The organism is Arenibacter sp. S6351L (assembly GCF_023016025.1).
GTDB classification, from domain to species: Bacteria; Bacteroidota; Bacteroidia; order Flavobacteriales; family Flavobacteriaceae; genus Arenibacter; species Arenibacter algicola_B.
Window position 1 is genome coordinate 1 of the sequence record NZ_JALKBB010000030.1, and the last position, 57,671, is coordinate 57,671.

The 57,671-nt window shown below is 40.5% G+C and carries 43 protein-coding genes and 2 pseudogenes (1 of these 45 running past the window's edge); 41 read left to right on the forward strand and 4 right to left on the reverse strand.

What is annotated here, in order from left to right:
* Window positions 1-1,006 precede the first annotated feature (1,006 nt).
* The gene (locus MWU82_RS19725) at window positions 1,007-2,269 is read left to right on the forward strand and encodes a sialidase family protein (RefSeq protein ID WP_247097663.1); all 1,263 of its coding nucleotides are present in this window, start codon (window positions 1,007-1,009) and stop codon (window positions 2,267-2,269) included.
* A 52-nt stretch (window positions 2,270-2,321) separates the two neighbouring features.
* The gene (locus MWU82_RS19730) at window positions 2,322-3,485 is read left to right on the forward strand and encodes a sialidase family protein (RefSeq protein ID WP_247097664.1); all 1,164 of its coding nucleotides are present in this window, start codon (window positions 2,322-2,324) and stop codon (window positions 3,483-3,485) included.
* 107 nt (window positions 3,486-3,592) lie between these two features.
* On the opposite strand, the gene MWU82_RS19735 is transcribed toward MWU82_RS19730, so the two are convergent.
* Window positions 3,593-5,950 (reverse strand): alpha-L-fucosidase, encoded by a 2,358-nt coding sequence (locus MWU82_RS19735; RefSeq protein ID WP_247097665.1) that lies wholly within the window; start codon window positions 5,948-5,950, stop codon window positions 3,593-3,595.
* A gap of 575 nt (window positions 5,951-6,525) precedes the next feature.
* On the opposite strand from MWU82_RS19735, the gene rimP reads away from it, so the two are divergent.
* Genes rimP through infB form a run of 3 tightly spaced genes read left to right on the forward strand, consistent with a single transcriptional unit; the run spans window position 6,526 to window position 11,108 of the window.
* Complete coding sequence (gene rimP, locus MWU82_RS19740) at window positions 6,526-6,987, forward strand: ribosome assembly cofactor RimP (protein ID WP_215950144.1); 462 nt, start codon at window positions 6,526-6,528, stop codon at window positions 6,985-6,987.
* A gap of 13 nt (window positions 6,988-7,000) precedes the next feature.
* The gene (gene nusA / locus MWU82_RS19745) at window positions 7,001-8,233 is read left to right on the forward strand and encodes a transcription termination factor NusA (protein WP_031442384.1); all 1,233 of its coding nucleotides are present in this window, start codon (window positions 7,001-7,003) and stop codon (window positions 8,231-8,233) included.
* Window positions 8,234-8,276: 43 nt separating this feature from the next.
* A complete protein-coding gene (infB, locus tag MWU82_RS19750) occupies window positions 8,277-11,108 on the forward strand; it encodes a translation initiation factor IF-2 (protein ID WP_215950145.1) in 2,832 nt (943 codons plus the stop codon).
* 46 nt (window positions 11,109-11,154) lie between these two features.
* On the opposite strand, the gene MWU82_RS19755 is transcribed toward infB, so the two are convergent.
* Window positions 11,155-11,526: an SPOR domain-containing protein gene (locus MWU82_RS19755; RefSeq protein ID WP_072862846.1), complete on the reverse strand. Its 372-nt coding sequence runs from the start codon at window positions 11,524-11,526 to the stop codon at window positions 11,155-11,157.
* 229 nt (window positions 11,527-11,755) lie between these two features.
* On the opposite strand from MWU82_RS19755, the gene MWU82_RS19760 reads away from it, so the two are divergent.
* The 9 genes from MWU82_RS19760 to MWU82_RS19800 all read left to right on the forward strand — a co-directional run bounded on the left by MWU82_RS19760 (window position 11,756) and on the right by MWU82_RS19800 (window position 24,430).
* Complete coding sequence (locus tag MWU82_RS19760) at window positions 11,756-13,084, forward strand: c-type cytochrome (protein ID WP_215950146.1); 1,329 nt, start codon at window positions 11,756-11,758, stop codon at window positions 13,082-13,084.
* Between the two features lie 35 nt (window positions 13,085-13,119).
* Window positions 13,120-16,239: a TAT-variant-translocated molybdopterin oxidoreductase gene (locus MWU82_RS19765; protein WP_247097666.1), complete on the forward strand. Its 3,120-nt coding sequence runs from the start codon at window positions 13,120-13,122 to the stop codon at window positions 16,237-16,239.
* 33 nt (window positions 16,240-16,272) lie between these two features.
* Window positions 16,273-18,021 (forward strand): NrfD/PsrC family molybdoenzyme membrane anchor subunit, encoded by a 1,749-nt coding sequence (gene nrfD, locus MWU82_RS19770; protein ID WP_215950148.1) that lies wholly within the window; start codon window positions 16,273-16,275, stop codon window positions 18,019-18,021.
* Between the two features lie 2 nt (window positions 18,022-18,023).
* On the forward strand, window positions 18,024-18,545 hold the full coding sequence (locus MWU82_RS19775; RefSeq protein WP_215950149.1) for a DUF3341 domain-containing protein: 522 nt from the start codon (window positions 18,024-18,026) through the stop codon (window positions 18,543-18,545).
* An 11-nt stretch (window positions 18,546-18,556) separates the two neighbouring features.
* Window positions 18,557-19,117: a cytochrome c gene (locus tag MWU82_RS19780; RefSeq protein ID WP_215950150.1), complete on the forward strand. Its 561-nt coding sequence runs from the start codon at window positions 18,557-18,559 to the stop codon at window positions 19,115-19,117.
* An 18-nt stretch (window positions 19,118-19,135) separates the two neighbouring features.
* On the forward strand, window positions 19,136-20,449 hold the full coding sequence (locus tag MWU82_RS19785) for a quinol:cytochrome C oxidoreductase (protein ID WP_215950151.1): 1,314 nt from the start codon (window positions 19,136-19,138) through the stop codon (window positions 20,447-20,449).
* Window positions 20,450-20,483: 34 nt separating this feature from the next.
* Window positions 20,484-21,542 carry a cytochrome c oxidase subunit II gene (locus tag MWU82_RS19790; RefSeq protein WP_247097667.1) on the forward strand — a complete coding sequence of 353 codons (1,059 nt, stop codon included), beginning with the start codon at window positions 20,484-20,486 and terminating at the stop codon, window positions 21,540-21,542.
* 43 nt (window positions 21,543-21,585) lie between these two features.
* Window positions 21,586-23,406: a cbb3-type cytochrome c oxidase subunit I gene (locus MWU82_RS19795; protein ID WP_247097668.1), complete on the forward strand. Its 1,821-nt coding sequence runs from the start codon at window positions 21,586-21,588 to the stop codon at window positions 23,404-23,406.
* 199 nt (window positions 23,407-23,605) lie between these two features.
* A complete protein-coding gene (locus tag MWU82_RS19800; protein ID WP_247097669.1) occupies window positions 23,606-24,430 on the forward strand; it encodes a DUF2807 domain-containing protein in 825 nt (274 codons plus the stop codon).
* On the opposite strand, the gene MWU82_RS19805 is transcribed toward MWU82_RS19800, so the two are convergent.
* A complete protein-coding gene (locus MWU82_RS19805) occupies window positions 24,427-26,691 on the reverse strand; it encodes an acyl-CoA dehydrogenase (protein WP_247097670.1) in 2,265 nt (754 codons plus the stop codon). The genes MWU82_RS19800 and MWU82_RS19805 overlap by 4 nt on opposite strands.
* Before the next feature lie 259 nt (window positions 26,692-26,950).
* Here MWU82_RS19805 and ruvB point away from each other — a divergent pair, with 259 nt between their 5' ends.
* Window positions 26,951-27,973, forward strand: coding sequence for a Holliday junction branch migration DNA helicase RuvB (ruvB, locus tag MWU82_RS19810; protein ID WP_031442397.1), 1,023 nt, complete (start codon window positions 26,951-26,953; stop codon window positions 27,971-27,973).
* Window positions 27,974-28,028: 55 nt separating this feature from the next.
* Complete coding sequence (locus MWU82_RS19815; protein ID WP_247097671.1) at window positions 28,029-29,351, forward strand: cytochrome P450; 1,323 nt, start codon at window positions 28,029-28,031, stop codon at window positions 29,349-29,351.
* A 47-nt stretch (window positions 29,352-29,398) separates the two neighbouring features.
* Here MWU82_RS19815 and MWU82_RS19820 read toward each other — a convergent pair whose 3' ends face one another.
* Window positions 29,399-30,088 (reverse strand): collagen-like protein, encoded by a 690-nt coding sequence (locus MWU82_RS19820; RefSeq protein WP_247097672.1) that lies wholly within the window; start codon window positions 30,086-30,088, stop codon window positions 29,399-29,401.
* A gap of 194 nt (window positions 30,089-30,282) precedes the next feature.
* Here MWU82_RS19820 and queG point away from each other — a divergent pair, with 194 nt between their 5' ends.
* From queG to MWU82_RS19945, 25 genes and pseudogenes are all read left to right on the forward strand, one after another.
* Window positions 30,283-31,203, forward strand: a complete 921-nt coding sequence (gene queG / locus MWU82_RS19825) for a tRNA epoxyqueuosine(34) reductase QueG (protein ID WP_247097673.1) — start codon at window positions 30,283-30,285, stop codon at window positions 31,201-31,203.
* 78 nt (window positions 31,204-31,281) lie between these two features.
* A pseudogene (locus MWU82_RS19830) lies at window positions 31,282-31,398 on the forward strand (tRNA epoxyqueuosine(34) reductase QueG); the annotation flags it as partial.
* 79 nt (window positions 31,399-31,477) lie between these two features.
* Window positions 31,478-31,594: pseudogene (locus MWU82_RS19835) on the forward strand (tRNA epoxyqueuosine(34) reductase QueG); the annotation flags it as partial.
* 220 nt (window positions 31,595-31,814) lie between these two features.
* Window positions 31,815-34,109 carry an NADP-dependent malic enzyme gene (locus MWU82_RS19840; protein WP_247097674.1) on the forward strand — a complete coding sequence of 765 codons (2,295 nt, stop codon included), beginning with the start codon at window positions 31,815-31,817 and terminating at the stop codon, window positions 34,107-34,109.
* A 64-nt stretch (window positions 34,110-34,173) separates the two neighbouring features.
* The gene (ruvA, locus tag MWU82_RS19845; protein ID WP_215950158.1) at window positions 34,174-34,755 is read left to right on the forward strand and encodes a Holliday junction branch migration protein RuvA; all 582 of its coding nucleotides are present in this window, start codon (window positions 34,174-34,176) and stop codon (window positions 34,753-34,755) included.
* Between the two features lie 5 nt (window positions 34,756-34,760).
* Complete coding sequence (sprA, locus tag MWU82_RS19850; protein WP_215950159.1) at window positions 34,761-41,942, forward strand: cell surface protein SprA; 7,182 nt, start codon at window positions 34,761-34,763, stop codon at window positions 41,940-41,942.
* Window positions 41,943-42,063: 121 nt separating this feature from the next.
* On the forward strand, window positions 42,064-42,444 hold the full coding sequence (gcvH, locus tag MWU82_RS19855; RefSeq protein ID WP_215950160.1) for a glycine cleavage system protein GcvH: 381 nt from the start codon (window positions 42,064-42,066) through the stop codon (window positions 42,442-42,444).
* Between the two features lie 37 nt (window positions 42,445-42,481).
* Entirely contained in the window at window positions 42,482-42,838 is a 357-nt protein-coding gene (locus tag MWU82_RS19860; RefSeq protein ID WP_215950161.1) for a VanZ family protein, read from the forward strand.
* A gap of 243 nt (window positions 42,839-43,081) precedes the next feature.
* Complete coding sequence (locus MWU82_RS19865; protein ID WP_247097675.1) at window positions 43,082-43,792, forward strand: energy transducer TonB; 711 nt, start codon at window positions 43,082-43,084, stop codon at window positions 43,790-43,792.
* Between the two features lie 218 nt (window positions 43,793-44,010).
* On the forward strand, window positions 44,011-44,910 hold the full coding sequence (gene cyoE / locus MWU82_RS19870) for a heme o synthase (RefSeq protein WP_247097676.1): 900 nt from the start codon (window positions 44,011-44,013) through the stop codon (window positions 44,908-44,910).
* Between the two features lie 5 nt (window positions 44,911-44,915).
* A complete protein-coding gene (locus MWU82_RS19875) occupies window positions 44,916-45,497 on the forward strand; it encodes a cytochrome c oxidase subunit 3 (RefSeq protein ID WP_247097677.1) in 582 nt (193 codons plus the stop codon).
* A gap of 147 nt (window positions 45,498-45,644) precedes the next feature.
* Entirely contained in the window at window positions 45,645-46,619 is a 975-nt protein-coding gene (locus tag MWU82_RS19880) for a cytochrome c oxidase subunit 3 (protein ID WP_247097678.1), read from the forward strand.
* A 55-nt stretch (window positions 46,620-46,674) separates the two neighbouring features.
* On the forward strand, window positions 46,675-47,058 hold the full coding sequence (locus MWU82_RS19885; RefSeq protein ID WP_215950166.1) for a cytochrome C oxidase subunit IV family protein: 384 nt from the start codon (window positions 46,675-46,677) through the stop codon (window positions 47,056-47,058).
* Window positions 47,059-47,195: 137 nt separating this feature from the next.
* The gene (locus MWU82_RS19890) at window positions 47,196-47,828 is read left to right on the forward strand and encodes a hypothetical protein (RefSeq protein ID WP_247097679.1); all 633 of its coding nucleotides are present in this window, start codon (window positions 47,196-47,198) and stop codon (window positions 47,826-47,828) included.
* Window positions 47,828-48,556 (forward strand): SCO family protein, encoded by a 729-nt coding sequence (locus MWU82_RS19895; RefSeq protein ID WP_247097680.1) that lies wholly within the window; start codon window positions 47,828-47,830, stop codon window positions 48,554-48,556. The genes MWU82_RS19890 and MWU82_RS19895 overlap by 1 nt, the downstream gene beginning before the upstream one ends.
* Entirely contained in the window at window positions 48,556-49,089 is a 534-nt protein-coding gene (locus tag MWU82_RS19900; protein WP_215950169.1) for a DUF420 domain-containing protein, read from the forward strand. Before MWU82_RS19895 ends, MWU82_RS19900 begins: the two co-directional genes overlap by 1 nt.
* A 37-nt stretch (window positions 49,090-49,126) precedes the next feature.
* Window positions 49,127-49,339, forward strand: a complete 213-nt coding sequence (locus MWU82_RS19905) for a hypothetical protein (RefSeq protein WP_215950262.1) — start codon at window positions 49,127-49,129, stop codon at window positions 49,337-49,339.
* An 89-nt stretch (window positions 49,340-49,428) separates the two neighbouring features.
* Window positions 49,429-50,676 (forward strand): ABC transporter permease, encoded by a 1,248-nt coding sequence (locus MWU82_RS19910; RefSeq protein ID WP_215950170.1) that lies wholly within the window; start codon window positions 49,429-49,431, stop codon window positions 50,674-50,676.
* A gap of 28 nt (window positions 50,677-50,704) precedes the next feature.
* A complete protein-coding gene (locus MWU82_RS19915) occupies window positions 50,705-51,964 on the forward strand; it encodes an ABC transporter permease (RefSeq protein WP_247097681.1) in 1,260 nt (419 codons plus the stop codon).
* Between the two features lie 85 nt (window positions 51,965-52,049).
* A complete protein-coding gene (locus MWU82_RS19920) occupies window positions 52,050-53,162 on the forward strand; it encodes an efflux RND transporter periplasmic adaptor subunit (protein ID WP_247097682.1) in 1,113 nt (370 codons plus the stop codon).
* Window positions 53,163-53,260: 98 nt separating this feature from the next.
* Window positions 53,261-53,962 carry an ABC transporter ATP-binding protein gene (locus MWU82_RS19925; protein ID WP_031442418.1) on the forward strand — a complete coding sequence of 234 codons (702 nt, stop codon included), beginning with the start codon at window positions 53,261-53,263 and terminating at the stop codon, window positions 53,960-53,962.
* Window positions 53,955-55,184 (forward strand): ABC transporter permease, encoded by a 1,230-nt coding sequence (locus tag MWU82_RS19930; RefSeq protein WP_215950173.1) that lies wholly within the window; start codon window positions 53,955-53,957, stop codon window positions 55,182-55,184. Before MWU82_RS19925 ends, MWU82_RS19930 begins: the two co-directional genes overlap by 8 nt.
* A 1-nt stretch (window position 55,185) precedes the next feature.
* The gene (locus MWU82_RS19935) at window positions 55,186-56,448 is read left to right on the forward strand and encodes an ABC transporter permease (RefSeq protein WP_215950174.1); all 1,263 of its coding nucleotides are present in this window, start codon (window positions 55,186-55,188) and stop codon (window positions 56,446-56,448) included.
* Between the two features lie 31 nt (window positions 56,449-56,479).
* On the forward strand, window positions 56,480-57,628 hold the full coding sequence (locus MWU82_RS19940) for an efflux RND transporter periplasmic adaptor subunit (RefSeq protein ID WP_215950175.1): 1,149 nt from the start codon (window positions 56,480-56,482) through the stop codon (window positions 57,626-57,628).
* A gap of 30 nt (window positions 57,629-57,658) precedes the next feature.
* Window positions 57,659-57,671 carry the 5' end (the start) of a TolC family protein gene (locus tag MWU82_RS19945; RefSeq protein ID WP_247097683.1) on the forward strand. Its footprint extends 1,328 nt past the window's final position, so only the first 13 of its 1,341 coding nucleotides appear in the window; it begins with the start codon at window positions 57,659-57,661; its stop codon lies off the right edge, out of view.

Sequence of the window (57,671 nt, forward strand, 5' to 3'; positions counted from 1 at the left end):
AACAAGGATAACTCAGTGCCTTTATTCATCAATGTAATTTAAAGTGCAAAGAAATAAATTATTCACTTCAGACCCAAGTTTTGTTCTTGATCCGAGAAAAGACCCTTCTTCACTAGGTGGCCCCTAAAATCTTGGGATTTTATGGACCGCTTCCATGGCCTAAATCATCTCCAAGGCTTCAATAATTCTTAACGGCCATGACATCTCCACTACGGAAGAAGACCAACCAGACCATAGGCTTTGAAGACAATGTTCAATAGCATTAAATTAATGATAATGATTTATCTACATTATTTAGGTTTACGGAACATAGGAACGGCCTATTTTCAATTTCGTTTTAAATCAAGCGGTTTCCGCGTTGGGTGTTGGTAGCCGTCCAAAGAGCATTTCACCCAAGTGAAAGCGGTCTGGACGGTGCGGCCGTGGAAAGTGCGTAGATTTAAAGAAATTTAAAATCACCCTAGCGTTTTTTGGTTCGTTTTTTGGGCGATGCAAAAAATGAACAGAACACAAACTCTGGGCAAGTCTATCCTATCTTTTTCTAATTCATACACAACTTTTAGGATTGATCCTTGATTTTTGTAAAGATTATTATTTGCATAAATATTCAAATACTAGAAATTTGGCATAATCCCAACTTCTCTTTCAGTAAGACAGTAACATTTTATAATCCACAAACCATGGCGATTTTTTTAAATCGTATTCTTGTTACTGACAGCTTTTCCGTAGAAAATTGTTGGTTGGATATTTTTTTTGTTCGGCATCAACAACATTTGCATTGTTATAAGTTTATAAAAGGCATACATCTAATTTCCAAAAAAAATTCGATGAAAGTTGGTATATGGAGTGTTTCATATTATATTCCCACTTTTATTCAAAAATAATAAAAGAGATACTTCCATAAAATTTGCTTAATCGTTTAAATAAGGAATGTTGTTTTTCCTATTGGCGCCAACAAGTTGTTGTATCAAAAAAAAGCGACCGAATTAATAAAGAGAGTACTAATATGAGTTTACGCAATTTTTCAAGGCTTGGTGTTTATCTATGCCTAACTATAATTTGTTTTTCCACAACCAGTTCACTTGCTCAGAAACATAAAAGAGAACAGCTTGCCAGTGCAAGCAAATCGCCATCTGATTTTAATCCTGAATTTGAGAAGGTCAAGTCTAGGGTGAGTTATGTTCCGGGCGTTAAGGTGATCAGAGGGGAAACCCATGTGATTGTTCCCGAACAAGAATTTTTCTGCCCTGCCGGCAGTGTTTTTAAATTCAATAATGGGGATATTCAGGTTTTTGACAGGCGTTCCAGTGATGGTAGAAAGACTTGGCTCCAGGTAGCCCATATTCTAGAAAATTCTACCTACCAGTACCCTGATCCGGATGGGGAAGTAGTCATGTTTCAATCGGATAATCAGGCGGGAGGTTCGACTAGCGCGGGAAGACCGGAAATCTCTTTGCAAAAGACCGATGAAGAAGGAGTTTTGGAAGCTAATTTTTTTCGTTCAAAGGATAATGGATTAACTAGGGTAAGTGATCCTGCAAGAGTTTATCTGCCTGAAAGATTTAAGGATTGGTCGGGGGTTTTATGCCGCAATATTGTTGGGCTTGATGATGGCAGTCTGCTTATGAGTATGTATCTCAGAAGTGGAGTCAAGAATACCCTTGAAAATAAATTTCGAGACATTGTCCTAAAATCCTCGGATAGAGGTAAGACTTGGTATTATCTATCAACAGTGGCCTTTGATATGTCTGAAGATAATAGGGGAGAAGGTTTTAATGAAGCATCCCTGTTAGTTCTTCCCGATGGTAAAATCAACTGCTTTATGAGGTCGGGTGCAAGTTACCAAGCTTCATTGGGTAGCTTTAATAACAACGATTGGGATAATAAAATGCCTTTCAGTTTTGGGCAACAAACACCTATTTATAAGTCGGTATCTGTTGATGGTGGTAAAAACTGGAGTATTCCGGATCCCATAACTTCCCATGGTGTTTGGCCAGATGCAACTCTAATGAAAAATGGGATTACGGCCTTGACTTATGGTAGGCCTGGCAATTGGATAATGTTTAATGAAGGGGAGAGTGATACCTGGGGCCCAATTATTCCATTCTACAACGATCTTTATCCTCCGGATTGCGGAAATTATGTTTCAGCGACGGAAGTAGCCCCGGACATTTTGCTGGTAGTGTATTCCCGTACCAACCCAAACGATCATTGGAAAAGTGAAATTGTGGGTACGTATTTTAATGTTAAGGCAATGACGGAAAAGTAACTATAACGCCTTGGCTACTATTTAAATTTTTGATTTATAAAAACTAAAAAGTATGATGAATTTAAAAGCTTGCTACCTGTTACTTATAGCCACAATGTTGCATAATTTGTGTTTAGGCCAAAGGGATAAAACCTTCCTTGATCCGCCCAAATTAATAAAGAATCCATCATCCGTGGAGTATTATTCACCCGAAAACAGAAAATTTAGTGGTATTTCTAGACTCGCTGTTAGCCCTAAAGGGCGAATGTGGGCAACATGGTATTCCGGAATAACGCCAGGGGAAGATGCTAATAATTATGTAGTTGTTTCTACTAGTGGAGATAATGGGCAGACCTGGGAAGAAGTACTTGTGATAGATTCTGATAAAAAGGGTCCTGTTAGGGCTTTTGATCCAGAAATATGGATTGATCCTGCAGGTAAACTCTGGATTTTTTGGTCTCTATCAATTCATAAGGAGATGGATAAACATTACGATGGCATTAATACTGGTGTTTGGGTTTTGACTATTGATGATGCAGAAGAAAGTAATCCAACTTGGCCCACCCCTAAACGAATTGTTGATGGTATTATGATGTGTAAGCCAATCGTATTATCTACAGGTGAATGGGTTTTACCAGTTTCAACATGGCAAATAAACGATGGCGCAAAAGCAGTTGTATCAGTTGATCATGGGCAAAGCTGGCAAGTACGGGGAGCTGTTAACGTTCCAGAATTGGCGCGCAATGCTGATGAACACATGATCGTTGAAAGAAAGGATGGAACATTATGGATGCTTGTTCGAACCAAATATGGGATAGGGGAAAGTGTTTCAGAGGACCAGGGGTATTCATGGACCCCACTAATACCTTCCAAAATTCAACATCCAACGGCTAGATTCTTTATTTATCGACTTAATTCTGGAAATCTTTTGCTAGTAAAACATGGGCCAATTGATATGAAAATTGGACGATCTCACCTCATGGCTTTTATATCTAAAGATGATGGATTTACCTGGTCCGATGGATTATTGCTGGACCAAAGAAAAGATGTTTCCTACCCAGATGGTCAACAAACGGCTGATGGGACTATTTATATTACTTATGATTATAAGCGCAGAAGTGATCAAAAGATTTATCTTACCAGTTTCTCGGAGGATGATATAGAGTTGGGCTCGGATAGAACAATTTTAGAGGTGTATAAACGAAGGATGCTTATAAGTCAAGGTGGCGCAAAATAATCCATTAATTGGAGCTATAAGGGTGCATATTCAGCCATAAAATGGATAGATGCGACTTAAGTCCCTTATTTCCATCCGGTTTTCTAAATTGATTCTAATTTTACAGTTTATTTTTCCGAAAAATAAACTGTAAAATTATTAATAAACATCCTATCATCTTCCCCATCCAAAGTAAGTCGAAGTTTAGTGGATTTGGTAGCAGGGAAAGTTTGAATGCGCTTCCTGCCTATACTTTGGCCTTCTGCAATAGTTTTCCATACCTTATCAAGATACGCTTCAACTTTATAGGCATTGATGTGTTGGCCATGTTGTATATCTTCCTCCAATACCAATAGATTTACTTTTTGCTTTTTGTGAAAATCAATAACAAGGTGGTTATTGGGTTGATCAACTATTGAGGAGGTACTGCCCAAAGGTGTTGCAAAAGTCTCTTCCAGCGTTTTGCCAAAATCGGATAATCGCTTCACTTCGGCATTTGGAATAAGGCCAGTGGTGTCCGGTGTCATATTAACAAGGAGGTTGGCGCCTCTTCCGATGGATTCAAAATATACCTTCTTTAAGAAAGGAATATCCCGCAATGTTTTGTCCGAATCCGGTGTCCAAAACCAGGTACTTCTGGTATGAAGGTTGGCCTCTGCAGGGATCCATCCGGCATTTTGCGGGCCCACCCACATTTCCAGCCCTTCTCCTGGTCTTACAATATTTTCTAAGGGATATGCGGCCCATCCTTGTTCACTTCCTGACCATCTTACATCCGGTTTTGTGCCTCCCATTATTACGGCATCGGGCTGTAAATGCTTTACCATGGAGTGTATAGCATCTCCATAGGCAGTTCCAAGAGGTTGCATGGTTTTAGGGTCCATTACATCCCATCCAAAGGGATCGTAGGCGCCATCGAACCATAGGTATGATATCTCACCATAGTTGGTCAGTAGTTCTCTTAGTTGTTCCATAAATACAGGAAAGTACCTGTGGATATCCCCTACAATTTTTCTTTCACCCTGTGGATCTGGTGTACTGCTGCATCCAAAATGCTTATCGCCTCCTGAAACATATAGGCCAATTTCGATATCATATTTCCGACAAGCCTTGACAAATTCAGCAACAACATCGCCTTTGCCCTTTTTCCAAGGTGATTTTTTTATGGAATAATCCGTAGTTTCGGTTGGCCACAGGCAATAGCCATTATGATGTTTTGCTGTTAAAACTATATGCTTGGCGCCAAAGGATTTGGCAGTTCTCACCCATTGCTCGGCATCCAATTGGGAAGGGTTAAAAACATCGGCAGCGGGTACGGACATCATATCGGATTCAATATAGGCTGCAGGGCCATAATGAATAAATGCGCCTAATTGTCTTTCCTGAAATGCAAGTTGTTGAGGGGAGGGTTTATTGGTTGCCTCAAATGTGGGGTTTTTTCCATTCATTGTTTGTTCCTGAGGAGCGGTAAGAACAGGTGTCCAACTGCCTTTGTGTTCCGGCGGTGCTTCTATGTTCTTTTCGCTATCCTCGAAAAAATGCTCGAACAATTGCTTAGGGGTTCCTTCATAAGTGGCCCATTGCAGATCACCGGCAATTTGTTGATTTCCTCCTGTGAAATACAGAATAGTTTTGTCCCTAAAATAACACAGTTCCACGTCAGAAGCATTGTTTTCACTGATTTTGGGGTCGGTCAAAGGCATGTTAAAGTGGGTTGGGTCAAAAGTAACGAAAGGCCTGTCTTTGGGTGCATCCTCCCATTGGACCAAATCTTTTGAGCGTGTAATATGTGTTTCCCATGATTTGTTAAGTGCCTCAAGGTAGAGGGTGTAATACCAGCCCCCTTCATAGTATAAAGCAGGACCACCTACATATTTGTGGGTTCCATAAATGGCATCTGGAATTTCCTTCCAGTTAATCAGGTCCGTCGATTCCAAATATCGGAGCGTAAAAGGTTTCCACTTGGGGTCATTGGTCTCGTAAAGCATGATAAACTTATCCTTTCCCCTGCATACCGCGGTGTTGAAAAAGAACTCTTTCCCCGAGGCCCTAAAGACAGTTCGGGGCTTTGTCCAACTTTTCAAATCTTTTGAACTGGTCATGGTGATCTCTGTCATCTGTCGCCAGGGCTTTCCATTTCCGTAATTTCCGGCGAAAACATAGACGGTGTCCTTCCAGGTCAATACTGTTCCGAAACCATGATTTTTTAAAGGGACAGAAATTAGTTTCCCCGATTCGAGGTCCCTTATTCGTATTTCATCTTTATGAAAATAATCTCCCGGTTTGGCCCCTTCCACATCCCAGAAGTATTGGTTGTTCTCCAAGAGGTATAATTTATTTTGGAAAACAAAGGGAGAGGTCTCAACTAATGGGGAGTTGAGCCGACCTTGTTTTTTTATTGGATTTTCAAAAGGCGTTTGCGCAAGAACGTTGCAACTAATGAGGCACGCCATTAAAAAGTTGAACAGTTTGGTAGAATTGATCATTGGATACTTATCTGGTTTGGAAGTCTAAAAATATGGTGAATCCTTATGAATGACTACTTGATTTTACCCAATGTATGATGGTAATTTAGCAGAACATCAAGAATTGGGTCGAAAAAGGGAGGTTGCCAATGAATTTGTCTTGGTCGGATTTGGATGGACTTGTAAATTCTGATCGATTTTATCTTTGCATTTTTTTATGCTATTTGCAATACACAATACAAAAGTGCGTGAAATGAAAATTTTAGTGAAAAGGCCAGGTATCAAGGTAAAGGATCAACCTGAAATGTAGGTGTAGTGGTTTTGTTAAAGTTATTGAAATTAGAGGAAAGACGCCGAATATGGAGCGGGAATTTCCCGTATCTTTTTTAGAATAAATAACTTAGATTATTGTAGAATCTAAAAATTATGTATATTTGCCGTGCTGAAAGAATATAAAGTATTCATGAGGGGACATTTTGTCCCCTCTTTTATTACTATACTTTGATTAAACGGCACGGTAAGAAAACAGCTTTACGTTATGTTCTGGAGCAGGTAGATTTCAGATTTAGAGCAGATGTTTAATAAAACCGAAGTATATGTTGAAGGATAAAGTTACTGCACTTTTAGAGGAAGCGTTAAAGGAGAATCAATCACTTTTTTTATTGGATTTTTCAATATCCGCAGATAATAAAATAAAGATAACCTTGGACGGTGACCATGGTGTTACCTTGCAGGATTGCATGAATGTTAGTAGGGCCATAGAACACAATTTGGACCGGGAGGAAGAGGATTTTTCCTTGGAAGTAGCTTCTGCGGGAGCGGCTTCTCCGATTAAGTTGCCTAGGCAGTACACAAAAAATATAGGTAGAAAGCTTGAAGTCAAGACCCAGGATGGGGAATTTGAAGGCAAGTTAACAGAGGCATCAGGGGATAGTATTACCCTGGAGTGGAAAGATAGGGAACCCAAACCCATTGGAAAAGGGAAAATTACGGTTCAGAAAAAGCAGCAAATTGCAATTTCTGATATTAAGGAAGCTAAAGTTGTATTAAAATTTTAATTGTAGTTCAAAAATGGAAAATATTGCGCTAATCGAATCTTTTTCGGAATTTAAAGATGATAAATTCATAGATAGGGTAACGCTAATGGCGATTTTGGAGGATGTTTTTAGGAATGCGTTAAAGAAGAAGTTTGGTTCCGATGACAATTTCGATATCATTATAAACCCGGACAAAGGGGATTTGGAGATTTGGAGAAACAGGGTTGTGGTTGAAGACGGGGAAGTAGAAGATCCAAACGAAGAGATATCGCTTTCTGCAGCCAGAAAAATTGAGCCTGATTTTGAGGTGGGTGAAGATGTGTCCGAGGAAGTAAAATTGATAGATCTTGGAAGAAGGGCTATTTTGGCCTTAAGGCAAAATCTTATTTCGAAGATTCACGAGCACGATAATACCACGATCTACAAGCAATTTAAGGATCTTGAAGGTGAGATTTATACCGCAGAGGTACATCATATTAGACATAAGGCCATTATTCTTTTGGATGATGAGGGGAATGAGATCATTTTACCAAAGGATAAGCAGATCCCGTCCGATTTCTTTAGGAAGGGGGATAATGTGCGTGGAATAATAGAGAGTGTTGAACTTAAGGGCAACAAGCCTACTATAATTATGAGCAGAAGCTCTCCTTTGTTTTTGGAGCAATTGTTCTTCCAGGAAATCCCTGAAGTTTTCGATGGTCTAATAACCATTAAAAAGGCGGTTAGAATACCAGGGGAAAAGGCAAAAGTGGCAGTAGATTCCTATGATGATCGTATTGATCCGGTAGGTGCCTGTGTGGGAATGAAAGGATCCAGGATCCATGGAATTGTCCGTGAATTGGGCAATGAAAATATAGACGTAATAAACTGGACCAGTAACCCACAGTTGTTGGTTACCAGGGCTTTGAGCCCTGCCAGGGTGTCTTCAGTGAAATTGAACGACGAGAAAATGACCGCTCAGGTGTATCTTAGGCCAGAGGAAGTTTCCAAGGCTATTGGTAGAGGGGGTCACAATATTCGATTGGCAGGACAATTAACTGGTTATGAGATCGATGTGTTCCGTGAAGGTGTTGAAGAAGATGTTGAGCTTACCGAGTTCTCCGATGAAATAGAAGCATGGATCATTGAGGAATTCAAGAAAATAGGTATGGATACTGCCAGAAGTGTTTTGGAACAAGATGTGGATGATTTGGTAAAAAGAACCGATTTGGAAGAGGAAACAATTTTGGAAGTTGTGCGAATTCTTAAGGAAGAATTAGAAGATTAAACTATATATTAGCAGTAAATTACAAGAATAGGAATTTTTTTTTATGGCGGATAATGCAACGATAAGGCTTAATAAAGTCCTAAGAGAACTTAATATTTCATTGGACCGTGCGGTAGACTATCTCGCGTCCAAAGGGCATGATATAGATGCACGGCCTACCACTAAAATATCCAATGAGGTGTATCAAGTTCTATTGGACGAGTTCCAAACGGACATGAGCAAGAAAGTTGCGTCCAAAGAGGTGGGTGAAGAAAAGAGGAAGGAAAAAGAAGCTATAAGATTACAACTGGAGCAAGAGCAGGAAGAGAAAAAGCTTGCAAGGGAAAAGAGGGCCGAGAAAGATAATATTATCAAAGGTCGAGTGGAACTTGCTGGTCCAAAAACTGTCGGAAAGATAGATTTGGATGCGGGCAAAAAACCAGCGCCTGTCGAACCGGTTAAAGCGGAAGAGGCGGCTCCTGAAAAAGCACCGGAAAAAGCTCCTGAAAAAGTAGAGGAAAAGACTCCTGAAATAGTAGCCAAGGAAGAGCCTAAGGTAGAAGTTCCAGAGAAAGTGGAAGTTTCTGAGGCTAAGAAGGAAGAAGTGGCTCCAAAACCTGAAACCGTTAAACCAGAAGAGGTTAAAGAGGTTAAGGCGGTGAAGGAAGAGAAGAAGGAAGAGAAGAAGGATGAGGCTCCTGCGGAACAGGATGCTTCGGGGGAAAATGAGGTCATTGCTACCAAGTATCAAAAACTAAGTGGCCCAAAAATTATGGGGGACAAAATAGACCTCACAAAATTTGAAAAGCCCAAAAAGAAAAAAGAAGCACCAAAACCTGGTGATGCTTCCGATAGGAAAAAAAGAAGGAAGCGTATTGTTTCCAAACCTGGTACTGACTCTACGAGCAGACCGCCAGCGGCAAAAGGAAGAGGTCCTGTTGTAAGGAGGGCTCCCGGTCAGCGTTTTGTGTCAAATGCCAAGGTAGAACCTACCGAGGAAGATGTACAGAAACAAGTGAGGGAAACCTTGGAGAAACTTCAAGGTAAATCCAAAAAAGGGAAAGGTGCCAAGTATAGACGGGATAAGCGGGATCAGCACCGTCAACAAACTGAAAAGGACCTGGAGCAACAGGAACTGGAAAGTAAAATATTAAAGGTTACGGAATTTGTTACCGCCAGTGAGGTGGCTACCATGATGGATGTGCCTACTACTAAAATTATATCTGCATGTATGTCCCTTGGAATCATGGTAACCATGAACCAGCGATTGGATGCGGAGACTTTGTCTATTGTGGCCGATGAATTTGGTTATGAGGTAGAATTTGTAACCGCCGACTTGGAAGAGAGTATTGTGGAGGAAGTGGATTCTCCGGAAGATTTGAAGCCAAGAGCTCCGATTGTTACAGTAATGGGACACGTGGATCACGGTAAGACTTCATTGCTGGATTATATAAGAAAGGAAAATGTAATTGCCGGAGAAAGCGGAGGGATCACCCAGCACATTGGTGCTTACGGGGTAACTTTGGAAAATGGTCAAATGATATCCTTCTTGGATACTCCCGGTCACGAGGCGTTTACCGCAATGCGTGCACGTGGTGCACAAGTTACGGATATAGCTATTATTGTGGTTGCGGCGGATGATGATATTATGCCACAGACCAAGGAAGCCATAAGCCATGCGCAAGCAGCGGGTGTTCCTATAATTTTTGCAATCAATAAAATTGATAAGCCTACTGCCAACCCTGAAAAGATTAAGGACGGTCTAGCCCAAATGAACCTATTGGTGGAAGATTGGGGTGGTAAGATACAGTCCCATGATATTTCGGCCAAAACAGGGCTTGGGGTTAAGGAGTTGTTGGAAAAAGTACTTTTGGAAGCTGAACTTCTGGAACTGAAGGCCAATCCTAATAAGTTGGCTTCAGGTACCGTAGTGGAAGCCTTTTTGGATAAGGGTAGAGGATATGTATCAACTATACTTGTTCAGGCGGGTACTTTGAAAATAGGTGATTACGTCTTGGCCGGAACTTGCAGTGGTAAGGTAAAGGCTATGCACGATGAACGAGGCAATAGTATTAAGGAAGTAGGGCCGTCAAGACCAATATCTATATTGGGATTGGACGGGGCTCCTCAAGCAGGGGATAAGTTCAACGTTCTGGAAGATGAACGTGAAGCTAGGCAAATTGCTACCAAGAGATCCCAATTGTTGCGTGAGCAATCGGTTAGGACACAAAGACATATTACTTTGGATGAGATTGGACGACGTATTGCGTTGGGCGACTTTAAAGAATTGAACATAATCCTTAAAGGGGATGTGGATGGTTCCGTGGAGGCCTTGACAGATTCGTTCCAGAAATTGTCTACAGACGAAATACAGGTTAATATTATCCATAAAGCGGTTGGTCCAATTACGGAATCGGACGTATTGTTGGCTTCTGCCTCTGATGCGGTTATCATTGGATTTAATGTGAGACCTATGGGCAATGCCAGACAGGTGGCCGAGAAAGAAGAAATAGATATTAGAATGTACTCTATTATTTATGATGCCATCAATGATCTTAAGGATGCTATGGAGGGTATGTTGTCGCCTGAAATGAAAGAAGAGATTACAGGAACGGCGGAAATTCGTGAAACCTTTAAAATATCCAAAGTGGGTACCATTGCAGGTTGCATGGTGACCAGTGGTAAGATCTTTAGAAATTCAAGTATTAGATTAATCAGGGACGGTGTGGTTATCTACACGGGAGAGTTATCTTCACTGAAGAGGTTTAAGGACGATGTTAAAGAGGTGTCCAAAGGTTATGACTGTGGATTGCAGGTTAAAAATTATAATGATATTCAGGAGTTGGATATCGTGGAAGCATTCCAGGAAGTGGCTGTTAAGAAGAAATTGAAATAGCCGGATATTCCTTATATAAAAAGTAAACTATAAAAGAAAAAGCGACCTAATTGGTCGCTTTTTCTGGTTTTAAGAGCATGGCACTCGGATATTTTTGCCTTACTTCTATAAGTTTTCGCTCCCCTTCCAATTGGGTCTTAAATCTTCCTATCCTAACCCTGTAGCTCGGGGATTCAAAATCTATTTTTGTGGGCCAATCGGGGAAATCCTTATCTACATTGGCCTTCAGGGTTTCTGCTTCCTGAAAGGAGCCAAATCCAACCTGAATTCTATAATGGCTGCTGTTTTCATTCACAGATTTGTAGATTCCAAGTAGGTTTGTGATCTTTTCGTCTTGCTGAATGTTGATATTGCCCTGTTGTCCGTGGCAATAAAATACGGAACAGGCTAAAATAAGGGTAAAAGAAATGGTTTTCATAGGGTATTTATGTTATGAAATTTAGACAGTACAAATGTAAATTATTCAGAATCAATCAAAAGATTTTATTTTTATTTAGAATTGGTATAAATTATAAATTATCAATACCTTAACATTTCCCAAATAAAGTCTAATGCGTATTTTTGCCATCAATTTGAGCATGGTCAAACTATTTGTTATTGTGAATGTATAAATATCATGCCAAACTTTCGATAGAAATATTTTTAATATGAAAAAGGTTCCATACCGCAATCTAATTTCTAAAGTTTTAGGTGTCAGTCTGGTAGTAGTATTACTGCTTTCAAATTCCCTTCTTGCTCAAGAATCTGCTGTGGCTTCATCGGGTGAAGGTGATGCTGCTAAGGGTAAACAGTTGTTTAACCAGAATTGTGCCGCGTGTCACGCTTTGAACAAAAAGATGACAGGTCCGGCCTTGGCGGGAGTCACTGAAAAGTATGATAAGGAGTGGCTTTATCAGTGGGTAAAGAACAGTCCTGCAATGATCAAAGCCGGGGATGCCGACGCCTTGAAAATTTACAATGAGTACAATCAGGCGGCAATGACACCTTTCCCGTTATTGTCCAATCAGGATATTGATGATATCCTGGCTTACACCGATGCTCCTCCTGTAGTAGCTGTGGCTCCTGTTGCAGTTGCCGATGGTGCGCAAGGTGGTGGAGGTTCCTCCGGTATTTCCAATGAGATTATATTGGGTGCACTGGCCTTGGTTTTTGCCCTGTTGGTGATGATGTTGGTTTTGGTAAACAAAACCTTAAGACGTATTGCGGAGGCCAACGGAGTGGTTTTGGAGAAGGAGTTGGCGGAGAAGAGGTTGCCAATTTGGAAGGCATTTGCCCAAAATCAATTTTTGGTTCTAGTGTTTTCTATTTTTCTTTTATTGAGTGCTGCCTATTTTGCATATGGTTGGATGATGCAGGTTGGTGTTGATCAGGGGTATGCTCCTATTCAACCTATTCATTATTCCCATAAAATTCACGCTGGAGATAATGCCATAGAATGTAAATATTGTCACTCTTCTGCTAGGGTTTCCAAAACTTCTGGAATACCATCCCTAAATGTATGTATGAACTGTCATAAGTCCATTTATGAATACAAAGGAAATCCAGAGGGTCCAAGTCAGGAAGATTTGGCAAATGGGTATACCAATGAATTCTATACTGGTGAAATCAAGAAATTGTACAAGGCAGTAGGATGGGATGAGGAAAATCAAAAATATACTGGAGAATCCAAGCCGGTAGAATGGGTTAGAATCCATAATCTTCCAGACTTTGCTTACTTCAACCACTCCCAGCACGTTTCTGTTGCGGGTATTGAGTGTCAGACTTGTCATGGTCCTGTTGAGGAAATGGAAATTATGTATCAATATTCCCCGCTGACCATGGGATGGTGTATAAACTGTCACCGTGAAACAAATGTTAAGGTAGAGGGTAATGAGTATTATGAAAAGATTCATGCTGAACTTTCCCAAAAATATGGGGTAGATAAACTTACGGCCGCTCAGATGGGTGGATTGGAATGTGGTAAGTGTCACTATTAATCAAACTAACTAGAAGATAATTTCAGATATATAATATGTCATCAAACAAAAAATACTGGAAAAGCGAGGCGGAATTAAACCCCAACGATTCCATTGTTGAGACGCTAAGACAAAATGAATTTGTTCAAGAGATTCCTGTAGATGATTTCTTGGGTGATAAGGAGACATTGGCGGCATCTTCGACCAACAGAAGGGATTTTCTTAAGTACGTCGGATTTAGTACGGCTGCGGCTTCATTGGCAGCATGTGAGGGTCCGGTGACCAAATCTATTCCTTATGTGGTGAAACCGGACAATATTATTCCCGGGGTGGCCAATTTTTACGCCACTACCATTGCGAATGGTTTTGATTTTGCCAGTATTTTGGTGAAAACCCGCGAGGGTAGACCAATTAAGATAGAAAATAATACCGATGCAAAAATTGGCGGTAGTGCCAATGCGCGTGTTCAGGCTTCTGTATTGTCATTGTATGATAGTACTCGTTTGCAAGGGCCTACCTTTAATGGGGAGCCTATTGCTTGGAGCGATTTGGATGCAGCGGTAAAATCCAAATTGGGGTCTTTAAAAAATTCAACTAAAAAAATCGCGATATTATCGCAAACATATGCAAGTCCTTCTACTTTTAGATTGATTGCTGAATTCAAGGAAGCATACGTAAATGTGGATCATGTTACTTATGATGCCATATCCGAGGATGCTGCGCTTTCTGCTTTTGAAGCCAAATACGGTGAAAGGGCGTTGGCGGATTACAATTTTGAGAATGCCGAAATCATTGTTTCCTTCGGTGCCGATTTCTTAGGGGACTGGCAAGGTGGAGGATATGATAGCGGATATTCAAAGGGTAGGGTTCCTAAAAATGGAAAAATGTCCAAGCATGTGCAGTTCGAGGCCAATATGTCCTTGACCGGTGCCAATGCTGATAAAAGGGTTCCTTTGACTCCATCCGAGCAAAAAGTGGCCTTGGCCTATTTCTACGGAAAACTTAATGGCACTGCCGGTAGCGGTAATCTTCCTGAAAGTGCAAAAGCTGCATTGGATGCAGTGGCGGCCCAGGTGCTTAAGAATAAATCAAATGCCGTTGTTGTTACTGGAATAGAGGATGTTAATGCCCAGTCGGTTGTTTTGGCCATTAATGAAATGTTGGGAAGTAAGGCGTTCGATGCTGCAGCTCCCAAGTATGTAAGGCAAGGTAATATTAAGGCGGTTAATGCCTTGTTGTCCGATTTAAAAGCTGGCAAAGTAGGAGCTTTGTTTTTGGACGGGGTTAACCCGGCATACTCGTTACCAAATGCCGCAGATTTTGCGGAAGGGATCAAGAATGTTGATTTAACAGTGGCCTTCTCCACCAATAGAAATGAGACTACAGAATTGGTGCAGTACGTAGGTGCTTCAAACCATTATTTGGAATCTTGGGGCGATGCCCAATTAAAGAAAGGGCATTATAGCCTAATGCAGCCTACCATAAAGGAGTTGTTCGATACTAGACAGATCCAAACGGCTATGTTGCAATGGTTGGATAGTGATAAAACTTATTACGATTATATAAAAGAAACTTGGAACGCTGGAATATTGGCGGGTAGTGACTGGAGTCAGGCATTGCACGACGGTGTTTTTGTTGCTTCTCCGGTAATGGATGAAGCTGTTGTTGCGGCTGCTGCCCCTAGTGTAGCGGAAGAAGCGGAAATGACAGCGGAGGTTCCTTTGGCTTCTGCAATCAGAAGTTTATCCGGTGCTACGGCAGAAGGTATGGAGCTTACCTTGTATTCCAAAGTTGGGATGGGTGACGGACAGCAGGCAAGTAACCCTTGGTTGCAAGAGTTCCCTGATCCTATAACCAGAGTTTCTTGGGATAACTATGTAACCGTTTCCAAAGCTGATGCGGAGAAATTGGCCTTGGTCAATGAAAATGTGGCCGATGGTGGTTTAAACGGTAGTTATGTAAAACTTACTGTTGATGGTGTTTCTGTTGATGGTGTTCCTGTAATTGTACAGCCAGGTCAGGCACCAGGTTCTTTGGGACTTTCTTTTGGATACGGGAAAACTGTGGGAATGAAAAGTGAAATGCAAACAGGGGTGAATGCCTATGCATTGTATAAGGACTTTTCCAACACCCAATCGGTAAGCATAGAAAAGTCTTCTGGGATGCATGAGTTTGCTTGTGTGCAATTGCATAAGACGTTAATGGGTAGGGGAGATATTATTAAGGAAACTACCTTAGAGATATTTAATACAAAAGATGCCAAGGAATGGAATGTTGTTCCTGTAGTATCATTGGATCATCAGGAAGTTCCTGCTACTTCGGTAGATTTGTGGGATAGTTTTGACCGATCTATAGGACATCACTTCAACTTGTCCATAGATTTGAATGCCTGTACTGGTTGTGGTGCTTGTGTTATAGCATGTCATGCTGAAAACAACGTACCGGTCGTAGGAAAGGCTGAAGTAAGAAAATCTAGGGATATGCACTGGTTGCGTATCGATAGGTACTACAGCTCGGAAGAGACTTTTGCGCAGGATGATACCAAGAAAGAAGAATTCGATGGCCTGTTCGGGGATAAGGGGTCCTTGGGTGGATTTGGTGAAATGGAAGATCCATCAGCCAATCCTCAAGTGGCATTCCAGCCTGTAATGTGCCAGCATTGTAACCATGCACCATGTGAGACAGTTTGTCCTGTAGCGGCAACTTCACACGGACGTCAGGGTCAAAATCATATGGCTTATAACAGATGTGTTGGAACTAGGTACTGTGCCAACAACTGTCCATATAAAGTGAGGCGATTCAACTGGTTCTTGTACAATGAGAACGATGAGTTTGATTACCACATGAACAATGACCTAGGTAAGATGGTCATCAATCCAGATGTTACCGTTAGGTCTAGAGGTGTTATGGAAAAATGCTCTATGTGTATCCAAAAAACCCAGAAGACAATTTTGGATGCCAAACGGGATGGCCGTGTTGTAAAGGATGGGGAGTTTCAAACCGCCTGTTCTGCAGCCTGTAGCAATGGTGCAATGAAGTTTGGGGATGTAAATGATGCCGAGAGTGAAATTGTAAAATTAAAGGAAAGTAACCGCATGTATCACTTGTTGGAGCATGTTGGGACTAAACCAAATGTTTTTTATCACGTGAAAGTGAGGAATACGAACGAAGCTTAATCAAATTAAAGGAACGTAACTATATATTAAATTATGGCGTCGCATTACGAAGCACCTATACGAAAACCCTTAGTTCTTGGAGATAAAGGATACCACGATGTAACCGTGGACATTGCAGCTCCGGTTGAAGGGAAAGCCAATAAGCATTGGTGGATTGTATTTTCCATTGCATTAGCGGCATTCCTATGGGGTGTTGGCTGTATAATTTACACGGTATCTACGGGTATCGGTACATGGGGATTAAATAAAACAGTAGGCTGGGCCTGGGATATTACCAACTTCGTTTGGTGGGTAGGTATTGGTCATGCTGGAACCTTGATCTCTGCGGTACTATTACTGTTTAGACAGAAATGGAGAATGGCTATTAACCGTTCTGCGGAGGCGATGACCATTTTCTCGGTTGTTCAGGCGGGATTGTTTCCTATTATCCACATGGGTCGTCCATGGTTGGCTTATTGGGTATTGCCTATCCCTAACCAGTTTGGATCGCTTTGGGTAAACTTTAATTCGCCATTGCTTTGGGATGTGTTCGCAATCTCAACCTACCTTTCGGTATCTCTGGTATTCTGGTGGACAGGTTTGCTGCCGGATTTTGCTATGATACGTGATAGGGCGGTGAGGCCTTTCCAGAAGAAGATATACAGTTTAATAAGTTTTGGATGGACGGGTCGCGCCAAGGATTGGCAGCGTTTTGAGGAGGTTTCCTTGGTTTTGGCAGGTTTGGCCACGCCTTTGGTACTTTCTGTGCATACCATTGTATCCTTTGACTTTGCCACGTCGGTAATACCAGGATGGCATACCACCATCTTTCCTCCATACTTCGTTGCGGGGGCTATTTTCTCTGGTTTCGCCATGGTGAACACCTTGTTGATCATCATGAGAAAAGTATGTCATTTAGAGGCGTATATTACTGTACAGCATATAGAATTGATGAACATAGTAATTATGTTGACCGGTTCCATTGTAGGTTGTGCCTATATTACGGAGTTGTTTATGGCTTGGTATTCCGGTGTTGAGTACGAGCAGTATGCATTCTTGAACAGGGCTACCGGTCCTTACTGGTGGGCTTATTGGGCAATGATGACCTGTAATGTGTTCTCTCCACAATTCATGTGGTTCAAGAAACTTAGGACAAGTATCATGTTCTCTTTCTTTATTTCTATTGTGGTAAACATAGGGATGTGGTTTGAGCGTTTTGTAATTATCGTAACATCATTGCATAGGGATTACCTTCCGTCTTCATGGACAATGTTCTCCCCAACATTTGTAGATATAGGAATATTCATCGGAACCATAGGATTCTTCTTTGTACTGTTCTTATTGTACGCTAGAACTTTCCCGGTTATTGCTCAGGCAGAGGTGAAGTCTATTTTAAAATCCTCTGGAGAGAAGTATAAGAAATTGAGGGATGCGGGCAAGCCTTTGTACGAGATATCCAAAAGTAAAATAGTTGTAAAGGAAAAGGAGCCTATCACTGATGATGTGTTGATGGGGGAAGTTGTTCCAAAGGCTGGTGATAAAGTAGGAGTTTCTGAACTTTTGGGAACTATAGGTACATTTGATCCTACCAAGGAGACCGCGGATGATCTTAAGAAGATCAAGGGTATTGGGCCTCAAATGGAAGCTACCTTGAATCAAATAGGAATATACACATTCGCACAGGTTGGTCGTATGACAGATAAGGAATATGATCTATTGGATTCTATTACGGAGTCGTTCCCTGGTAGGGCACAAAGAGACGATTGGGCAGGACAAGCAAAGATTTTAAATAATAAGAAATAATTATGGCGTCGAAAGTTATACATGCTTTTTATAATGATGACGATGTGCTAATGCATGCTGTTAAAAAGGTAAAAGCGGCAAAGCATCATATTGAAGAAGTTTATTGTCCTTTTCCGGTGCATGGTTTGGACAAAGCAATGGGGCTTGCTCCAACTAGGATTGCAATAACGTCCTTTTTGTATGGTTGTGTTGGTCTTACAGTGGCAATTGTAATGATGAATTACATTATGATCCAGGATTGGCCACAGGATATTGGGGGTAAACCCAGTTTTAGCTATTTGGAGAACATGCCGGCTTTTGTGCCTATTATGTTTGAGTTGACGGTATTTTTCGCGGCGCATTTAATGGTAATTACTTTTTATCTTAGAAGTAGGTTATGGCCTTTTAAAGAAGCTGAAAATCCTGATGTAAGAACAACAGATGATCATTTTTTAATGGAAATCGAAATTCATGACAACGAGCAGGAATTGAAGGATTTGTTGATGGATACGGGAGCAGTCGAAATTAATATTACAGAAAAGTAGTCATAGATATTATGAACAGTTTTAGCAAAATAGGAGTCTTGTTTGGTTTGGTATTATTAGTTGCTTCTTGTGCAAACACGAATAGCAGAAACTATCAATACATGCCCAATATGTATGAGTCCGTAGGTTATGAGACCTATCAGAAAGTGGATTTTCTTCCAGATGGGATGGAAGCTGGACTTCCGGCCGAAAATACCGTAGCAAGGGGATGGATACCTTACGGAATTGAAAATACCATGGAAGGAAAGGAATTGGCAAGACTTAACCCAAGTCCGTTGGATTCTCTAAATCAAGAGGCCAATCTAGCTGTGGGTAAAGAATTATATACAATTTATTGTGCAATTTGTCACGGAGATAAAGGAGACGGACAAGGTAACTTGGTGAAAAGGGAAAAGATATTGGGTGTCCCCAGCTATGCTGATGTAGCCAGGAACATTACAGTTGGAACTTCATATCATGCCATCTACTACGGATTGAATTCTATGGGATCCTATGCAGGGCAATTGGATACTGAAGAGCGTTGGAAGGTTGCTGAATACGTAATGAAATTGAAACAAGATTTAACAAAATAAGACCTAGATATTAGCAATATGTACACTTTTTCAAATAGATTAAAAATTGCTTCCTTCATTTTAATGGCTGTAGGCGTTTTGGGAATTGGTATCGGTTTTATGGCTGCGCCAAGCACTGTAGAGGAGGCAAAGGCAATTGTTGCCGGACACGGAGACGGTCATGGGGATGCCCATGCGGTTGCGGAAGGTCATGGTGAGGAAATGGGGCACGGGGATGCACATGATGCATCTCATGACGAACATTTATTGCACCAATTGCAGAACAAACCATGGGCAGCATTATATGTGGCAGCTTTCTTCTTTTTTATGATAGCTTTGGGAGTTCTGGCTTTTTACGCTATTCAACGAGCAGCACAGGCTGGTTGGTCGCCATTGCTTTTCAGGGTAATGGAGGGAATTACGGCATATCTGGTACCAGGTGGTATCATTGTATTTGTAATATTGGCCTTGTCGGTAGCCCATATGAATCATTTGTTCGTATGGATGGATCCTGAGGTGGTTGCGCATGACGCACTTTTGCAAGGGAAGGCAGGTTTTCTTAATGGTACTTTTTTCTTGATCAGGGCAGCAGTCTTCTTGGGAGGCTGGATCTTATATAGGGAGTATTCCCGTAAATTGTCCTTGGCTCAGGATGAGTCCAACGATGACTCCAATTTTAAGTTGAATTTTAGAATTTCAGCGGCATTTTTGGTATTTTATTTAATATCTGAGTCCATGATGTCTTGGGATTGGATCATGAGTGTGGATCCACATTGGTTCAGCACCTTGTTCGGATGGTATATTTTTGCGAGTATGTTTGTGTCCGGGATTACCGTTATTGCAATGGTAACCATTTACCTTAAGTCTAGAGGGTATTTGCCGGATGTTAATGATAGTCATATTCATGATTTGGCTAAATTCATGTTCGGGATCAGTATTTTCTGGACCTATTTATGGTTCTCCCAATTTATGCTGATTTGGTATTCCAATATTCCTGAAGAAGTAACGTATTATGTTACCAGGATAGCGGATTTCAATCTGCCATTTTTTGGAATGGTGGCCATGAACTTTTTGTTCCCGGTACTTTTGCTTATGAACAGTGATTACAAAAGGGTTAATTGGTTTGTTATTATGACAGGGATAGTAATTTTGGCCGGACACTATTTGGATATTTTTAACGCCATAATGCCAGCTACCGTTGGGGATCAGTGGTTCATTGGAATCCCTGAGATTGGGTCCATATTGTTCTTTGCAGGATTGTTTATCTTTTTTGTATTCAGGGCATTGACCAAGGCTCCGTTGCAGCCAAAGCGCAATCCATTTATAGAAGAGAGTAAGCATTTTCATTATTAGTATTTAGTATATAAGTATAATTTCAAATCATACGATGACTCCATTATTGACCATAGTTGTTTTAGTATTAGTGGCAATTGCAATCTGGCAAATGACCAAGATATTCGAATTGTCACAAATTAGAGCTAGCAATTCCCAAGTAGCCAGTGAAACGGATAATAAATACAATGGGTATTTGATGTTCGCTTTTTTGATTTTCCTTTATGGAATTACCATTTTTAGCTTTTGGAAATATAGCAAGGTGCTTTTGCCCGAAGCTGCTTCCGAGCATGGTGGTGGTTACGATTCTTTAATGTTGTTGTCTTTTGTTATTATCTTTATAGTGCAAACTTTGACACAGTTTTTGTTGCACTATTTTGCTTATAAGTATAGGGGAGATAGGGAAAGAAAGGCATTGTTCTTTGCGGATAACGACCGTTTGGAATTCATATGGACCATTATTCCGGTTATCGTTTTGGCAGGATTAATTTTGTGGGGATTATATGCATGGACCAATATTATGGATATCAATGATGAGGATGATCCTCTTACCATTGAATTATATGCCCAACAATTTAGTTGGACTGCAAGATATGCAGGTAATGATAACGTTTTGGGTGATGCCAACGTTAGAATGATCGATATTGACAATGCAAATGTTTTGGGGTTGGATAACTCGGATCCTAATGCGGCCGATGATATTATTGTTAAGGAATTGCATTTGCCAGTAGGGCGCAAGGTTAATTTTAAAATGCGTTCCCAAGATGTGTTGCATTCGGCTTATATGCCGCACTTTAGGGCTCAGATGAACTGTGTGCCGGGTATGATAACTCAATTTTCTTTTACTCCAACCATTACCACAGCAGAAATGAGACAAAATCCTGATGTTGTGGATAAGGTAAAGCGAATTAATGGAATCAGGGCTGAAAAGGCCGCCAAAGGAATGGACAATTCCGATCCTTGGGAATTTGATTATATCTTGTTGTGTAATAAGATATGTGGGAAATCCCATTATAATATGCAAATGAAAATTATTGTTGAAACTGAGGAGGAATATAATGCTTGGATAGCAAGTCAGCAGACTTTTGGTAAGTCAATGGCTTCGGCACAATAATTTAGTCTTTAAAATAACTTTATAAAAATTTAAAAATAGAACTATGTCTGTAACAGCTCACGCACACGTAGAAGACCATTCAGATGACCACGGACATCATCACAAAGAAACTTTTGTGACGAAGTATATTTTTAGTCAAGATCATAAAATGATTTCCAAGCAGTATTTAATTACTGGACTTATTATGGGATTCATTGGTATTTTGATGTCACTATTGTTTAGAATGCAATTGGCATGGCCAGGAGAATCTTTTGCAATTTTTGAATTTATTTTGGGCAAATGGGCGCCTGGAGGGGTAATGGATGCTGATGTTTACTTGGCATTGGTAACCATTCATGGTACTATCATGGTATTCTTTGTTTTAACGGCAGGGTTAAGTGGTACCTTCAGTAACTTATTGATTCCACTTCAAATTGGAGCTCGTGATATGGCATCAGGGTTTCTGAACATGGTTTCATATTGGCTATTCTTTTTGTCCTCTGTAATTATGCTTTCTTCCTTGTTTTTAGAGGCAGGACCGGCTGCTGCTGGATGGACGGTGTACCCACCACTTAGTGCGTTGCCTATGGCACAACCTGGTTCAGGTATGGGTATGACACTCTGGTTGGTAGCAATGGCTATATTTATTGCATCTTCCTTATTGGGGTCATTGAACTATATTGTTACGGTAATTAATCTAAGGACCAAGGGAATGTCCATGACCAGACTTCCTCTGACTATATGGGCTTTCTTTGTTACGGCTATTATTGGGGTTGTTTCTTTCCCGGTACTTTTGTCCGCTGCCTTACTTTTAATAATGGATAGAAGCTTTGGTACTTCCTTCTTCTTATCCGATATTTTTATTCAAGGTGAGGTATTGCATTATCAAGGTGGCTCTCCAGTATTGTACGAGCATTTATTCTGGTTTTTAGGACACCCTGAGGTGTATATCGTAATCTTGCCTGCAATGGGTATGGTATCCGAAATTATGGCGGTAAACGCCCGTAAACCAATATTTGGTTACAGAGCTATGATTGCCTCTATCTTGGCAATTGCATTCTTGTCCACTATTGTTTGGGGTCACCATATGTTTATTTCAGGTATGAACCCATTCTTAGGTTCTGTTTTCACCTTTACGACATTATTGATCGCTATACCATCTGCGGTGAAGGCATTTAACTGGATTACTACTTTATGGAAAGGTAACCTGCAATTGAATCCTGGAATGCTATTTTCCATAGGTATGGTTTCAACTTTTATTTCTGGTGGATTAACCGGAATTATTCTTGGGGACAGTACCTTGGATATTAATGTGCACGATACTTATTTTGTTATTGCCCACTTCCACTTGGTAATGGGTATATCAGCGCTTTACGGATTGTTTGCCGGTGTTTACCACTGGTTCCCTAAGATGTTCGGTAAAATGATGGACAAGAACTTGGGTTATGTGCATTTTTGGATTACGGCTGTCTGTTCTTATGGTGTTTTCTTCCCAATGCACTTTGTTGGAATGGCCGGGGTACCACGTAGGTACTACGAGAATACAGCTTTTCCAATGTTTGATGATTTGACCGATATCCAGGTATTAATGACGGTGTTTGCACTTATTGCAGCTGGAGCTCAATTAATATTCGCCTTCAATTTTATTAGAAGTATTTTCTACGGAAGTAAAGCCGTTCAAAATCCATGGAAATCAACTAGCTTGGAATGGACTACACCAGTAGAGCATATTCACGGCAACTGGCCTGGAGCTATTCCAGAAGTACATAGATGGCCATATGATTATAGCAAAACCTATGAAAACGGGGAGTATATAATTCCAGGACAGGATTATGTGCCTCAAACCATGCCGCTCTATGAGGGTGAGGAGGAGATGCAGCATTAACGATTGGAAATCAACAAATTTTAAAAGTCCATCCCTAAGATGGACTTTTTTTGTACCTTCCATTTACATATGTGTAATCCGTGGAACCTTTTGGTGTTGCAGACCATATGAATTAATTGCAAAATTGTGGTGATCCAATGTTGAAGGTTATCGCAGATTTTTTAGATAAAGATCTATTATGTATTATAAATCATTAAAAGTGAGACACATACTTTTATTTTTCGTGTTATTGGTTGGCTGTATGGTCTATTCCCAGCGTAAACCTAAAATTAAAGGCAACAGAAATGTAATAGAGGTTAGAGAGACCTTGGCACCTTTTAATGCTATTCAGCTGGATGATGATCTGGATATCAACCTACAGGCAGCCACAATGGGGGAGTATATAATTGAAGCGGACGATAATTTAATCGATGTTTTAAAATTTAAGGTAGTGAATGAAACACTTATCATTAGTTCCTATTATAAAGTAACCTCAAAGAAAAAACTGAACATTACCGTTAATTTCAGTGAATTGTTCCGGATCAATGCCAATGAGGGGAATATAGTGGTTAAGAACAGATTTTCTACCGAGTTTCTTGAGGTAAATGCCACAGGGTCCGGTAGAGTGGAAATAGATGTGGATGCCGATGCAATGGAGATTACAATGAACGATAATAGTAGAGGAAATTTTAAAGTAGACAGTGATACCTTGAATATTCGCTTGGCCGAGAAAGCTGATTTAAGATTATTTGGGGTTATGGAAAGTACGGTTTTGGATATGCAACGTAATTCCAAGGCCGATTTGGAAGGTTTTACCGATGTTTTTCAGTTTCATTTATTGGATAATTCCAACCTAAAGGCAAAAAGGTTGGAAGCCAATACGGTCGAAGCAAATTTGGAAGGCAGCTCTTCTGCGGAAGTCTTGTCAACAGCTACGGTAGACCTCTATTCAAAAGGGGCGTCCAAGACCTATGTATTTGGTGACAGCAAAATTAATCTGCAGGAATTCCTAGATACTTCAGAGCTTTATCGTCGTAAAAATTAACGACTAATAGGGGCTGTTAAACAATGGTCCGGAATCCCAAATCCATCTACCAAAACCTCGATATGCGGCCTGAACTCTGTACTTAAGCGCTCCACACGCTGCCGTATGGCTTTGGACTTGGTACCGCCCAAATAGCCTTGTTCCAGATACCATGAGGCATCTTCCCGAATTTCGGATAATGCAAATAGGCATCCAAGTTTTTTAAAGAGTTGTTGGTTTTTCTTGTCTTCTATGGTTTCTGTAAACTGCAAATACGTGTTATAGGCCAATTCACAACTGTAGGCTTTTCCCAACGCTATTAAATGAGTTTGTACTTTTAAGAAGGCCTGATATGTAGGGATCCCTTTCTTGATATAGTCCCTAATCCGCATAGCAGCGGAATAGGTGAGCCTTCTTGTCCTGTAGTCAAAAGCATGTTGGTGGAACTTAGGATTATATAAATGCTCCTTATCCACCTTGTTGGCATATATAGGATTTATGGTGACCAATTTGTCACTGATTTGGGTGCCCAACAGTTTAAATACGGCCGAAAAACCTGCGCTGTTGAATTCAGTATTAAAATCGGACATAATTCCTTTGGCGGCCAATTGTAATAGTACTGTGTTGTCGCCTTCAAATGTGGTAAATATATCCACATCGGCTTTTAAGTCGGCAATTCTATTCTCCAATAAATAGCCCTTTCCTCCGCAGGCTTCACGACATTCCTGAATGGTTTCGTTAGCGAACCAAGTTATAATCGCCTTCAATCCGGCTACCTGGGTCTCTATTTTTCGTTTGTCAGTTATACTGTCATCGCTATAGATACTCATCATAGAATCCAATGTTACCTGGTATACGTAAGATTTGGCAATGGCGGGGGTAAGTCTTAGTTGGTGCGATGGGTAATCCATGATCAAATCCTCCTGGATTTTTTGGTTATCGTTAAATTGTCTTCTTTGTAACGCATATTTCACCGCAATGGCCAGGGCCATTTTTGCGCCGCTCAAAGCTCCCTTGGCCACGCAAATTCGTCCGCCGACCAAGGTGCCCAGCATGGTGAAAAAGCGTTTGTTGGCATTTTTTATATCGGAATAATACGTGCCATCAGATTTTATGTCCCCGTATTTATTCAATAGATTTTCCCGTGGTACCTTAACTTGATCGAACCAAATCTTACCATTGTCAACTCCGTTGAGCCCTAATTTGTAACCATTATCTTCAATTCGTACGCCCGGCATAAGACGATTGTTACTGTCTCTTAGTGGTACTAAAATGGCATGTACACCGTAATTTTTGCCATCAACGATCAATTGTGCAAATACCGAGGCCATTGTACCGTGCAGTGCATTTCCTATATATTCCTTGTTGTCGTTCTTGCCTGGGGTATGAATGGTAATACTGTCATCTTCCTTGTTGTAGGTAGCGGTTGTTTTTATACCCCTTACGTTGGACCCGTGGCCCGTTTCGGTCATTGCGAAACATCCAAGTAAATTGGCCTCCCCAATAGCGGTTAAATAGCGATCATGGTGTTTTTTGGTTCCCAACTTCTGTATACTGCCTCCAAAAAGTCCAAATTGTACCCCAAACTTCACCGTAAGGCTTCCGTCCACATACATCAGATTTTCAAAAATGGTAGCATATAAAGACATATTGCCTGTTCCCCCGTAAGCCTCGGGGTAGGCCATGGCACCATATCCTGCCTTAGCCAAATATTGCACTTGGGACAGCACCTTTTTTCTAAATTCTTCCTTGTTCGGTATTATTTCCCAAGAGAAAACAGAATCCCTTAAAGTGTCCCTAAATTCATCTATTTCACTATGGTAAGTACCTTTAAAGATTTGGTCAATTTCCTTTGGGTCGTAAAAATGGGATGTTTTTTCCAAAACAACTTCCACCTCGAACAAATGGTGGTAATGGTTAGGTTGTATGCCAAGGTTTATTTCAATAGCCGATAAATTCTCATTGAATATATGCTCCGAACCATTTTGCGATATTAATTTCCTGCTAAAAGAAGTTAAAGGATGGTTGTCGCTTTCTACCAATTTAATGCCGGAATTGGAAACGGCCCGTTGCCAAGATTTTATTTCCGTATCCAAAGGTGGCTGGGCGGTGTTGAGCCAACTGTTCAGGGTTTCCCTGTCTTTTTTAGAAAGGTTTTGGTCATCGTCGATTATTTTTTTTACCACGGCAATCTCTGAAATGGTCAAAAGATCATCGGACCAAATAACAAAAAAGAAAGGTATATACTGTAGAATACTAGGAGGATATGTTGTCTTTATCATAATATGAATTTACATTATTTTTTAGTAAAATCAGTATTTCAAAGGCGGTAGGTGTGTGAAATGCCCAGGGCCAATAAACCCAGCCTTTATGGAGGGGTCTCCCATTCCATGCTTCAAGGTTTGTAACATGCAATTTTAATTAGTTTTCTTCCACTCTGTGGAAAAAAGGAAGGGAATCATAATTAAAAGCTGGGAATGTCCGTGTCCTTATAATTGTTTCATAGAAAACTATTCCAATTTCCTTTATCTTTGTTGGAGTATGAATGAGAACCTAGATCCCACAGCCAGTAATTTTTCCAACGAGGAATTTGATATAGAAAGGGCGTTGCGCCCTATTTCCTTTGATGATTTTACCGGGCAGGAACAAGTATTGGAAAACCTGAAGATATTTGTCCAGGCGGCCAATTTAAGGGGCGAAGCCCTAGATCACACTTTGTTCCATGGTCCTCCGGGTCTTGGGAAGACTACTTTGGCCCATATCCTGGCCAATGAATTGGGGGTGGGTATAAAAATGACTTCGGGCCCTGTGTTGGATAAGCCAGGGGATTTGGCCGGCTTGCTGACCAACCTGGACGAAAGGGATGTGTTGTTTATTGATGAGATTCACAGATTGAGTCCTATTGTGGAAGAATATTTATATTCTGCCATGGAGGATTATAAAATCGATATAATGATAGAATCGGGTCCCAATGCCAGATCGGTACAGATTAATTTAAATCCCTTTACTTTGATCGGGGCTACAACCCGCTCTGGTTTGTTGACAGCTCCTATGAGAGCTCGTTTTGGAATACAGAGTAGATTACAATATTATTCTACGGAACTACTATCTACCATAGTAGAACGAAGTGCCGAAATATTAAAGACTCCAATTACACAACAGGCTGCCATAGAAATAGCAGGTAGAAGCAGGGGGACTCCCAGAATATGCAATGCCCTACTAAGGCGGGTCCGAGACTTTGCCCAAATAAAAGGGAATGGAAAGATCGATATAGAAATCTCACAGTTTGGGCTGAAGGCTTTAAATGTGGATGCCCACGGATTGGACGAAATGGACAACAAGATATTGACAACCATTATAGACAAGTTTAAAGGAGGCCCTGTGGGGATTACTACTTTGGCTACTGCCGTTTCTGAAAGTGCAGAAACCATAGAGGAGGTTTATGAACCTTTCTTGATCCAACAAGGATTTATCATGAGGACCCCAAGAGGTAGGGAGGTTACGGAACTTGCCTATAGACACCTGGGAAGGATTAAAGGCAATATTCAGGGAGGTCTTTTTTGATGTTGTTGTCCACTTGGATTTTATAGCGGAACAACCCCACTTTTAAATATTCAATTTGAAGTTAGTATCAAGGTTTCAGGTCTTAAAAAATGCGGGGAGAATCCTAAAAAATCCTTTGCCCTTTTATCATGAAAATTTTGAGGCATATGGGGATTGTTTTAAAGTACAATTAAGTTCCAAGGAAATAGTCCTTTTTACCAGAAGCCCCGGATTAATAAAGCATATTCTTCAAAAACAACATAGGAAATACGAAAAATCCTCTTTGCAAACAGTGGATTTGGCCAAGTACGTTGGTCATGGTATTCTAACCTCCAGTGGTGAACATTGGCGCACTCATAGAAGAATGGTGCAGCCAGCTTTTCACAAGAAAAAGCTCCATAATTTAATGGGGGTCATGAGGGAGGCCATACTACTGGAACTGGAACGTATAGAGCCTGGCATGGAGCAGGATGTTTTTCCACTTATGGGCGATCTTGCATTTCAGGTTGTTGCCAAATCCCTTTTTAGTAGTTCGGATATTCGCGAAAGGATGTCACGACTCCAACATATTACCGAGGCCAATCAGCGCATGTTGATCAAAGAAATGCGGCAACCATATCTAAAATGGTGGTATAGACTCAGTGGTAAAATAGATAAGCACTTGAAAATGGCCGGTGAAGGCAAGAGGCTACTTTTGGATATTGTTGAAGAGCGGAGGAGATCTGGATTGGAAAAAGATGATTTGTTGGATATGCTTCTTAGGGCACGTTATGATGATGGCACCCCAATGCCAGATGGGCAATTGTTGGATGAAGTGTTGATTCTTTTTATAGCAGGTCATGAAACCACAGCCAATGCACTTAGTTTCACCCTGTTTCTTTTGGCTAAAAATCCGGCAATGCAGGATCAAGTTTATGAGGAAGTGTCAAAGGTTGATTTTGAGGACGGTAATGTTGATTTAATGCAAGGAGTGATGCAGCTTCAATTTGTTAAACAATGTATAGAGGAGGCATTACGGTTGTATCCACCAGCTTATGTAATAGATAGGGTGGCCACCGAAGATGATATGTTTGAAGATATTGAACTACCAAAAGGTACCATGGTGCTTATGTCCATTTACGAATTACATCGCTATGGCCATTTTTGGAACAGGCCATTGGAATATGACCCCAATAGATTTAAGGGAACGGACAAAAAGGATTATGGGGACCATTACTATCCGTTTGGGGCCGGTCCCAGAATGTGCGTGGGCAATAATTTTGCCATGTATGAAATGATTTTGACGGTTGCAGCGATACTGAAGAAATATAGTCTTCGGTCCGATTTGAAAACCGTCGAACTCAACCCGCTCATTTCCTTAAAGCCAAAGGAAGTCCCGCTGAAATTCGTTCCAAGATAAAATCCGAAGCGAAATGCCTCGGATTTTAGTTGTTTCCCAATAATAATTTAATAGGGTAAGTTAAAATGATCCATTACCTCACTATAGTTGCGTACATCAACACCTGATGCCTTTAGGTCATCAAGAATGTTTTCTTTGCTGGATTTTCCTGTTAACGCATTGGAAGATTCTATGAGTACAATCCTAAAATCTATAGTAGCTGGCATGTCTTCATCTGGAATTCGGTCAGGCTCGTACCCATTTATTGTTTTTGCTAAAAAAAGTCGACTCTCATTAACTAGAATATCGATTAGTAATCCAAATTGATCCGTAGAACTTGAAACCATTGTGGAGTATGGTAATGGTTTTATAGTGTTAGGCACGGTTTCCCGATCAGAGCCTGCTGCATAGGTCGGCATGGCGTAGGCCAGTACTGCATTGCCCTTATCATAAAAACTATATAGAGATATGCCTCCTAGACTATCTGCGGGAATATTATAATACCGACCTTCATTGCCACCTCCAAAATGAAGGTTTGTACTCCAATCTGTGTTTGCAATAACGAAGTCATAATGTTTTACATTGGCATTTCCCGTATCCCCTTTTATGCCCTGTTCACCTTCAATACCTTGAATTCCTTGTTCACCCTGTGGTCCCTGTGAGCCAGCCGGTCCTACTTCCCCGTCTTTGGAACATGATGTTGTTATTAAAGCACTGCAAGCAACTAAACATAACGTAAGTCTTAAAATGATTTTCATGGATTTATAGTTCTATTGATTTTTTAATTTGTGAACTTAGAAAAAACACATGATAATCAGGGGAAAATGTGTACGAGATGTTATAAAACTTGTATGATTTACAATCAAATGATTGTAAATGGAATTGTATTTTAAAAAGATAATAATGAAATATTGGCGACCTTTGTTTTTTCTCTAGTTTTGACGAAATTGTTTTGAATAATAAAACCTTACATTCCAGCCTTATAAAAACCGAAGCCAAACGCCTCGGCTTTTTATCTTGCGGTATATCCAAGACCGAATTTTTGGAGGAGGAAGCCCCTAGATTGGAAAAGTGGCTCAATAAGAACATGCATGGGGAAATGGGCTATATGGAAAACCATTTCGATAAACGATTGGATCCTACCAAATTGGTGGAAGGGTCTAAATCCGTAATTTCCCTTCTGCTTAATTATTTCCCGGAAGAATCTCAAAAAGAAAACACCTTTAAGGTGTCAAAATATGCCTACGGACAGGATTACCATCATGTCATTAAATCCAAACTAAAGGAACTACAAGAATTTATTGCCCAAGAAATTGGGGAAGTGCACGGTAGGGCTTTTGTGGATTCCGCACCTGTCCTGGATAAGGCTTGGGCGGCAAAGAGCGGATTGGGTTGGATAGGAAAACACAGTAATCTGCTGACGCAGCAAGTGGGATCTTTTTACTTTATAGCCGAATTGATAGTCGACTTGGAACTGGAGTACGACCATAGGGTAACCGATCATTGTGGTACCTGTACTGCCTGTATCGATGCCTGCCCCACCCAGGCAATAGTGGAGCCTTATGTGGTAGATGGCAGTAAGTGCATATCTTACCTTACCATCGAATTAAAGAACGAGATGCCTACAGAATTCAAAGGTAAAATGGACGATTGGATGTTTGGTTGTGATGTGTGTCAGGATGTATGCCCTTGGAACCGATTTTCTAAACCCCATCGCGAACCATTGTTCAATCCCAATCCCCAATTACTTTCAATGACCAAAAAGGATTGGGAAGAAATTACGGAGGATGTCTTTAAGAAGGTGTTCCAGAAGTCTGCCGTAAAGCGCACCAAATTCTCCGGTTTAAAACGGAACATTGAGTTTTTGAAGTAGGACGGAAGTTTATTTTTTTAGGCGCCATTATCGTTATCGGAACCTATCCCCCTCCTTGGGAAGGGTCAGGGGAGGTCGACCAAAAAAGATTGAGAGGAAATTACGGAGGATGTTTTTAAGAAGGTGTTCCAGAAATCAGCCGTAAAACGCACTAAATTCTCTGGTTTAAAACGCAACATTGAGTTTTTGAATTAGGCATTAGGTTGGTTATTTTTTAGACTTATTTTCGTTATAGGAACTTATCCCCCTCCTTGGGAGGGGTCAGGGGAGGTCGACCAAAAAGGACTGGGAGGAAATTACGGAGGATGTCTTTAAGTAGGTATTCCAGAAACCCGCCGTAAAGCGTACTAAGTTCTCCGGTTTAAAACGAAACATTGAATTTCTGAAGTAGGGCGGAAGTTGAGCTTTTTAGACCAATAATCGTTTTGGGAGCCCATCCCTCTCCTTGGGAATGCCTGTCCCGCCTTTTGGCCAGAGGTCTGGGGAGGCCGTGTATTGGGGTATTTGAATATTGAATTACTTTTCCTCTTTTACAACTATGATAGATTACTTTTTTAAATTCTATTAATTTAAAGAATACTGTTAACTTTGTTTTTCTAATACCACACTATATGAGCAAGCAAAAGACAAGAAGGGAAGCACTGGTGTATCACGCCAAACCGCAACCTGGGAAGATAAAAATAGTTCCTACCAAGCCTTATGCTACCCAAAGGGATCTGGGTCTTGCATATTCCCCTGGTGTGGCCGAGCCCTGCCTGGAAATAGCCAAAAACAAGGATAACGTATACAAGTATACGGCCAAAGGAAATATAGTGGCCGTAATATCCAATGGAACTGCTGTCCTAGGATTGGGCGATATTGGACCCGAGGCTTCAAAGCCGGTGATGGAAGGCAAGTGCTTGCTATTTAAGATTTTCGCCGATATAGACGGAATAGATATTGAATTGGATACCACCGATGTTGAAAAATTCATAGAAACAGTAAAGATAATTGCCCCAACATTCGGGGGTATAAATTTGGAGGATATAAAGGCTCCTGAAGCTTTTGAAATAGAAAGACGTTTAAAAGAAGAGCTGGATATTCCGGTAATGCACGACGATCAACACGGAACAGCTATAATATCCTCTGCTGCCCTTTTGAACGCTTTGGTGCTTACCAATAAAAAAATTAGTGATGTCCGTATCGTTGTAAGTGGAGCAGGTGCGGCTGCCGTTTCCTGCACCCGTCTGTACAAGGCATTTGGGGCAAGTGACAAAAACATAGTAATGTTGGATAGTAAAGGGGTTATCCGCAGTGATCGGGATAACCTGACTTCAGAGAAATTGGAGTTTGCGACAGATAGAAAGATCGATACCTTGGAAGAAGCAATGAAAGATGCCGATGTATTTATTGGTCTTTCGGTGAAGGATATCGTTTCTGAAAAAATGTTATTGTCCATGGCTAAAGATCCTATAGTTTTTGCCATGGCCAATCCAGATCCGGAAATAGATTACAACCTGGCCATAAAAACCAGAAAGGATATTATCATGGCCACAGGTAGGTCCGACCATCCTAATCAAGTGAACAATGTTTTAGGATTTCCTTTTATTTTTAGAGGGGCATTGGATGTCAGGGCCACCAAGATAAATGAAGCTATGAAAATGGCTGCAGTAAAGGCTTTGGCGGAACTTACCAAGGAGCCCGTTCCGGAACAGGTGAATATTGCTTATGGACAAACAAGGTTGACTTTTGGGCGGGATTATATAATTCCAAAACCCTTCGATCCAAGATTGATATCTGAAATACCACCTGCCGTTGCAAAGGCGGCCATGGAAAGTGGAGTGGCCAAAATGCCCATTGATGATTGGGACAGATATAAAGAGGAGCTACTACAGCGTTCTGGTAACGATAACAAGATAGTTAGATTGCTACACGATCGTGCCAAAATAAACCCTAAAAGAATTGTTTATGCGGAGGCCGACCATTTGGACGTACTAAAAGCGGCCCAAATTGCCTACGAAGAAGGCTTGGCAACGCCAATTTTATTGGGGAATAAAGCGGTTATTGCGGAATTGATGCAGGAACTGGAATTCGATGCCGATATACTCGTTATAGATTCCCATGCGGATGAAGCCAATGATAAGAGAAATCATTATGCTTCCAAATATTTTGAAAATAGGCAGCGTAGTGGGGTAAGTCTTTTCAGTGCCCGTGCAAAGATGAGGGAGCGTAACTATTTTGCTGCAATGATGGTTTTGGAGGGAGATGCGGATGGAATGATTTCCGGATATTCCAGGGCATATCCAACCGTGGTGAAACCGGTATTCGAGGTAATCGGAAGGGCTGCCAATGTTAAGAAAGTGTCTACCGTAAACATTATGATTACCGAAAGGGGTCCATTGTTTTTAGCCGATACTTCCATCAATATTGATCCCAGTGCCGAGGAAATTGCCGAAATTGCCAAGATGACGGCCAATGTAGCCGTAACTTTTGGCTTTAGCCCCGTAATGGCCCTATTGTCCTATGCTAATTTTGGGTCTTCTACACATCCTCGTGCTACCAAAGTAAAGGAAGCTGTAAAAATATTGCATGCTACCAACCCGGAATTGGTAGTGGATGGAGAACTGCAAATCGATTTTGCTTTGAACAAAGAATTGCACCAGGGTAAATTTCCCTTTTCCAAATTGTCCGGTAAAAAAGTAAATACCCTTATTTTTCCAAATTTGGAGTCGGCCAATATTACCTATAAGCTGCTGAAGGAATTGAACCAAGCAGATTCCATTGGTCCTATCATGGTAGGTTTAAGACGTTCCGTGCACATCCTTCAATTGGGGGCCAGTGTAGACGAGATGGTCAATATGACTGCTGTTGCGGTTATTGATGCCCAAGAAAGGGAGAAGAGAAAATTGGCAAAAACACAAAAATAAAATAGTTGAAATAAATTCAAGTTTCAAATTTCTGAAACCTGAATTCTGAAACCGTTGTTAACTAATGATTACCCATTTAAAAGGAAAACTTGTTGAAAAAAATCCCACCCATATTGTAATCGAATGTGCGGGAGTGGGGTATTTTGTAAATATTTCGTTGCACACGTTTTCAAAAATTGGGGATTCGGAAAGCATTCAACTATACACCCATCTACAAGTAAAGGAAGATTCACATACTTTGTTCGGTTTCTCCGAAAAGTCCGAAAGGGAGATATTTAGATTGCTGTTGTCGGTATCCGGAATAGGATCCAGCACGGCTAGAACTATGTTGTCCTCCCTGTCTCCGGGTCAAATTAGGGATGCCATTGCAACTGGGGATGTGCCTACTATTCAGGGAATCAAGGGTATCGGCGCCAAAACGGCACAGCGGGTAATTCTGGACCTAAAGGACAAGGTTTTAAAAGTCTACGATATTGATGAACTTTCCATCCCATCAAACAATACAAATAAAGATGAAGCGTTATCTGCATTAGAGGTTCTTGGTTTTGTCCGCAAGCAAGCTGAAAAGGTTGTGGATAAAGTAGTTGCCCAAGACCCTGGACTAAGCGTAGAGGACATTATAAAATTTGCGCTTAAAAATTTATAACAAGTTTGAAAAAAGGGGCAAAATTTTATCTTAAATCATCATTTAAGCTTATCATCCTACTATTTATTTTCTTGGGCTCAACGGGTACTTCCGTGGCACAGGAAATAGAAGGGGAAGATGCAATTGGGCAGGAAGTAGATTCACTAAAAACGGGTGTTGCTCTGGGGAAATTGAAAATGGAAAACCCGGACAGCATAGTTTCAAAATATACTTATGATCCCAATCTGGACAGATATATCTATACGGTAAGTGTTGGGGATTTTGATATTAATTATCCCGTAATCCTTACTCCGGACCAATACTTGGAGTTGGTACGCCGGGAGGGTATGAAATCTTATTTTAAAGAAAAAATTGATGCCTTTTCGGGTAAAAAGGAGGGTAGTGAGGCGGCTCGCAAAAATTTACTTCCCAACTTCTATGTAAATAATAGCTTTTTTGAAAGTGTCTTTGGCGGTAATACCATTGAGGTGATTCCACAAGGATCGGTGGCGATGGATCTTGGGGTTATATGGCAGAAAAACGATAACCCATCCCTGTCCCCACGTAACCGGACCAACCTTTCCTTTGATTTTGACCAACGGATAAGTTTAAGTATGTTGGGCAAAATTGGGGAGCGACTTCAGGTAACAGCCAATTATGATACCGAGGCTACCTTTGATTTTCAGAATTTAGTAAAGTTGGATTATACTCCATCTGAGGATGATATACTTCAAAAGATAGAAGTAGGTAATGTTAGTATGCCTCTAAATAGTTCCTTGATTACCGGGGCACAGAGCCTTTTTGGGGTAAAGACCGAACTGCAATTTGGGAAGACCAGGGTTACGGCCGTATTTTCGGAACAAAGGTCACAAAGCAATACTGTAGTGGCACAAGGTGGAGGTACGGTTAACGACTTCGAACTTAGGGCCCAGGATTACGACTCGGACAAACACTTTTTCTTGGCCCATTATTTTAGGGATAATTATGATGCCGCGCTTGTTAACTATCCTTATATAAGAAGCCAGGTCCAAATTACAAGGTTGGAAGTATGGATTACCAATAGGAGCCAACAAACTGTGAATATTAGAAACGTTGTTGCTATCCAGGATTTAGGGGAGGTACAACCCGGAAAAACCAGGATAGGGCAAAACAATGGAGATCCGGCCGGATTCTTCAATAGTTCCGCTGCCGGTAATTTGCCAAGGAACGGTGCCAATGATTATGATCCTCTCCAAATTGCATCTGGAGGCGCGCTTACAAGCAGTATTCGCGATATAGCCACTGTTCAATCAGGTTTTAATGTGCCCGGCTATACCGTAAATCAGGGGTTTGATTATGCTATTTTGGAGAATGCCAGAAAACTGGAACAGGGCCGGGATTTTACCTTTAATCCACAGCTGGGCTATATATCCCTAAATCAAAGATTGAGCAATGATGAAGTCCTTGGGGTAGCCTTTCAATACACTTATAATGGGGAAGTTTATCAGGTAGGAGAGTTCGCCAACGGTGGCGTAGATGCTACTACGGTGTCTCCTGGTGCAGAAATTCCGGTTAACAACAATACATTGATCCTTAAGTTGTTAAAGAGTAATATTACCAATGTTGTAGATCCTATATGGGATCTTATGATGAAGAATATTTACGCCACTGGCGCTTATCAATTAAGTCAGGAGGATTTTAAGTTGAACATTTTATATGCCGAAACCACTCCAAGAAATTATATAACACCAGCGGAATCAGGTGTCGGCTCTGGTTGGCCAACTTCCCCCAAGCCTTTGGAAGATAGGATTTTATTGGATGTGTTTAATTTGGACAGGTTAAATGCATATAATGATCTTCAAAGTGGAGGGGATGGTTTTTTTGATTATGTGGAAGGTATTACAATAAACTCGCAAACAGGGAGCATCATATTTACCAAAGTTGAACCTTTTGGGGAATACTTATTTAACCTTTTGGGTGGTGGTACCTATGATGTGGACAATGATCAAGGCTATAATGCCAATCAAAAGAAGTACGTCTTTAGGAATATGTACTCGCTTCCAACGGCGGCTGCACAACAAGATGCGGATAAAAATAGGTTTATTCTAAAAGGAACATATAAATCACAGGGAACCAATGGTATTCCTATAGGGGCATTCAATGTTCCCCAGGGGTCTGTAAGGGTTACTGCCGGAGGTAGGCAGTTGCAGGAAGGGATAGACTATACCGTAAATTATCAGTCGGGAACGGTGCAGATTTTGGACCCAAGTTTGGAGGCTTCCAATACGCCTATCAATATTTCAGTGGAGAACAATGCGGTCTTCGGACAGCAGACCAGACGTTTTACAGGTGTAAATGTGGAGCATCAATTCAATAAGAATTTTGTGCTCGGGGGTACTTTGTTGAACCTGAATGAAAAACCCTTGACTCAAAAATCCAACTATGGTATAGAGCCTGTAAACAACACAATATTTGGCCTTAACAGTAATTTTTCCACCGAAGTTCCATTTTTGACCAGGTTGGTCAATAAATTGCCAAATATAGATACGGATGTCCCTTCCAACTTGTCAGTTCGTGGTGAAGTGGCCTTTTTAAGCCCAAGTTCTCCTAAGAATGCGGATTTTGAAGGTGAAACCACAACCTATTTGGACGATTTTGAGGGGGCACAATCCCTGATCGATATTCGTTCCTTTCTCGGATGGTCTATGGCGAGTCCGCCTGTGGAATTTGCAACCACGACTAATAGTTTGGAGTCTGGATATGGTAGGGCAAAAATGGCCTGGTATACCGTAGATCCTATTTTTTATTCCAATCAGCGGCCTACGGCATTGAGTGATGATGATATTTCCACAAACGAGACTAGAAGAATCTATATACAGGATGTTTTTAACCAAGATGTTGCCCAAGGGCAGACTTTGGCCCAAAACACCTTGGACATAGCCTATTACCCTGGTATGAAAGGACCCTATAATGCAAACCCAAATTTTACTACGGAACAACCGCAGGATAAATGGGCGGGGATAATGCGATCGTTGAGTAGTACCAATTTTGAACAGTCCAACGTGGAATATGTGCAATTTTGGGTATTGGATCCCTATGTGGATGGCATTGCAACAAGCGCTGGGGATTTGGTGATCAACCTTGGTAATATTTCCGAGGATATTCTTCCCGATGGACGGAAGCAATATGAAAATGGGTTACCTGTAGATCCCGTATCCAATGATCTTACCTATAAAACAAATTGGGGTAAGGTTCCTGCAACCCAGTCTTTAATATATGCCTTTGATGCAGACCAGAATAACAGAGGTTTGCAGGATATTGGTTTTGATGGTTTAACCGATGCAGAGGAGGCTAGTTATACTTTTGAAGGTGGAATTACCTATAATGGCCCTGCGGAAGATCCTGCACTGGATAATTACGAGTACTTTCTGAACAGGGAAGGTAGTATTTTGGAACGATATCTTAATTACAATAACCCGGATGGTAACTCTCCCGTACAATTGAGCAATTCTGACAGGGGGTCCACTACTTTGCCCGATGTAGAGGATATAGACAGGGACGGAACCATGAATACGGTAAATAGTTATTACGAGTACCGTATCAATATTAAACCAGGAACTACTGTTAATGACAAGTACGTAACGGATATTAAGGAAGGGGTTACCAGGTCTTTGCCCAACGGCAATACCTTGAACGAACGATGGATACAGTACAAGATACCTTTGTCCGATTTTACGGATGCGGTGGGCGGTATAAGCGATTTTAGGTCAATAAGCTTTATGCGGATGTACCTAACAGGATTTTCAAGTAATGTGGTATTGCGTTTTGCTACCTTGGACCTAGTGCGCGGAGATTGGCGTACTTATGCCAAATCTTTACAACCGGATGTAGACGGAGATCCTACCGATGATGGTACTTTGGTGGATGTTAACGCTGTCAATGTAGAGGAAAATGCTGCGCGAACCCCAATACCTTATGTTTTGCCACCAGGTGTAGTACGTGAAAGGCTTAACAACAACAATACCATTATTAGGCAAAATGAACAGTCATTGTCCTTTGTGGTGGAGAACTTGGAACCTCAGGATTCCAGAGGGGTATTTAAAAATTTGGATATCGATGTAAGGCAATATAAACGCTTAAAAATGTTCATGCATGCCGAAGAAATTGTAGAATCCGACTATGCCAATGACGAGACGCCCTTGGTAGGATTTATAAGGATCGGTTCGGATTTTACACAGAATTTTTATCAGATAGAATTGCCCTTACAACTAACGCCTCATGGAGCAAGTTCGGACAGCGAAATTTGGCCGGATGTAAATGAACTGGACCTTTCATTGGATGATCTGTCCAAGGTAAAATCTACCGGAATCGCAGCCCAAACCCTGAGCACCATTAATTATTATGAAATAGACAATGGTGAGGTGGTCCAAGTAAATGAATTTGACCCAAGAACACTGGGTAAATTACGTATTGGTATCCGTGGAAATCCTTCTTTAGGCGGTATCCGTAGTATGATGGTAGGGGTTAAGAACGATGATAATCTTCCAGCTAGGGGAGAGGTCTGGTTTAACGAACTACGTCTATCAGGATTGGATAATAACGGGGGATGGGCGGCTATAGCTGCCATGGATATGAATATGGCAGATTTTGCCAATGTGTCCGCCACTGGTAGTAAAAGTACTTCCGGGTTCGGGGCCATAGATCAAATGCCCAATGAACGGGCACGTGAGGATGCTATTTCCTATGATGTGGTCACCAATGTAAATATTGGTCAATTGTTCCCAAAAAATTGGGGCCTGCAACTACCTTTTAATTATGGTATTTCGGAGCAGTTGATTACTCCTGAATTTGATCCTGTCTATGATGATCTAAAATTGGAAGATCGCATTGCAGCTGCCGAAACACCGGAAGACGCCGAAGCAATTAGACAGCAAGGGGAGGATTATACCAAGAGGACCAGTATAAATTTTATTGGGGTAAGAAAGGATAGGGGCGAAGAGGCCGAGGCCAATTTTTACGATATAGAGAACTTTACCTTTAATTATTCCTATAACGAGGTGAACCATAGGGATTTTGAGATCGATGAGCTAAGGGATCAGAATGTGGTAACAGGATTTGTTTATAACCATAATTTTAAACCCCTTCCCGTAGAACCGTTTGCCAAGAAGGATTCCTTGTTTACAGGGAAATATTGGAAATGGCTGAAAGATTTAAATCTGAATGTTTTGCCCGCCAGCGTTTCACTTCAATCCAATATCAACCGATCTTTTAATCAGCAAAAGTTCAGGGATGTTTTTGAGCCAGGGGTAGAAAAGTTGGATCTGCCATTTCTACAACAAAGGAATTATCTTTTCAATTGGCAGTATGCTATCAACTATAGCCTAACAAAATCCCTACGCTTAAATCTTACCGCTTCCAACAATAATATTGTAAGGAATTATTTTTCGGAAGATGGTAATCCGGATTCGGAAATAGATCAGGCCCTAGGATTGTGGGATGGATTTTTCGATCTTGGAGAGCCCAATAGGCATTCACAGGAAATGCAATTGAATTATGAACTGCCCTTGAGCAAAATTCCTGCTTTCGATTTTATAAATGCCCAATACACCTATACCAGTAATTTTGACTGGCAAAGGGGAGGGGATGCTTTGAACGAAGTGGCCGGAGAGGATATAAACACAGTGCAGAATGCCAGTACACATAATTTAACAGCATCCTTGACCATGCAAAAATTCTATGATTTCCTCGGTTTAGGTAGGAAAGATACCAAAGGGGCAGTTGCAAAACCGACTCGCTTGGATAAAGCGGGCAACCCTGCATCCAAAGAAGATGCTAAAAATAATAATAAGGCGACCGGCACAGGGTACAATGCTTTTATAGATGTGCTTACCATGGTGAAACGTGTAAATGTTACCTATAGTCAAAACAATGGTAAGGTGTTACCTGGTTATACCAGGTCTGTAGGTTTTATTGGTACGGCAAAACCAACCATTGGATTTGTTTTTGGTAGCCAGGCCGATGTTAGATATGAGGCGGCCAGAAACGGATGGCTGACCACTTTCCCGGAATTTAACCAACAATATATACAGAATACCAATAAGCAGTTAAATATAACGGCAACGGCTCAACCCACTAGGGATTTAACTATAGACCTTGTGGCCGATAGGCAAATGTCCGAAAGTTACCAGGAAACTTTTAACGTAGAGGATTTGGGCAATGACGCATTTGAATATGTGAATCTTTTAGGGAATAACTACGGTAATTTTAGTATTTCTACTTTAATGATCGGTACCGTTTTTGACAAAAGTGACGAATTTAGCTCGGACAGCTTTCAAACCTTCAAAGAAAACAGGATTACAATAGCCAATAGGATTGTTGCCGAAAGAAACCATGATACCGGTGAGGTGGATGACGATGGTTTTCCCGAAAGATATGGTAAGACAAGCCAAGATGTTTTGCTGCCCGCTTTTTTTGCCGCTTATACGGGGAAGGATCCCAACAAGGTAAGTTTGGATGCTTTTAGAAGTATTCCAATTCCCAATTGGAACATTAAATATACCGGATTAATGCGCAATCCTTGGTTTAAGAAGAAATTTAAGCGTTTTTCCCTAAGCCATGGATATAGATCGGCCTACAGTATAAATTCGTTTCAGACCAATTTAACGCGTACACAGTTGATCAATGAGGGTATGGAGCCGATAAACTCGGAGACCCAGGACTTTTTACCGGTCAATATTATGAACAATGTGGTGCTTACGGATCAGTTTAATCCATTGATGAGGGTAGATTTTGAAATGCAAAACTCGCTTAGTATACTTGCGGAAATTAGAACGGATAGGGCGTTGTCCTTGAGTTTTGACAATAGCTTATTAACAGAGATCAGTGGCAAGGAGTATACGGTAGGGCTCGGGTATCGTATTAAGGATGTTAAATTTGTGACCAATATAGGAGGTGAACAGCAGCGCTTAAAAGGGGATTTGAACCTTAAGGCGGATGTAACCCTTAGGGATAATATTACCATTATAAGAAACTTGGACATAGATAACAATCAAATAACTTCCGGGCAAAATTTAATGTCGGTGAAATTTGTTGCCGATTACGCCTTGAGCAAAAGTTTAAACGCCCTGTTTTTTTACGATCATTCGTTTTCAAAATTTGCAGTGTCCACGGCTTTCCCACAAACTTCTATAAATACCGGATTTACTTTAAGGTATAATTTTGGGAACTAGTTGAACAAGGAGGTATAAGACATAAAGGTATTTATTTTTATAAGGTGTTTAAAAGTTTAAATGAGTTTTTTGATAAACATAAGATATTCTTTTACATTTGTTGCCTTAACAAATTTAGATAATGAATATACCTTCAGATTTAAAGTACACAAAAGACCATGAATGGGTCAGAATAGAGGGTGATACTGCTATAGTCGGTATTACTGATTTTGCCCAAGGGGAACTGGGAGATATTGTTTATGTGGAAGTGGAGACCTTGGATGAGACCTTGGACAAGGATGAGGTTTTTGGAACGGTTGAGGCCGTAAAGACAGTTTCCGATCTTTTTCTTCCCTTAAGCGGTGAAATCATAGCTTTTAATGAGTCGTTAGAGGACGAACCGGAAAAAGTAAATACCGATCCTTATGGTGATGGTTGGATCATTAAAGTTAAAATAAGCGATTCTTCCGAAGTAGAGAGCTTGCTTGGGGATGCGGAGTACAAAGAACTTGTAGGTGCCTAAAAAATATTTTTTCACAATCTTATTTATAAGCTGGGTGGTGTTCATAACAACGCTCAGCTTATTTTCTTTTGAGGAAGAGAGCTTACCTTCTGTAGATATTCCACATTTTGACAAGCTGGTACATTTTTCTTTTTATTTTGTATTTACGGCTTTGGGTTGTTTGTCCTTTAGGGAAATTGATCGTAGAAATACTCCATTGAGGAAAGTAATTGTGAAAATAATTTTGTACGCCGTTATTTATGGTATAATTATTGAAGTGCTTCAAGGTGTGGCCACAAAGGATAGAGAGCCCGATTTGCTGGATGTTCTGGCGAATAGTTTGGGGGCATTGTTCGGAAGTTTTACGGTAAAATACATTTTCTCTGGAAAAACTCCTTTAAAGTGGATGAAATAGTGTTTTTTTTGAGTAATTTGGGGGTGTGTTCTATATAAGGGGTGCAACCTACTGGTTCTTAGTGGAATGGATATTTAAGAAGTGGGATTCTTCTAATTTGTCGCGTTCAGGGCCTTTAGTTACATATAAAAGGATGCTTTGGAGCCCAATGACCTGTTTAAATTTATTTGTATTTTTTTTAACAAAAAGTTTTAAACAGATAAAATAAATATATAAATTAGCGAACATTAAAAATTAAGAATTATGGAACTTAAAAAGAATCCGAAGGCAGATTTGACAAGAAATAGCGGGCTTTATTTCGTTATTGGTCTTGTTTTGGTTATGGCATTGACTTATATCGCTTTCGAATGGAAGACCTATGACGATGACAATAATTTTGATTACACCATGAATGTGGAGGATACTTTGGATGAAGAAGTTCCTATGACCGAACAAATTAAGACGCCACCACCCCCACCACCCCCAGCTGCACCTGAAATCATTGAGGTTGTAGAAGATGAGGAGGAAGTGGAAGAAACTGTAATTGAATCTACCGAAACCAGTCAAGAGGAAGAAGTAATTGAGGTAGCCGATGTTGAGGTGGAAGAGGTAGAGGAAGATATAGATGTACCTTTTGCGGTTATCGAGGATGTTCCAATTTTTCCAGGCTGTGAAAATGAACCAAAAAGCAAATTAAGGGATTGTTTCAACTCCATGATGCAGAAGCACATTGGAAAAAACTTCCGTTATCCTGAAATTGCCCAGGAAATGGGGGTTCAAGGTAGGGTTAACGTAATGTTTGTTATCCAAAAAGACGGAAGCATCGGGAACGTAAGGATGAGAGGTCCGGATAAAAACTTGGAGGAAGAAGCGGCAAGGATTATTAGTAAATTGCCTAAAATGACTCCAGGGAAACAAAGAGGTAGACCAGTTCGTGTTCCATTTAGTATTCCAATTACTTTCAAACTACAATAGTTGAAATCTAAAATATATTTAAAATCCCGAGCCAACGCTCGGGATTTTTTTTGTTCCAAAAAGATTTAAGTACACATAGGTCAATAGAGGGGAAAGTGTATTCCTTGGGTATGTTGAGGCTTCTACCGATCTTTTTTAGTTAATTCATATAAACATGTTTATTTGGTTGCAAAAAATTCTTATGAGGTGTATCTTTGCGGTCCATTTAAAAAATGTAAATGAAAACGGCGGTCGGTTCTGTGAAAAATACCTCTTTAGCGGTATATTTTGCTGACTTTAAAGAAATTACCAAAGCAAGGCTCGCTGTAAGTGTGGTCTTTTCTTCCATAGCAGGATATTTTCTGGGTGCTGTTGAAATCAATTTCTCCTCGGTAATGCTTTTGGCTTTTGGCGGGTATTGTATGGTAGGGGCTTCCAATGCCTATAATCAGATTATAGAAAAGGACCTTGATGCGTTAATGAGCCGCACTAAGAATAGACCTATACCAGCAGGTAGGATGTCCGTAGCCACGGCTATGACCATTGCTGTTCTGATGACAATTTTGGGAATCGTGGCCTTGTATTTTCTTAACCCCAAGACGGCCATGTTCGGCGCTATCTCCATTTTTTTGTACACAAGTGTCTATACACCTTTGAAGACTAAAACGCCCTTGGCTGTCTTTGTAGGTGCCTTTCCTGGTGCTATTCCCTTTATGTTGGGATGGGTGGCAGCCACCGATAATTTTGGAATAGAGCCCGGTACCTTGTTTATGATACAGTTTTTTTGGCAGTTTCCACATTTCTGGGCCTTAGGTTGGATGTTGGACGAGGATTATAAGAAAGGTGGTTTTAAAATGCTTCCTACTGGTAAAAAGGATAAGGGTACCGCTTTGCAAATAATTATGTACACCATTTGGATGATGATTATTTCGGTGATTCCGGTATTTGGTTTTACGGGAAGGTTGCAATTATCAATTGTAGCCGCCATTATTGTTTTTTTAATGGGAACGGTAATGTTGTTCTTCGCTTTTCGATTATATGAAAAAAGGGATAATGCTTCCGCAAGGAAATTAATGTTGGCCAGTGTAAGTTATATTACATTGATGCAAGTGGTATATGTAATGGATAAATTTATTTAATAAGGATGGACTTAACGCAGGGTACGGGAAAAGAGAAAAACGCTAGGGCAAAGAAGATGATGCTCTGGTTCGGAATTGTGAGCTTGCTAATGGGATTTGCTGGTTGGACCAGCGCCTATATTGTGAGTAGTTCTCGTGAGGATTGGATTAAGGACCTGACGTTGCCATCATCGTTTTTGGTGAGTACCATTGTTCTAATTATAAGTAGTATTACTTATATTATGGCAAAGAAAGCCATAAGGCAAGATAGGGTAAAACAGTGTACCACATGGTTATTGTTGACTCTGGTCCTGGGAATTGCCTTTATAATATTGCAATTCAACGGATTTTCACAGATGGTTGCCAACGGTTACTATTTTACCGGACCTACGAGCAATATTAAAATGTCCTATGTTTTTTTAATAGCCGCTGTACATATTGTTCACGTTGTTGCCGGTATTATTTCCCTTTTGGTGGTTATTGCCAATCACTTGCGAAATAAGTATTCCTCTAAGGAAATGCTCGGTTTGGAACTAGGTGCTACGTTTTGGCATTTTTTGGATATTCTTTGGGTTTACTTAATTCTTTTCATGTATTTCGTGAACTAAAAAGGAGCTAATTCTTTGGTAATTAGAAGGTATTCTAGGTATGCTTATTTAGAATGGGTTTTTTTTGCCATTTTTAAAAGGCAAAAATTTTGTTTAGCCGAAAAAAATGTAAATTTGTGAAAATTTTATTAACGCTATAATTTTTATATGGATTCTACGGTTACTACGGGTACAGAAGAAAATGTCTGGGGTGGAGGAAATCAACCTCTAGGCGCAAGTTACGGAAAGTTGATGATGTGGTTTTTTCTTGTGTCCGATGCTTTGACGTTTTCTGGCTTTCTTGCTGCATACGGTTTTTCTAGATTTAAGTTTATAGAAACTTGGCCAATCGCCGATGAGGTGTTTACCCACGTTCCGTTTTTTCATGGGAACTATCCTATGTATTATGTAGCGTTCATGACCTTTATTTTAATTATGTCTTCTGTAACCATGGTTTTGGCTGTTGATGCAGGACATAAATTACAAAAGACAAAGGTAATCTGGTATATGTTCCTTACTATTATTGGAGGGGCAATATTCGTAGGGTCACAGGCTTGGGAATGGGCAACTTTTATAAAAGGTGATTTTGGAGCTTTGGAAACCAAAGGAGGTAGGGTGTTACAATTTGTTAGTGCCGATTCAGGTGATCGTCTTGCCATAAGGGATTTTGCCGAGACGCTGCATGAAGAAAGAGTTGATCATGAAAAGAAGAACGGAATTTGGTACTACAAAGGAGATGCTTTGCCTAGTTACTCATTGAATGAGGTGGTTGAAGGGGTAAAGACCAATCCCAATGTTTTAATACGTACGGAATCAATAAATGAGGATGGCCATAAAACAGTTTTGACAAGGGATGAAACTTTGAAAAAATTAAATGACGCGGTGCTTGTTGTGGAAGGAGCCAATCTGGTGAGGAATGAGTATGGAAGTAGGTTGTTTGCCGATTTCTTTTTCTTTATCACAGGTTTTCACGGTTTTCACGTGTTTTCCGGTGTAGTGATCAACTGTATTATCTTTTTTAATGTTATTCTTGGTACTTATGAGAGAAGAGGGCATTATGAAATGGTGGAAAAAGTTGGGTTATACTGGCACTTTGTAGATTTGGTATGGGTATTTGTATTTACCTTCTTCTACTTGGTGTAATAGGCTTAGAATAAAAATTTATCCTTTAAAGAATATATAAAAAATAGAATTAGAAATGGCACACGAACATAAACTCGAAATTTTTAGAGGTCTGTTGAAGTTTAAGTCCAACACCCAAAAAATATGGGGAGTACTAATATTCCTTACTTTGGTGACCATAGTTGAAGTTGGATTGGGGATTGCAAAGCCAGAGGCCTTGACCCATTCATATTTCCTTGGAATGAAAGTCTTGAATTGGATTTTTATAATATTGACCTTGGTAAAGGCTTATTATATTGCATGGGACTTTATGCACCTTAGGGATGAAAAGAGTTCTTTGAGAAGAGCTATTGTATGGACTCCAATATTTCTAGTGGCCTACCTTATTTTTATTCTTCTCTTTGAAGCAGATTATATATACCACGTTTATAGCGATGGCTTCGTTAAGTGGAATTTCTAACGAATAATTAACAGCTTAAAAAGACGGTATAACAACCGTCTTTTTTATTTTTGTACTTATTTGGTTTGTACTGATTTTATATCGAAGGACTGTTCTTTTTAGTCCAAACTGTAATGTTGGGAACTAATATATTTTGGATGAAGAAAACATTAGTACTAGTTACCTTATTTATCCTGCCTATAGGGATATATCTATTTTTTGCTTCAGGTATCACAAACTTTGGCAGATTGGCAACTTTAACAAAGGATGTTCCTGAAATTGATTTTGCGGGCAACGCTGTATCCCTTGACGGTAAAATTACCGTGCTGGGGTTTCTTGGGAAGGACGTGGATAGTAAGAAGGGTAATGCCTTCAATTTGAACCAGAAGATATATAAGCGCTTTAACGAGTTCAACGATTTTCAGTTTGTTATGGTCATGCCCAAAGGCACAGAGCAGGGTGTGGAAGAATTGAAAAAGGAGCTTGAGCAATTGGCAGATATTGGCAAATGGAATTTTGTTTTTGGCGATGAGGATGAAATTAATGGACTTTTTATGGGCTTAAAGACAAACCTGAGCTTAGATGGGAATCTGGGTACTCCCTATGTGTTTATTATCGACAAGAATAGAGTGCTTAGGGGAAGGGACGATGATGAGGATGAGGGTGTTAAATATGGTTTTGATACGTCCTCGGTGGCGGATTTAAACAATAAGATGGAGGATGATGTAAAAATTATATTGGCCGAATATAGGATGGCCCTTAAAAAGAACACTGCAGATAGGCCAAAATAATGCAAAAAAACAATTATACATATGTTTGGGTTTCATTGGTAATCCTAGTTTTTGGAATCATTTTTGTTCCAAGAATTGTTGATAGGGTACAAGGTGGTTCCGTAATACAAAATGATAGATTAAACCTAAAAGATGCCAATGAAAAGCTGGCATATGTTAAAATGAACGGTGAAAGGCGTAAAGTACCCCCCTTTGCCTTTGTGGATCAAGACAGTCTGTTGATTACCAATGATGATTATAAGGGCAAGGTTTATCTGGTGGAGTTCTTTTTTACTACCTGTCCAACAATTTGCCCCATAATGAACAAAAATTTAGTTCAGATTCAAAATGAATTTAAGGATTTTGAAAATTTCGGAGTGGCCTCATTCACCATAAACCCGGAATATGATACACCCGGGGTATTGAAGGAATATGCCGAAGATTATGGCATAACAAACATGGACTGGCATTTGCTGACCGGGAATTTCAACGATATTTATACCTTGGCCAATACCGGATTTAGTATTTTTGCAGCTGAAGTTCCGGATGCTGAAGGAGGGTTTGAACATTCGGGTCTTTTTGCATTGGTAGACAAAAACGGTTATATACGTTCCAGGGTGGATAAGTTTGGAAATCCAATTGTATATTACAGGGGGACCATTACCGAGCAGGAAGGGGAAAATGATCATGGGGAGGAAGAGCAAATATCGATCTTAAAAGAGGATATTAAAAAATTATTGGAAGAATAATGGATGCAATTGCTTTAAAGGAAAAGAAATTTAACAAGATTATAAACTTGGTGTCCATTGTTATTCCCCTTGTAGTTGCAGTGCTTTTTGGGGTTAAATTACCCAATGTGGAGCCTCTTGGTTTTTTACCGCCTATATATGCATCTGTCAATGGCTTAACTGCTATTTTATTGGTTGTTGCCGTTGTTGCTGTTAAGAACGGGAAGTTGGAGCTGCATCAAAAATTAATGACCGGATGTATTGTGCTATCCTTGGCGTTTCTAGTAATGTATGTGGCCTATCATATGACCTCGGATTCTACCTCATTTGGCGGAGAAGGAGTTATTAGGTATATCTATTTCTTTATATTGATAACCCATATCATTCTTTCTATAGTAATAATACCATTGGTACTGCGCACCTATGCAAAGGCTTACCTTAAGAATTATGCAGCGCATAGGAAATTGGCTAAGATTACCTTTCCGCTATGGCTGTATGTGGCTGTTACCGGGGTAGTGGTCTATTTAATGATATCTCCCTATTATGTGCACTAAAAAGTCAACATTTTATTCAGGACGTACTAATTTTAGAATGCGGTATGCGGTATTGCTTTTAACTTTGGTGTTTTTGTTGGTTCCGGAATTGGCCGAAGCCCAGTGCGCCATGTGCAGGGCAGTGTTGGAAAGTGAAGGGAGTGAGGCCACTGCAAAAGGTATCAACAACGGCATTGTTTATCTTATGGCCATTCCTTATCTATTGGTGGCGGGTCTATTCTTCTTTATCTACAAAAAGATGAAAGCCTAAAATTGGTTTCAATTTTAACATTTATTTAGAATTACACCTGTAACAATTTCATTTCACATAGGTCTTATTCAATAAACACTATTGGGTCTATGTTTGATATTGAAAGATGGCAGGAAATTTTTGATGCCATACGGAAAAATAAACTCCGTACAATTCTTACCGGTGTATCCGTAGCTTCGGGTATTTTTATTTTGGTGGTTTTATTGGCTTTTGGACAGGGCATGCAAAATGGTATTGCCAAAGAATTTGAGGCGGATGCCAGTAACAGGATCGGGGTTTGGACACAGGTTACTACCCAGGAATACATGGGCTTAAATCCAGGTAGGCCCATACAGCTAAGAAATAATAATTACCAAGCCATCAATTCCAAATTTGGCGAAGACCTTGAGAATAGATCCCCGTTTTTTAGGGTAAGAAATGTAACTGTAGATTATAATGCGGAATCCGGTTCCTATTCCGTACAGGGGGTGTCCCCCTTGTTTCAGAATATTGAAAATCAATTTATATCCCAGGGCCGTTATCTAAATTATGGGGATGAGGAAAGCGTTGCCAAAGTGGTGGTGATCAGCAATAAGATTAAACGGGAACTGCTTAAGGGGGAAGAAGATCCCATTGGTGCATTTTTAAAGCTGTCCGGAATTAATTTTCAGATCATTGGGGTTTATGGGGATAAGGGAGGCGATAGGGAGGAAGATAGGCTCTTTATCCCGATTAGTACGGCCCAACGGGTTTTTAATGGAAGTGATAACCTAAATATGCTGTTCTATACATTAAAACCCTCCGCCAGTCTTGATGAAACCGTTGCAAAGTCCGTGAAATTGACCGAAGATATCAAAACCTATCTCAAGGAGGCGCATACGGTAGCGCCAAATGATCCTAGTGCCATTAATACCTTTAATACGCTGGAAGCGGTAAAACGATTTCAAAATTTAACGGGAGGCATTAAATTTTTCTTCTGGTTCGTTGGTATATGCACTATTGTGGCAGGGGTGGTCGGCGTTAGCAACATTATGATGATTATTGTGAAGGAAAGGACCCGTGAGATTGGGGTAAGGAAGGCTTTGGGGGCCAGGCCAAGGGCCATTGTGGGAATGATATTGCACGAGGCAATCTTTGTAACCAGTGTTGCCGGATTGGCCGGATTAATATTTAGCATGGGATTATTGGAATTTGTAGGTCCAAAACTTCAAGTAGATTATGTCCTTAATCCTTCCATTAATTTCAGGGTTGCACTCAGCACGGTTTTCTTATTGATAATAGCCGGGGCCTTGGCAGGTTTTTTTCCGGCTTGGCGTGCCGCTACAATTAGACCAATTGAAGCCTTGAGGGATGAATAGGACCGTTGTTTATAAATAACCAATAGATATGTTCACTAAGGACCGATGGAAAGAAATACTTGAAGTGTTGACCAGTAACTGGTTCAGGACCATTTTAACGGCATTTGGAGTTTTTTGGGGTATATTCATATTGATCGTTCTTTTGGCGGCAGGGAAGGGGTTGGAGAATGGTATACGGTCCAATTTTGGGGATATCGCTACCAATACAATGTTTATGTGGACACAAGGTACGTCCATGGCCTACAAAGGCCTGCCAAAGGGAAGGCGTTTTACTTTTAAATTGGAAGATGTGGCCGCTATAAGGCAAAAAGTGCCCGATCTAAGGTTTGTGTCCCCTAGAAATCAATTGGGAGGTTTTAATGGAACCAATAACGTGGTGAGGGGAATAAAAACTGGGGCATTTAATGTGTATGGGGATTATCCTGATATTATAAACCAAGATCCGATGGGCATCACTTCTGGCAGATTTATAAACCAATTGGATATAGAAGAAAAAAGAAAGGTGGCCGTAATTGGTGAAGGGGTTCGTGCCAGTCTATATGATGTAGGGGAAGAGGCAATTGGTACCTATATTAGGATTCAGGGAGTAAATTTCATGGTTGTAGGAACCTACAAAAAGAATTCAAACGATGGTAATGCCGAAGAGATCCAAAAGGAAATTTTTATTCCCTTCACTTCCTTTTCCCAAGCTTTTAACCAAGCCAATAACGTTGGCTGGATGGCCATTACCGCTAATGATAATTCTTCGATCACCCAACTAAAGGAACAAATATTTACCGTAGTCAGGGAAAATCAAAAAATTCATCCCCAAGATCTGCGTGCTGTTGGGCATTTTGATCTATTTGAGGAGTTTAACAGAGTGTTGGGCCTGTTTAAGGCCATGCGGTGGATAGCTTATTTCGTTGGCGTGCTGGTTTTATTGTCCGGTGTCATCGGGGTCAGCAATATTATGCTGATTGTGGTCAAGGAAAGAACCAAGGAAATAGGTATACGACGGGCTTTGGGCGAAAACCCATGGTCCATTAAGCTTCAAATTGTTATGGAATCTATTTTTTTGACCATCATGTCAGGGATGGCCGGTATAAGTTTTGGGGCCTTGGTCATCTACCTCATTAATTATTTTTTGGCAAGCAATGGGCCAGTTGAAATGTTTGTAAATCCCAGTGTAAGTTTAGGGGTGGTACTGGTGGCCTTGATTATTTTGGTGGTATCGGGACTGTTGGCCGGATTTATACCTGCACAAAGTGCTATAAAAATTAAGCCAATAGAGGCACTTAGAATGGAGTAGGCATTCTTTCATTTTTAAGCTGTAAAATTTTGAACAAGGAATAAGAATTTAAGTAGGAATCAATCAATCAATAAAAATCAAGAACATGAAAAAGTCGATCACTGTTATAATTTTAGTATTTATCGTGTTTAGCTGCGGTGGGGCCTTGTATTATCTGTATAAAAAAAATGCCGAAGATCCGGTGGTCTATGAAACTGAAAAGCCGTCCACACAAACCATAATAAAGAAAACTGTGGCTACAGGCAGTATACTGCCTTTGGAAGAGGTGTTGATAAAACCAAATATTTCAGGAGTTATAGAGGAAGTTTTCGTCGAAGGGGGCGATTATGTTAAATCGGGCGATTTAATTGCCAAGATAAAGGTGGTCCCCAATCTATCTTCCTTGAACGAGGCCAAGAATACCATAGAGGAGGCCAAGATTTCCTTGGATGACCAAAAGCGCAATTTGGAACGGCAAAAAACCTTGTTCGATAAAGGGGTGATTTCCAAGGTAGATTTGGAAAAGGCAGAAGTTGCCTATGACCAGGCCAAGCAATCCTATGTTGCTGCCAACAAACGCTTCGATATCGTTAAGACGGGAACAACCAAAGGTTATGGCAATGAGGCAAATACCTTGATACGGGCAACGGTGAGCGGAATGGTGTTGGAAGTGCCGGTAGAAGTTGGAAATCAGGTGATAGAATCCAATAATTTTAATGAGGGCACTACCATTGCCGCCATTGCGGATGTGGAAAAGATGATTTTTGAAGGCAAGGTAGACGAATCGGAAGTAGGTAAGATCAAGGAAAATCTACCTCTGGAAATTACAGTAGGGGCCATTGAGAATACGGTGTTCGATGCGGTCTTGGACTATATTGCACCCAAGGGAAAAGTGGAAAATGGAGCTATTCAATTCGAGATCAAAGGTACCTTAAAGAAACGCGATTCCGTATTTATTAGGGCAGGTCTAAGTGCCAATGCTTCAATTATTTTAGCCAAGGCAGATAGTGTATTAGCAGTGAAAGAAGCCTTGATCCAATTTGATCCGGATACCAAAAAACCATTTGTGGAAATTGCTACTGGGGGGCAGAAATTTGAACGCAGGGAGATTCAATTAGGGGTGAGCGATGGAATCTATATCCAAATTATAAAGGGAATAAAACCCGATGATGAAATAAAGGTATGGAACGAAATTAAACCTGCATCCCTTGGAGCTTAATTTTTTAACACAGCTTTAACACGGCCTGTTGTAACTACTTTATCGATAGTCTGTCTTATATTCGTATTTTCAGACAAGCTCACCTAATTCAATAAATCATGATAGAAATTAAAGATCTTCATAAATCCTATAAAATGGGGAGCAATTCCCTGCATGTATTAAAAGGCATTAATTTTTCGGTTGAAGAAGGGGAGCTTGTGGCCATTATGGGTTCATCGGGCTCTGGAAAGTCTACCCTGCTTAATATTTTGGGTATGTTGGACGTATTGGATGAAGGATCCTATACTTTGGACGGGGTGCCTATTAAAGATCTAAATGAGACCAAGGCGGCACAATACAGGAACAAGTTTTTGGGTTTTGTTTTCCAGTCCTTTAATTTGATAAATTACAAAAGCGCCATGGAAAATGTGGCACTGCCTCTATATTACCAGAAAGTGGGGAGGAAGGAAAGACAGGAAAAGGCTTTAAAATATTTAGAGCAAGTGGGTTTGCGTGAATGGGCGGATCATTTGCCAAGTGAATTGTCCGGGGGACAAAAACAAAGGGTGGCCATTGCCAGGGCCATGGCAGCTGAACCCAAAGTATTGTTGGCGGATGAACCTACTGGTGCCTTGGATAGCACCACTTCCTATGAGGTCATGGATCTTATTCAAAAAATTAACGATGCCGGCAACACCATCCTAATAGTTACGCATGAACCGGACATTGCGGACATGTGCAAGAGAATTGTTCATTTAAAGGATGGGGTTATTGTTGAGGATAAAAAAATAACCCAGGTTAGAGCCTCCCAATATGTTTAGTAGGGATAACTGGAAGGAAATATTTGAAACTATTCACAAGAATAAACTCAGGACCTTTCTCTCCGGGTTTACAGTGGCTTTGGGTATTCTAATTTTCGTTGTACTGTTTGGAATGGGCAACGGGCTGGTCAACACCTTCAATGAGTTTTTTGGGGATGATGCCACCAATGTACTTTATGTATTTCCAGGAAGAACTACCATTCCGTACAAAGGCTATAAATCCAATAGGGTAATAGAATTTGATAATAGTGATTTGGCGGATATAAATAAAAATCTTGCCATGTTTGTTGAGTATACCACCCCTAGAATTTCCAGAGGTGGTTTGGTTAAATACAAGAATGAATCCAATAACTATACTACCAGAGCGGTTGGTCCGTCACATCAATATGCTGAAAAGACAATTATGATGAAGGGGCGTTTTATAAACGAAAAGGATATAAAAAACAAAACAAAATATGTGGTTATTGGAAGGTTGGTCGAGAAAGATCTTTTTGGAAACAACAATGCCATAGGCGAATACATAGATGTGGCAGGGAGTGCTTTTATGGTTATAGGAGTTTTCCAGGATGATGGAGGTGATAATGAGGAACGATTGATCTATATGCCCTATACAACTCGACAGCTCATTGAGAAAAATAACGATAAAATAGATCAGATAATAGTGGCTTTTAAACCAGAGATCGGTTACGCCGGGGCAATGGCACTGGATCTGAGCCTAACTCGTTTTTTTAAGGAAAAAAAATACATAAGCCCGGATGACCAGAACGGCGTGTTTATAAGGAATGTAGCAGACCAATTAAAGCAGAACCAGCAATTTGCGAGGGTATTGCAAATTATAGTTGGCTTTGTAGCCTTCGGGACCATAATAGCGGGCATAATAGGGATCAGTAATATTATGGTTTTCGTTGTCAAGGAACGTACAAAGGAACTTGGGATTAGAAAAGCCTTGGGGGCCACTCCCAAGTCGGTCATCGGTTCTATTTTATTGGAATCGGTTTTTATTACTACCATTTCGGGATTTTTTGGAATGCTCCTAGGGGTTTTTATTTTGAATTCGTTGGGCGAAAAATTGAAGGATTACTTTATAACAAATCCCTATATAGATTTAACTATGGCTATTAGTGCCACCTTGGTATTAATACTGTTTGGGGCCATTGCAGGATATATTCCAGCAAAAAGAGCAGCGGATATAAAACCAATTGAAGCCTTAAGAGACGAATAATATGCGATTTTTATTTGATGGTAATACCTGGCAAGAGATTTTTGGTTCTATTGGTAAAAATAGGACCAGGACCATTATTACCGTGATTGGTGTATTATGGGGGATTTTAATTTATATCGTATTGTCCGGAGCGGCTAAAGGCTTGGATAATGGGTTCGAGAAGCAATTTCAAAATGTGGCCATGAACAGTATGTTCACTTGGGCTCAGAGCACAAGCATGCCCTATAAAGGGTTTAAAACAGGAAGACAGTTACAACTTAAATTAAGTGATGGGGTCTTGTTAAAAAATAGGATTCCCGAGATTCAATATATTGCCCCAAGAAATGTGAAAGGCATTTTTGGAGGTAGCCCGGCCCAGATTATTAGGAGTGGTAAGTCTGGGAATTATGCGGTCTATGGCGATTATCCTATTTCCACAAAAATAGCCACCAAGAAAATCTATGATGGCGGTAGATTTATAAATGATGAGGATATTGATGGTGCCAGAAAAGTATGTGTCATTGGGGAGCGCACCCAAAAGGAGTTGTTTGAAAATGATGAGAATCCCATTGGAGGCTATATAAGAATAGACAATGTGTTTTTCCAAGTAGTAGGGGTGCATAAGTTTACGCCGGGAGGTGGATTTGAAAGTGATTCCGATATTTATATACCCTTTACTACCTTCAAAAAATTATACAATACAGGGGAAAATGTGGGTTGGTTCGCTATCGCAGCATATGACGATGCCGATGTTATAAAAGTCGAGGAAAATGTGAAGGCGGTTCTAAAGAATATTCACAACGTAAACCCCAAGGATGAGCGTGCCATTGGTTCATTTAACTTAGGGGAAATATTCAACAGAATTGTAGGTTTTGCAAAGGGTTTGACCTTTATGTCACTAGTGGTAGGGATTGCTACCATTTTGGCGGGAGTCATAGGAATCGGGAATATTTTACTTATTTCTGTCAAGGAAAGGACCAAAGAATTGGGAGTTAGGCGCGCTCTTGGGGCTACACCTAGGGAAGTGCGATCTTTAATTATCCTGGAGTCGGTATTTCTAACCATGCTAGCTGGCATTATGGGAATTATTCTTGGGGCGGGAGTGCTAAGTCTTATCAATAAGTTGACCCAGGGCATGGATTTCCCCTACGCCAATCCAACCGTACCTATACCCTATGTTTTGGGAGCCTTGGTAATAATGGTGGTCCTAGGTACTTTGATAGGTCTAATACCTGCACAGCGAGCCGTAAGTATAAAACCAATAGATGCTTTAAGAGAAGAATAAAACAAACCAATACAAATAAATATATAGTAAAATGAACAAGATTGTAAAATATGTGCTAATAGGAGTTTTGGTGCTTGGGGCCCTTTGGGCGGCAGCTTTTTTTATAAAATCCAATAGCAAGTCTGCTATCACCTACGAGGTAAAGAATCCTTTTACGGCCAATATTCAAAAGAAAACGGTGGCAACCGGTAAGGTAGTACCCGAGGATGAGGTAGAGATAAAACCTCAGATTTCAGGTATCATAGATGAAATCTTTTTGAAAGAGGGCGCCAAGGTAATGGCGGGCGACTTAATAGCCAAAATAAAGGTAGTGCCCAATGAACAGTCCATGAACCAGGCAAGAGGTCGGGTAAAAAATGCCGAAATAGCATTGAACAATACTAAGATTGAATATGACCGGAATAAGGCCATATTTGATAAAGGAGTAATATCCTCCCAAGATTTTAATACCCAACAACTGCGATATGACCAGGCAAAATTGGAGCTGCAGAATGCTCAGTCGGATTACCAGATTATCCGTGATGGATCGGCAGGAGGTAGCGCTACCGCTAACACCAATATCAGGGCAACCGTTTCGGGTACAATACTGGAGATTCCCGTTAAGGAAGGAGATCAGGTAATTCAGAGTAACAACTTTAATGATGGAACTACTATAGCCACTATTGCCGATTTGAGCATCATGATTTTTGAAGGGAAGGTAGATGAAGGTGAGGTAGGAAAATTGGAACTGGGAATGCCCCTAGAGATTAGTTTGGGTGCCATTAACGATAAAAAGTTCGATGCCAAACTTAGGTTTATTGCACCTAAGGGCGTGGAGGAATCTGGAGCAGTACAGTTTAAGATAGAGGGCGATGTGGCCGTGGAGGACGACTTTCTGATACGTGCAGGGTATAGTGCCAATGCCTCTTTGGTGTTGGAAAAAAAAGACAGTGTGTTGGTAATTCCCGAGGCCTATCTACAATTTGACAAGGTAACGGATAAACCCTTTGTTGAAGTGGCCGTAGGTACTGTGGAGGAGCAAAAATTTGAAAGAAAGGATGTTGAGATCGGGATTTCGGATGGAGTAAATGTGGAAATCGTTTCAGGAATAACCAAAGATGACAAGGTAAAGATTTGGAACAAGACAGAGCCCATAAAGAAGGGCACGGAGGAAGAAGATGAATCGGCAGAAGGAAATTAATGGTAATATCAATCAAAAAACAATCAAAACATGAAAATTAAGA

Bases quoted from the DNA above. Each gene is read 5' to 3' on its own strand.
- MWU82_RS19795 (WP_247097668.1), top strand. From the start codon at position 21,586: ATGTCTGTAACAGCTCACGCACACGTAGAAGACCATTCAGATGACCAC.
- MWU82_RS19915 (WP_247097681.1), top strand. From the start codon at position 50,705: ATGTTCACTAAGGACCGATGGAAAGAAATACTTGAAGTGTTGACCAGT.
- MWU82_RS19895 (WP_247097680.1), top strand. From the start codon at position 47,828: ATGCAAAAAAACAATTATACATATGTTTGGGTTTCATTGGTAATCCTA.
- MWU82_RS19775 (WP_215950149.1), top strand. From the start codon at position 18,024: ATGGCGTCGAAAGTTATACATGCTTTTTATAATGATGACGATGTGCTA.
- MWU82_RS19730 (WP_247097664.1), top strand. From the start codon at position 2,322: ATGATGAATTTAAAAGCTTGCTACCTGTTACTTATAGCCACAATGTTG.
- rimP (WP_215950144.1), top strand. From the start codon at position 6,526: ATGTTGAAGGATAAAGTTACTGCACTTTTAGAGGAAGCGTTAAAGGAG.
- MWU82_RS19785 (WP_215950151.1), top strand. From the start codon at position 19,136: ATGTACACTTTTTCAAATAGATTAAAAATTGCTTCCTTCATTTTAATG.
- MWU82_RS19840 (WP_247097674.1), top strand. From the start codon at position 31,815: ATGAGCAAGCAAAAGACAAGAAGGGAAGCACTGGTGTATCACGCCAAA.
- MWU82_RS19935 (WP_215950174.1), top strand. From the start codon at position 55,186: ATGCGATTTTTATTTGATGGTAATACCTGGCAAGAGATTTTTGGTTCT.
- nusA (WP_031442384.1), top strand. From the start codon at position 7,001: ATGGAAAATATTGCGCTAATCGAATCTTTTTCGGAATTTAAAGATGAT.
- MWU82_RS19885 (WP_215950166.1), top strand. From the start codon at position 46,675: ATGGCACACGAACATAAACTCGAAATTTTTAGAGGTCTGTTGAAGTTT.
- MWU82_RS19925 (WP_031442418.1), top strand. From the start codon at position 53,261: ATGATAGAAATTAAAGATCTTCATAAATCCTATAAAATGGGGAGCAAT.
- infB (WP_215950145.1), top strand. From the start codon at position 8,277: ATGGCGGATAATGCAACGATAAGGCTTAATAAAGTCCTAAGAGAACTT.
- MWU82_RS19805 (WP_247097670.1), bottom strand. From the start codon at position 26,691: ATGATAAAGACAACATATCCTCCTAGTATTCTACAGTATATACCTTTC.
- MWU82_RS19920 (WP_247097682.1), top strand. From the start codon at position 52,050: ATGAAAAAGTCGATCACTGTTATAATTTTAGTATTTATCGTGTTTAGC.
- MWU82_RS19725 (WP_247097663.1), top strand. From the start codon at position 1,007: ATGAGTTTACGCAATTTTTCAAGGCTTGGTGTTTATCTATGCCTAACT.
- MWU82_RS19880 (WP_247097678.1), top strand. From the start codon at position 45,645: ATGGATTCTACGGTTACTACGGGTACAGAAGAAAATGTCTGGGGTGGA.
- gcvH (WP_215950160.1), top strand. From the start codon at position 42,064: ATGAATATACCTTCAGATTTAAAGTACACAAAAGACCATGAATGGGTC.
- MWU82_RS19780 (WP_215950150.1), top strand. From the start codon at position 18,557: ATGAACAGTTTTAGCAAAATAGGAGTCTTGTTTGGTTTGGTATTATTA.
- MWU82_RS19930 (WP_215950173.1), top strand. From the start codon at position 53,955: ATGTTTAGTAGGGATAACTGGAAGGAAATATTTGAAACTATTCACAAG.
- MWU82_RS19875 (WP_247097677.1), top strand. From the start codon at position 44,916: ATGGACTTAACGCAGGGTACGGGAAAAGAGAAAAACGCTAGGGCAAAG.
- MWU82_RS19820 (WP_247097672.1), bottom strand. From the start codon at position 30,088: ATGAAAATCATTTTAAGACTTACGTTATGTTTAGTTGCTTGCAGTGCT.
- MWU82_RS19905 (WP_215950262.1), top strand. From the start codon at position 49,127: ATGCGGTATGCGGTATTGCTTTTAACTTTGGTGTTTTTGTTGGTTCCG.
- MWU82_RS19900 (WP_215950169.1), top strand. From the start codon at position 48,556: ATGGATGCAATTGCTTTAAAGGAAAAGAAATTTAACAAGATTATAAAC.
- ruvB (WP_031442397.1), top strand. From the start codon at position 26,951: ATGAATGAGAACCTAGATCCCACAGCCAGTAATTTTTCCAACGAGGAA.
- MWU82_RS19735 (WP_247097665.1), bottom strand. From the start codon at position 5,950: ATGATCAATTCTACCAAACTGTTCAACTTTTTAATGGCGTGCCTCATT.
- MWU82_RS19940 (WP_215950175.1), top strand. From the start codon at position 56,480: ATGAACAAGATTGTAAAATATGTGCTAATAGGAGTTTTGGTGCTTGGG.
- MWU82_RS19865 (WP_247097675.1), top strand. From the start codon at position 43,082: ATGGAACTTAAAAAGAATCCGAAGGCAGATTTGACAAGAAATAGCGGG.
- MWU82_RS19790 (WP_247097667.1), top strand. From the start codon at position 20,484: ATGACTCCATTATTGACCATAGTTGTTTTAGTATTAGTGGCAATTGCA.
- cyoE (WP_247097676.1), top strand. From the start codon at position 44,011: ATGAAAACGGCGGTCGGTTCTGTGAAAAATACCTCTTTAGCGGTATAT.
- MWU82_RS19765 (WP_247097666.1), top strand. From the start codon at position 13,120: ATGTCATCAAACAAAAAATACTGGAAAAGCGAGGCGGAATTAAACCCC.
- nrfD (WP_215950148.1), top strand. From the start codon at position 16,273: ATGGCGTCGCATTACGAAGCACCTATACGAAAACCCTTAGTTCTTGGA.
- MWU82_RS19760 (WP_215950146.1), top strand. From the start codon at position 11,756: ATGAAAAAGGTTCCATACCGCAATCTAATTTCTAAAGTTTTAGGTGTC.
- MWU82_RS19755 (WP_072862846.1), bottom strand. From the start codon at position 11,526: ATGAAAACCATTTCTTTTACCCTTATTTTAGCCTGTTCCGTATTTTAT.
- MWU82_RS19910 (WP_215950170.1), top strand. From the start codon at position 49,429: ATGTTTGATATTGAAAGATGGCAGGAAATTTTTGATGCCATACGGAAA.
- MWU82_RS19890 (WP_247097679.1), top strand. From the start codon at position 47,196: ATGAAGAAAACATTAGTACTAGTTACCTTATTTATCCTGCCTATAGGG.
- ruvA (WP_215950158.1), top strand. From the start codon at position 34,174: ATGATTACCCATTTAAAAGGAAAACTTGTTGAAAAAAATCCCACCCAT.